Annotated in this window: 56 protein-coding genes; 49 read left to right on the forward strand and 7 right to left on the reverse strand. The window is 54.8% G+C overall.

Annotated features, from left to right (window positions below; all coding sequences use genetic code 11):
* Together ACFSX3_RS14665 and lipB are read left to right on the forward strand one after the other, a co-directional pair.
* Positions 1–1,023, forward strand: a 1,023-nt coding sequence (locus ACFSX3_RS14665; RefSeq protein ID WP_379312962.1) for a dihydrolipoamide acetyltransferase family protein, incomplete at its 5' end; no start/stop codon positions are given.
* 60 nt (positions 1,024–1,083) lie between these two features.
* Positions 1,084–1,815, forward strand: a complete 732-nt coding sequence (gene lipB / locus ACFSX3_RS14670; protein WP_209985111.1) for a lipoyl(octanoyl) transferase LipB — start codon at positions 1,084–1,086, stop codon at positions 1,813–1,815.
* Here lipB and prli42 read toward each other — a convergent pair.
* Entirely contained in the window at positions 1,812–1,913 is a 102-nt protein-coding gene (prli42, locus tag ACFSX3_RS14675) for a stressosome-associated protein Prli42 (RefSeq protein WP_143803916.1), read from the reverse strand. The genes lipB and prli42 overlap by 4 nt on opposite strands.
* A gap of 99 nt (positions 1,914–2,012) precedes the next feature.
* Here prli42 and ACFSX3_RS14680 point away from each other — a divergent pair, with 99 nt between their 5' ends.
* Positions 2,013–3,140, forward strand: coding sequence for a M20/M25/M40 family metallo-hydrolase (locus tag ACFSX3_RS14680; protein WP_209984278.1), 1,128 nt, complete (start codon positions 2,013–2,015; stop codon positions 3,138–3,140).
* Between the two features lie 167 nt (positions 3,141–3,307).
* On the opposite strand, the gene ACFSX3_RS14685 is transcribed toward ACFSX3_RS14680, so the two are convergent.
* Positions 3,308–3,481 (reverse strand): hypothetical protein, encoded by a 174-nt coding sequence (locus tag ACFSX3_RS14685; protein ID WP_209984276.1) that lies wholly within the window; start codon positions 3,479–3,481, stop codon positions 3,308–3,310.
* 77 nt (positions 3,482–3,558) lie between these two features.
* Between ACFSX3_RS14685 and ACFSX3_RS14690 the strand changes: the two genes are divergently transcribed.
* From ACFSX3_RS14690 to ACFSX3_RS14740, 11 genes are all read left to right on the forward strand, one after another.
* Positions 3,559–4,131: an NUDIX domain-containing protein gene (locus tag ACFSX3_RS14690; RefSeq protein ID WP_051493868.1), complete on the forward strand. Its 573-nt coding sequence runs from the start codon at positions 3,559–3,561 to the stop codon at positions 4,129–4,131.
* Positions 4,122–5,315, forward strand: a complete 1,194-nt coding sequence (locus ACFSX3_RS14695) for an endonuclease Q family protein (protein ID WP_209984275.1) — start codon at positions 4,122–4,124, stop codon at positions 5,313–5,315. Before ACFSX3_RS14690 ends, ACFSX3_RS14695 begins: the two co-directional genes overlap by 10 nt.
* 67 nt (positions 5,316–5,382) lie before the next feature.
* Positions 5,383–6,018 (forward strand): stage II sporulation protein M, encoded by a 636-nt coding sequence (gene spoIIM / locus ACFSX3_RS14700; protein WP_339218875.1) that lies wholly within the window; start codon positions 5,383–5,385, stop codon positions 6,016–6,018.
* 150 nt (positions 6,019–6,168) lie between these two features.
* Positions 6,169–6,636 carry a ferric iron uptake transcriptional regulator gene (gene fur, locus ACFSX3_RS14705; protein WP_036732017.1) on the forward strand — a complete coding sequence of 156 codons (468 nt, stop codon included), beginning with the start codon at positions 6,169–6,171 and terminating at the stop codon, positions 6,634–6,636.
* Between the two features lie 118 nt (positions 6,637–6,754).
* Positions 6,755–7,045, forward strand: a complete 291-nt coding sequence (locus ACFSX3_RS14710; protein ID WP_209984273.1) for a hypothetical protein — start codon at positions 6,755–6,757, stop codon at positions 7,043–7,045.
* Positions 7,046–7,347: 302 nt separating this feature from the next.
* Positions 7,348–7,581, forward strand: a complete 234-nt coding sequence (locus tag ACFSX3_RS14715; RefSeq protein ID WP_209984270.1) for a DUF4227 family protein — start codon at positions 7,348–7,350, stop codon at positions 7,579–7,581.
* 139 nt (positions 7,582–7,720) lie between these two features.
* Positions 7,721–8,614, forward strand: a complete 894-nt coding sequence (gene xerD / locus ACFSX3_RS14720; RefSeq protein ID WP_209984267.1) for a site-specific tyrosine recombinase XerD — start codon at positions 7,721–7,723, stop codon at positions 8,612–8,614.
* A 198-nt stretch (positions 8,615–8,812) separates the two neighbouring features.
* Complete coding sequence (gene deoB / locus ACFSX3_RS14725) at positions 8,813–9,991, forward strand: phosphopentomutase (protein ID WP_209984264.1); 1,179 nt, start codon at positions 8,813–8,815, stop codon at positions 9,989–9,991.
* Positions 9,992–10,010: 19 nt separating this feature from the next.
* Positions 10,011–10,835: a purine-nucleoside phosphorylase gene (locus tag ACFSX3_RS14730; RefSeq protein WP_209984262.1), complete on the forward strand. Its 825-nt coding sequence runs from the start codon at positions 10,011–10,013 to the stop codon at positions 10,833–10,835.
* Between the two features lie 57 nt (positions 10,836–10,892).
* The gene (locus tag ACFSX3_RS14735) at positions 10,893–11,756 is read left to right on the forward strand and encodes a purine-nucleoside phosphorylase (RefSeq protein ID WP_209984259.1); all 864 of its coding nucleotides are present in this window, start codon (positions 10,893–10,895) and stop codon (positions 11,754–11,756) included.
* Complete coding sequence (locus ACFSX3_RS14740) at positions 11,756–13,087, forward strand: pyrimidine-nucleoside phosphorylase (RefSeq protein ID WP_209984256.1); 1,332 nt, start codon at positions 11,756–11,758, stop codon at positions 13,085–13,087. The genes ACFSX3_RS14735 and ACFSX3_RS14740 overlap by 1 nt, the downstream gene beginning before the upstream one ends.
* A gap of 408 nt (positions 13,088–13,495) precedes the next feature.
* Here ACFSX3_RS14740 and ACFSX3_RS14745 read toward each other — a convergent pair whose 3' ends face one another.
* Complete coding sequence (locus tag ACFSX3_RS14745; RefSeq protein ID WP_209984252.1) at positions 13,496–14,539, reverse strand: serine hydrolase domain-containing protein; 1,044 nt, start codon at positions 14,537–14,539, stop codon at positions 13,496–13,498.
* A 264-nt stretch (positions 14,540–14,803) separates the two neighbouring features.
* On the opposite strand from ACFSX3_RS14745, the gene ACFSX3_RS14750 reads away from it, so the two are divergent.
* The 18 genes from ACFSX3_RS14750 to ACFSX3_RS14835 all read left to right on the forward strand — a co-directional run bounded on the left by ACFSX3_RS14750 (position 14,804) and on the right by ACFSX3_RS14835 (position 33,790).
* Positions 14,804–15,754, forward strand: a complete 951-nt coding sequence (locus tag ACFSX3_RS14750; RefSeq protein WP_076086874.1) for a DUF1177 domain-containing protein — start codon at positions 14,804–14,806, stop codon at positions 15,752–15,754.
* Positions 15,755–15,866: 112 nt separating this feature from the next.
* On the forward strand, positions 15,867–16,535 hold the full coding sequence (locus tag ACFSX3_RS14755) for an AroM family protein (RefSeq protein ID WP_209984249.1): 669 nt from the start codon (positions 15,867–15,869) through the stop codon (positions 16,533–16,535).
* A 17-nt stretch (positions 16,536–16,552) separates the two neighbouring features.
* A complete protein-coding gene (locus ACFSX3_RS14760; protein WP_209984246.1) occupies positions 16,553–17,497 on the forward strand; it encodes an aminopeptidase in 945 nt (314 codons plus the stop codon).
* 57 nt (positions 17,498–17,554) lie between these two features.
* Positions 17,555–18,205 carry an aspartate/glutamate racemase family protein gene (locus tag ACFSX3_RS14765; RefSeq protein ID WP_209984243.1) on the forward strand — a complete coding sequence of 217 codons (651 nt, stop codon included), beginning with the start codon at positions 17,555–17,557 and terminating at the stop codon, positions 18,203–18,205.
* An 843-nt stretch (positions 18,206–19,048) separates the two neighbouring features.
* Entirely contained in the window at positions 19,049–20,575 is a 1,527-nt protein-coding gene (locus tag ACFSX3_RS14770) for a PucR family transcriptional regulator (RefSeq protein ID WP_209984240.1), read from the forward strand.
* Positions 20,576–20,816: 241 nt separating this feature from the next.
* Positions 20,817–21,827: an ABC transporter permease gene (locus ACFSX3_RS14775; protein ID WP_209984238.1), complete on the forward strand. Its 1,011-nt coding sequence runs from the start codon at positions 20,817–20,819 to the stop codon at positions 21,825–21,827.
* A 30-nt stretch (positions 21,828–21,857) separates the two neighbouring features.
* Entirely contained in the window at positions 21,858–22,754 is an 897-nt protein-coding gene (locus ACFSX3_RS14780) for an ABC transporter permease (protein WP_209984236.1), read from the forward strand.
* A 145-nt stretch (positions 22,755–22,899) separates the two neighbouring features.
* The gene (locus ACFSX3_RS14785) at positions 22,900–24,501 is read left to right on the forward strand and encodes an ABC transporter substrate-binding protein (RefSeq protein WP_209984230.1); all 1,602 of its coding nucleotides are present in this window, start codon (positions 22,900–22,902) and stop codon (positions 24,499–24,501) included.
* Positions 24,502–24,607: 106 nt separating this feature from the next.
* The gene (locus ACFSX3_RS14790) at positions 24,608–25,891 is read left to right on the forward strand and encodes a M20 family metallopeptidase (RefSeq protein WP_209984228.1); all 1,284 of its coding nucleotides are present in this window, start codon (positions 24,608–24,610) and stop codon (positions 25,889–25,891) included.
* Between the two features lie 88 nt (positions 25,892–25,979).
* Positions 25,980–26,957: an ABC transporter ATP-binding protein gene (locus ACFSX3_RS14795; RefSeq protein ID WP_209984225.1), complete on the forward strand. Its 978-nt coding sequence runs from the start codon at positions 25,980–25,982 to the stop codon at positions 26,955–26,957.
* The gene (locus ACFSX3_RS14800) at positions 26,954–27,916 is read left to right on the forward strand and encodes an ABC transporter ATP-binding protein (RefSeq protein WP_209984220.1); all 963 of its coding nucleotides are present in this window, start codon (positions 26,954–26,956) and stop codon (positions 27,914–27,916) included. The genes ACFSX3_RS14795 and ACFSX3_RS14800 overlap by 4 nt, the downstream gene beginning before the upstream one ends.
* A 339-nt stretch (positions 27,917–28,255) precedes the next feature.
* Positions 28,256–29,266 (forward strand): acyltransferase family protein, encoded by a 1,011-nt coding sequence (locus tag ACFSX3_RS14805; RefSeq protein WP_209984217.1) that lies wholly within the window; start codon positions 28,256–28,258, stop codon positions 29,264–29,266.
* Positions 29,267–29,355: 89 nt separating this feature from the next.
* Complete coding sequence (locus ACFSX3_RS14810) at positions 29,356–29,781, forward strand: exosporium protein C (protein WP_209984216.1); 426 nt, start codon at positions 29,356–29,358, stop codon at positions 29,779–29,781.
* Between the two features lie 189 nt (positions 29,782–29,970).
* On the forward strand, positions 29,971–31,152 hold the full coding sequence (locus tag ACFSX3_RS14815; protein ID WP_209985105.1) for a D-alanyl-D-alanine carboxypeptidase family protein: 1,182 nt from the start codon (positions 29,971–29,973) through the stop codon (positions 31,150–31,152).
* 171 nt (positions 31,153–31,323) lie between these two features.
* Entirely contained in the window at positions 31,324–31,677 is a 354-nt protein-coding gene (spoIIAA, locus tag ACFSX3_RS14820; protein ID WP_036727462.1) for an anti-sigma F factor antagonist, read from the forward strand.
* On the forward strand, positions 31,674–32,129 hold the full coding sequence (gene spoIIAB / locus ACFSX3_RS14825) for an anti-sigma F factor (RefSeq protein ID WP_209984213.1): 456 nt from the start codon (positions 31,674–31,676) through the stop codon (positions 32,127–32,129). The genes spoIIAA and spoIIAB overlap by 4 nt, the downstream gene beginning before the upstream one ends.
* An 11-nt stretch (positions 32,130–32,140) precedes the next feature.
* Entirely contained in the window at positions 32,141–32,896 is a 756-nt protein-coding gene (sigF, locus tag ACFSX3_RS14830) for an RNA polymerase sporulation sigma factor SigF (protein WP_209984211.1), read from the forward strand.
* Between the two features lie 354 nt (positions 32,897–33,250).
* Positions 33,251–33,790, forward strand: coding sequence for an RNA 2'-phosphotransferase (locus ACFSX3_RS14835; RefSeq protein ID WP_209984206.1), 540 nt, complete (start codon positions 33,251–33,253; stop codon positions 33,788–33,790).
* A gap of 105 nt (positions 33,791–33,895) precedes the next feature.
* On the opposite strand, the gene ACFSX3_RS14840 is transcribed toward ACFSX3_RS14835, so the two are convergent.
* Positions 33,896–36,079 (reverse strand): YDG domain-containing protein, encoded by a 2,184-nt coding sequence (locus ACFSX3_RS14840; protein ID WP_209984203.1) that lies wholly within the window; start codon positions 36,077–36,079, stop codon positions 33,896–33,898.
* Between the two features lie 255 nt (positions 36,080–36,334).
* Between ACFSX3_RS14840 and ACFSX3_RS14845 the strand changes: the two genes are divergently transcribed.
* The 12 genes from ACFSX3_RS14845 (at position 36,335) to ACFSX3_RS14900 (ending at position 49,419) form a co-directional block, all read left to right on the forward strand.
* Entirely contained in the window at positions 36,335–37,930 is a 1,596-nt protein-coding gene (locus ACFSX3_RS14845) for a sigma-70 family RNA polymerase sigma factor (RefSeq protein ID WP_209984200.1), read from the forward strand.
* 162 nt (positions 37,931–38,092) lie between these two features.
* Positions 38,093–38,821 (forward strand): metallophosphoesterase family protein, encoded by a 729-nt coding sequence (locus ACFSX3_RS14850; protein WP_379256044.1) that lies wholly within the window; start codon positions 38,093–38,095, stop codon positions 38,819–38,821.
* A gap of 84 nt (positions 38,822–38,905) precedes the next feature.
* Positions 38,906–39,514, forward strand: a complete 609-nt coding sequence (locus tag ACFSX3_RS14855) for a TetR/AcrR family transcriptional regulator C-terminal domain-containing protein (protein WP_209984197.1) — start codon at positions 38,906–38,908, stop codon at positions 39,512–39,514.
* A 130-nt stretch (positions 39,515–39,644) separates the two neighbouring features.
* A complete protein-coding gene (locus tag ACFSX3_RS14860) occupies positions 39,645–41,339 on the forward strand; it encodes an oleate hydratase (RefSeq protein ID WP_209984194.1) in 1,695 nt (564 codons plus the stop codon).
* Positions 41,340–41,412: 73 nt separating this feature from the next.
* Positions 41,413–41,634 carry a hypothetical protein gene (locus ACFSX3_RS14865; protein WP_209984191.1) on the forward strand — a complete coding sequence of 74 codons (222 nt, stop codon included), beginning with the start codon at positions 41,413–41,415 and terminating at the stop codon, positions 41,632–41,634.
* A gap of 100 nt (positions 41,635–41,734) precedes the next feature.
* The gene (locus ACFSX3_RS14870; RefSeq protein ID WP_209984188.1) at positions 41,735–42,046 is read left to right on the forward strand and encodes a hypothetical protein; all 312 of its coding nucleotides are present in this window, start codon (positions 41,735–41,737) and stop codon (positions 42,044–42,046) included.
* A 172-nt stretch (positions 42,047–42,218) separates the two neighbouring features.
* Positions 42,219–43,277, forward strand: a complete 1,059-nt coding sequence (locus tag ACFSX3_RS14875; protein WP_209984187.1) for a FecCD family ABC transporter permease — start codon at positions 42,219–42,221, stop codon at positions 43,275–43,277.
* 2 nt (positions 43,278–43,279) lie between these two features.
* Positions 43,280–44,314, forward strand: coding sequence for a FecCD family ABC transporter permease (locus tag ACFSX3_RS14880; RefSeq protein ID WP_209984184.1), 1,035 nt, complete (start codon positions 43,280–43,282; stop codon positions 44,312–44,314).
* Positions 44,315–44,341: 27 nt separating this feature from the next.
* Positions 44,342–45,382, forward strand: coding sequence for an NAD(P)/FAD-dependent oxidoreductase (locus ACFSX3_RS14885; protein WP_209984182.1), 1,041 nt, complete (start codon positions 44,342–44,344; stop codon positions 45,380–45,382).
* Between the two features lie 177 nt (positions 45,383–45,559).
* Positions 45,560–47,092, forward strand: coding sequence for a spore germination protein (locus ACFSX3_RS14890; RefSeq protein WP_209984178.1), 1,533 nt, complete (start codon positions 45,560–45,562; stop codon positions 47,090–47,092).
* On the forward strand, positions 47,082–48,287 hold the full coding sequence (locus tag ACFSX3_RS14895; protein ID WP_209985099.1) for a Ger(x)C family spore germination protein: 1,206 nt from the start codon (positions 47,082–47,084) through the stop codon (positions 48,285–48,287). Before ACFSX3_RS14890 ends, ACFSX3_RS14895 begins: the two co-directional genes overlap by 11 nt.
* Before the next feature lie 34 nt (positions 48,288–48,321).
* Positions 48,322–49,419 (forward strand): GerAB/ArcD/ProY family transporter, encoded by a 1,098-nt coding sequence (locus ACFSX3_RS14900; protein ID WP_209984176.1) that lies wholly within the window; start codon positions 48,322–48,324, stop codon positions 49,417–49,419.
* Between the two features lie 5 nt (positions 49,420–49,424).
* Here the strand turns inward: ACFSX3_RS14900 and ACFSX3_RS14905 are convergent, their stop codons facing one another.
* From ACFSX3_RS14905 to ACFSX3_RS14915, 3 genes are all read right to left on the reverse strand, one after another.
* Complete coding sequence (locus ACFSX3_RS14905; RefSeq protein ID WP_209984173.1) at positions 49,425–49,658, reverse strand: hypothetical protein; 234 nt, start codon at positions 49,656–49,658, stop codon at positions 49,425–49,427.
* Between the two features lie 144 nt (positions 49,659–49,802).
* Positions 49,803–50,828 carry an ABC transporter substrate-binding protein gene (locus ACFSX3_RS14910; protein ID WP_379256054.1) on the reverse strand — a complete coding sequence of 342 codons (1,026 nt, stop codon included), beginning with the start codon at positions 50,826–50,828 and terminating at the stop codon, positions 49,803–49,805.
* Positions 50,829–50,930: 102 nt separating this feature from the next.
* On the reverse strand, positions 50,931–52,520 hold the full coding sequence (locus ACFSX3_RS14915) for a helix-turn-helix domain-containing protein (RefSeq protein WP_379256056.1): 1,590 nt from the start codon (positions 52,518–52,520) through the stop codon (positions 50,931–50,933).
* Positions 52,521–52,667: 147 nt separating this feature from the next.
* On the opposite strand from ACFSX3_RS14915, the gene ACFSX3_RS14920 reads away from it, so the two are divergent.
* The 5 genes from ACFSX3_RS14920 (at position 52,668) to ACFSX3_RS14940 (ending at position 57,486) form a co-directional block, all read left to right on the forward strand.
* Positions 52,668–53,027, forward strand: a complete 360-nt coding sequence (locus tag ACFSX3_RS14920; protein WP_036727434.1) for a (2Fe-2S) ferredoxin domain-containing protein — start codon at positions 52,668–52,670, stop codon at positions 53,025–53,027.
* Positions 53,028–53,139: 112 nt separating this feature from the next.
* Positions 53,140–53,949 (forward strand): GNAT family N-acetyltransferase, encoded by an 810-nt coding sequence (locus tag ACFSX3_RS14925; RefSeq protein ID WP_209984168.1) that lies wholly within the window; start codon positions 53,140–53,142, stop codon positions 53,947–53,949.
* A 44-nt stretch (positions 53,950–53,993) separates the two neighbouring features.
* Complete coding sequence (locus tag ACFSX3_RS14930; protein ID WP_209984166.1) at positions 53,994–54,725, forward strand: SDR family NAD(P)-dependent oxidoreductase; 732 nt, start codon at positions 53,994–53,996, stop codon at positions 54,723–54,725.
* A gap of 101 nt (positions 54,726–54,826) precedes the next feature.
* Positions 54,827–55,984, forward strand: coding sequence for an AI-2E family transporter (locus ACFSX3_RS14935; protein WP_209984161.1), 1,158 nt, complete (start codon positions 54,827–54,829; stop codon positions 55,982–55,984).
* A 20-nt stretch (positions 55,985–56,004) separates the two neighbouring features.
* Positions 56,005–57,486, forward strand: a complete 1,482-nt coding sequence (locus ACFSX3_RS14940; RefSeq protein ID WP_209985094.1) for a carboxylesterase/lipase family protein — start codon at positions 56,005–56,007, stop codon at positions 57,484–57,486.
* Positions 57,487–57,671 lie beyond the last annotated feature (185 nt).

Below are 57,671 nucleotides of genomic sequence, written 5' to 3' on the forward strand. Positions count from 1 at the left end.
GCCGCAGCTCCAATGCGGGCCCGTTACTCTCCGGCTGTGCAGTCGCTGGCCGCCGAGCACGGCATCAACCTTGCGGCCGTGCCGGGCACCGGCCTGGGCGGACGTATCACACGCAAGGATGTGCTCACGTTCCTGGAGAGCGGAGCCGCAGCCGTTCAGCCTCCGGCCTCCGCCGCTGTCCCTGCTGCTGCGCAGGCCCCCGCCGTGCAGACGCCTGTATTCCAGCCGGTTCAGGATGAATTTCAGCCGGTCCGCAACTCCGGCCTGCACTTAAGCGAATCGCCGAAGATTCCGACGATTGAGATCGAAGGCGGACGGGGCAGCAGCTCGGAATATCTGATCGATGTGACGCCGATCCGCAACACGATTGCAACCCGGATGCGCCAGAGCGTCTCGGAGATTCCGCATGCCTGGACGATGATCGAGGTCGATGTGACCAATCTGGTGGTGCTGCGCAACAAGCTGAAGGATGAATTCAAGCGCAAGGAAGGGATTAACCTGACCTATCTCGCTTTTCTGATGAAGGCTGTGGTCAGTGCGATCAAGGATTACCCGATCATGAACTCCGTCTGGGCCGTTGACAAAATCATTGTCAAACGCGACATCAACATCTCGCTGGCCGTAGGCACAGAGGATTCGGTCATGACGCCAGTCATCAAAAAAGCCGATCAGAAAAATATCGCCGGACTGGCCCGCGAGATCGACGAACTGGCACTCAAGACACGTGAGGGCAAGCTGCGCCTGGACGATATGCAGGGCGGCACGTTCACGGTGAACAACACCGGCTCGTTCGGCTCGATTCTGTCTTATCCGATCATCAACTATCCGCAGGCGGCGATTCTGACTTTTGAATCCATTGTCAAAAAGCCTGTCGTCATCAATGATATGATTGCCGTACGTTCGATGGCGAATATCTGCCTGTCGCTGGATCACCGGATTCTGGACGGAGTCATCAGCGGACGGTTCCTGCAGCGCGTGAAGGATAATGTGGAAGGCTACACCCCGGAGACGAAGCTCTACTAAGTAAGGCGGCTGCGGACCCCTAGGACAGGGAGAATGAGAAGCAAAGGGGAACTTACGATCATGGAGAATTTGAACCTAAGCAAACTTACAGTTACCATTCTTCCGCTGATGGAGTACGGGGCGGCCTGGGAGCTGCAAAAGGAAGCGGTGCATGCGATTGACGCGGGCACTGCTTCCGAGCAGCTGATTCTTTTGCAGCATCCGCCCACGTACACCATCGGTTCGCAGAATCATCCGGAGCATCTGCTCCTCAGCGGGGAACAACTCAGGCAGCAGGGAATTGCGCTGTTTGAGATTGACCGCGGGGGAGATATTACATATCATGGGCCCGGCCAGCTGGTCGGGTACCCGCTTTTGAAGCTGGGCGAGAACGGCAAGGTTGATCTGCACGGCTATCTGCGCAGGCTGGAGTCGGTTATTATTGCGTACCTGGAGGCCTATGGAATTACGGGAACCCGCAAGCAGGGGTATACCGGGGTGTGGGTCGGTGATGAGAAAATCTGTGCAATCGGTGTAAAATTCAACAAGTGTAAATTCCGCAGGGGGTTTGTCACCAGCCATGGTTTCGCCTTCAACGTATCGGCCGGAATCGGGCAAAGCGGCTTCACAGGGATTATCCCCTGCGGTATTGCGGAATACGGAGTGACCTCGCTTGAGGAATGCACGGGACGCGCTTTTGACATCGGGACGGTTGCTGAAGAGCTGGTGCCGCATTTCCTGGAGCAGTTTCCGTATAGCCAAACAGCGCCCGGGGAATCCGGACGCTGTTACTTAAGTGCTAAGCGTGATTAACCGGCCAAAAAAGGTTCGATGACGAACAGCACCGTAGAGGCGATCATAGCGAACAGCATGATGTAGATGATAATGCGAAACCATTTTTGTCGTTGCATGAGTGACTCCTTTGAGATTAGTTTAAGTTATGAGCATAAGCCCACAATTGAACGCAGTACAACCATTGTAACGTATCTGAGAAAGAGAGGGAAGTCCATATGATATCACAAGACCGATTGATCCATGAGTTCATGGAACTTGTCCAGATTGACAGTGAGACCCGGAATGAACGGCAGATTGCCGATGTGCTTAAGGAGAAGTTCAGCAGCCTGGGCCTTACCGCGACAGAAGATGACTCTCAGGAGAGAACGGGACACGGAGCTGGCAACCTGTTCGTGACCTGGCCTGCGGACAGCGGAGTGAGCGCGCCGAAGCTGCTGTTCACCTGCCATATGGATACCGTAGTGCCCGGCCAGAAGATCAAGCCTACCCTGGGGGAAGACGGCTGGATTCGAAGCGATGGCAGCACGATTCTTGGAGCGGATGACAAAGCGGGACTGGCTGCCTTGTTCGAAGCGATCCGGGTTATTCAGGAGCAGAAGCTGCCGCACGGGCAGATTCAGTTCGTGATTACGGCAGGCGAAGAGTCCGGGCTGATGGGCGCACGCGCGATGGACCCGGCACATCTGGATGCAGATATGGGCTTCGCGCTGGATTCCAACGGTGAAGTGGGAGCCATCGCTATTGCAGCACCCGCACAGGCAAAGGTAACGATGCAGATCTTCGGCAAATCCGCCCATGCAGGCGTGAACCCGGAGGATGGCATCAGCGCCATTCAGGTAGCGAGCAAAGCGATTTCGGCCATGAAGCTTGGACGGATCGACAAGGAGACCACAGCGAATATCGGCAAGTTTGCCGGCGGCGGCCCGACGAATGTGGTCTGCGATCATGTGCAGCTGGATGCGGAGGCCCGCAGTATTGTGCAGGAGAAGGTAGAGAAGCAGATTGCCTCCATGCGGGAGGCGCTGGAGACTACCGCGCGCGACCACGGCGCGCAGAGTGAATTCCGCAGCGAGATTATCTATCCGGCGTTCAGCTTTAATGGGAATGATCCGGTTGTTCAATTGGCTGACCGGGCGATCACTTCGCTGGGCCTGACTACCCGGCTGTTCGCCTCCGGCGGCGGCAGTGATGCCAATGTGTTCAACGGCCTGAACGTTCCGGTTGTGAATCTGGCGGTTGGCTACGAGGATATCCACACCACGCAGGAGCGGATCAAGGCTGCAGACATCGTCAAGGTGGCCAGCCTGGTCGTTGCCATTGTGGCCGAGAGCCAAAAGGGCTAAGCCGATAAGAGGCTTTGCAGGAATCCGGCCAGGCCAAGGCTTTTGCTAAGGCGGTCTGCTGCCGCTTATGAATAACATTAAAGGAGCTGCTTCCGGGATGAACCGGGAGACAGCTCCTTCTTATACCCTCGAATATAATGGACGCCCACTGGAAGAACGAAGCGGCATTATCCAGCCTTGGAAGCTTTGATCCGCGAATCTGCCTGGAGCAGCAGGATGTAAGCCAGGGGCATATCGCGCCCGTATTGCTTCATCCACCCGGCCATTACGGCCATAATCTGTTCCGGTTTACCTACCATTGTAACTGCGGATGAGCTTGCTTGGACAAGGATGTCATTCATGCCTGCATTCCTTCTTTCTTCTTAAGTTTGCTATAATACACCCTATGCATAACGATGCCAAAGGAGACCACAAATCTATGAAAAAAGATGAAATAAACCGCAACCCCGCATTGGATGAAGAAACATTGTCAACAAAGCCGATTTTTGCAGGCCACATTATTTCGCTTCAGGTGGATACTGTGAGACTGCCGGACGGCAACACCGCAACCCGGGAAGTCGTGAAGCACCCTGGAGCTGTAGCCGTGCTGGCCTTGAATCAGGGTAAAATGCTGGTCGTGGAGCAGTACCGTCAGCCGATGCACCGTACCGAGGTGGAGATTCCCGCAGGCAAGCTGGACCCGGGCGAAGATCCGCTGGCGGCTGCGGGCCGTGAGCTTCAGGAGGAGACCGGATTTCACAGCGGGGGGCTGAAGCTGCTGAAGTCGTTCTATACCTCTCCCGGCTTCGCCGACGAGATCATTCACCTCTATGTGACCGAGGATGCCCAGCCGGGCGAGATGGCGCTGGATGAGGATGAGTTCCTGGAGGTCTCCGAGCTGACGCTGGAGGAAGCCTACCAGTACATTGCGGACGGACGTATTGCCGATGCCAAGACGATGATGGCGGTCTATGCCTGGCATCTGTATACGCTGACAGGCCAATGGCACTAGCAGGGGAACTCAGCAGCGTCTACTGCGATCTGCATGTGCATATCGGACGGACTTCGGAGGGCCAGGCGGTCAAAATCAGCGGTAGCCGTGACCTCACCTTCGCCGGAATTGCTAAGGAAGCGGCGGAGCGCAAGGGGATTGGCCTGATCGGCATTATCGACAGCCACTCCCCGGGCGTGCTGCGTGATATTCATGCTGCGCTTGATTCCGGGGAGATGACGATAGCAGAAGGCGGCGGAATTGCCTACAGGGGGACAACGATCCTCCTGGGGACCGAGATCGAGATCCGTGAGCCTGGGCGGCGGGAGTGCCATGTCCTGGCCTTCATGCCGGACGTCGGGACGATGGAGGATTTCAGCACCTGGATGAGCGCCCATATGCGCAATGTGAACCTCAGCTCCCAGCGCCTGTACGCCCCTTCAAGGGTGCTTCAGGACGAGATTACCGGGCGGGGCGGGCTGCTGATCCCGGCCCATATTTTCACGCCTCACAAGGGGCTCTATGGCTGTGCGGCCGAGCGGATGGCTGAGTTATTCGATCTGGAACGTATCGCAGCGGTGGAGCTTGGTCTCAGTGCGGATTCAGAGATGGCAGGGTATATCTCGGAGCTTGACCGTTACAGCTTCCTGACCAATTCCGATGCCCATTCCCTCGGCAAAATCGGCCGCGAGTACAATGTCATCGAGATGCGGGAGCCCTCCTTCGAGGAGCTGAAGCTGGCGCTCCAGCGCTCGGAAGGACGCAGGGTCAGCGCCAACTTCGGGCTGAATCCCCGGCTGGGCAAATATCACCGGACCTACTGCGGCGGCTGCGGCAGCATCATCGATGAAGCCTACAGCACCTCGGAGCGCTGCCCGTATTGCGGCAGTCCGAAGCTGGTCCAGGGTGTGCTGGACCGTATTCTGCAGATTGCCGACCGTTCGCTGCCGCAGGTTCCGGATTACCGGCCTCCGTACCAATACCAGGTGCCGCTGGAGTTCATTCCAGGCCTTGGCAAGCGTAAGCTGAACCTGCTGCTGGAGGCTTTTGGCACAGAGATGAACATTCTGCACCGGGCTGCGGAAGCCGAGCTTGCCGCTGTAGCGGGGGCAGAGCTGGCGGGGCTGATCGTGCTGGCCCGCAGCGGGCGGCTCGTTCTCTCTTCAGGAGGTGGAGGCACCTACGGCAAGGTGCTCAAAAGCTAAGGACAAGTCATAGATCAGGACATTCCCTCATATGGTGTAACATGTGACCGGAAAGGGGAATGTCAGGGTGCGCAGTTTAAAGCTGATGGTGAAGGAACAGACGCCTCTTTATATTTTTGTCGCGGTATTATTTCTGGTCGGGGTGGTCTTCGGAGCGCTTATTGTCACTGCGCTTACGCTGGATCAGCAGCAGGAGCTGGGCGATTACTTAAGCAATTTCTTCGTGACGGTCGATCAGCAGGGACTGCCTGCCGCGCAGGATTCATACTGGAGCATCGCCGCTTTTCATCTGAAGTGGGTCGGCCTGATCTGGGTGCTGGGCTTGTCTGTGATCGGACTCCCGGGAATTCTGATTCTGGATTTCCTCAAAGGCGTGCTGATCGGCTTCACCGTCGGCACTCTGGTCAGCCAATATTCCTGGCACGGCATGCTGTTCGCCCTGGTCTCCGTCGCTCCGCATAATCTGGTGCTGATTCCGGTGTTGCTGGTATGCAGCGCGGCTGCCCTAGGGTTCTCCCTGCTGATGATCCGCAGCCGTGTGCTGGGACAGCAGCGCCGCACGCAGGTGACTCATCCGTTCATGATGTATACGCTGCTCTCGCTGGGGATGGCGCTGCTGGTGATGGGAATCTCCGGCTTCGAGGCCTGGGTGACACCGGTGATGATGCGCTGGGTTACGCCGATGCTGGTGTCGGCCGCATGAGGAAGAATTTTCAAATATGGAGGATCTGTGAACGCGCGGGCTAGTCCTATTGAGATGCTAAAACCGTTTGACTTCTCAAAGGAAATCCCCCTATAATGGAAGAAGTGGCTTGAAGCCCGGTGTGGTAATTTTCCAAGGGGGAGGCAGACAATGGAAGCCCGAATAGACAAGATTAAGCAACAACTACAATCCCAAGGATACAAGCTTACACCTCAACGGGAAGCGACCTTAAGAGTTCTCCTGGAGAACGAGGATGATCATTTAAGTGCGGAAGATGTATTCATGCTTGTGAAAGAGAAGGCACCCGAGATCGGTCTTGCCACCGTGTATCGTACCCTGGAACTGCTTAGCGAGCTTCATGTCGTGGAGAAGATCAATTTCGGAGACGGTGTGGCCCGCTATGACCTGCGTACGGATACGGCGAAGCATCATCACCATCATTTGATTTGTGTGCAGTGCGGAAGTATGGATGAGATTCGTGAGGATTGGCTGGGACCGCTGGAAGAGCGGCTGGAGCAGGAATACAACTTCACGGTGGTTGATCATAGACTTGATTTTCACGGAATATGCCACCGCTGCAAGGATAAGAATCCGGCAGAGGACAATACTCCCGAATAAGCGTATATAGAATGTGGACTTAAGAATGCTTCATTGCGGATTTCCTAAGTTCATCTTCGGATGAGGAATGACCGCGCAAGCTCTCCCCCGGCTGAATGGCTGGAGGGGAGCTTTTTGATTGCCCGGAGAGTGGTTAGCGGGCTGCGGCGGGGGGACGAAAGGGATAAATCCCATTAAATTCGCTGAAAATGGGCTGAATGAGGTATTGAAAGGGATAAATCCCATTAAATCCGCTGAAAATGGGCTGAATGAGGGAATGAAAGGGATAAATCCCATTAAATCCGCTGGAAATGGGCTGGACGGGGAAATGAGAGGGATAAATCCCATTGAATTCGCTGGAAATGGGCTGGACGGGGGAATGAAAGGGATAAATTCCATTAAATTCGCTGAAATTGAGCTGGACGGGTAGTTGAAGTGGAGTAAATGAAGAGCATTAGTGCACCTGATTCCAGCCAAAGTACGCTATATGAGCAAATGAAGAGCATTAGTGCACCTGATTTCGACAGAGCCGTCTCAGTGAGAGCGGCCAGGAGCCAAATATTACTTAACATACATAACATGGCCCTCCGGCGCATAAAGTGAAGGACGAGTTCTACTTGCCGCCCGGCCATGCGCTTACCCAGGCGCAGCAGAAGGGGAGCATGTGCACTGTATACGTATACTTCAGGATGCAGACGCAAACGCTTATATCATTTTGAGGAGGCTGCCTGGATGATTATTTCTCTGCCCCGCACGGTGCGCCGGCTGTATTTCATGACGATGCTTGTGGCGGTAAGCTGTGTGCTGTATTATGTTTTGAGCTGGGTCAGCGCATGGATCAGTCCGACCCGCAATGTTGAGATTCCGGAAGGCACCGCCGTCCGGGCGTTTCAGGATGTCCAGTACGGTGAACAGGGGCAAAGCGCGGCGGAGCGCCTGCGCCTTTTTTACTGGTACGGGGAGTAACGGGACGGATGCAGGATTAAGGGAGAAGTATGTCGAATCAATCTATAGCATGTCATGGAACAACGCTGTTCCGGCTGCTGGACCTAAACCCGCTGCGAAGCCGCATGAAGCAGCCTGAGTCTGACAGGAGCGTGAATTGATGAAGTCATACTTACAGCCGTTTATGCAGTATTTGTCCGGGGACAAAGGATTGTCTCCTAGTACGCTGGAATCCTATGGACGGGATATTTCGCAGTTTCTGGAGTTTACGGAAGAGCGAGGCCTGGACGCGGCCGAAGAGATTAGAAGAACACATATTATGCTCTATCTGGGTGCCCTGCGCGGAGCAGGGAAGGCAGCAGCCACGGTGAACCGGAATACGGTATCGCTGCGCGCCTATTTTCATTTTTTGCTGAAGGAACGGCTGATTGTCCAAGATCCTACGCTGGATATGGAAGCCATCAAGCCGAGTCACAAGCCGCCGATCATTCTTAGTATTGAGGAGATTGAGCGTCTGCTGGCGGCTCCGGATGAAGCTGCTCCCCAGGGGATGCGCGATAAGGCTATGCTGGAGCTGCTGTATGCGACAGGTATCCGTGTGACGGAGCTGATCTCGCTGAATGTGGAGGATGTGAATACATCCTTGCGGTTCGCGCGCTGCAGCGGCGCCTCCGGCAAGGAGCGTGTGGTCCCGATTGGCGTGATTGCTGCGGATTGCGTAGCCCGTTATATCTCGGAGATGCGGGACAAGCTGCTGCGTGCGAGCCGGGAGGAGCCTGCGCTGTTCCTGAATAGTCTGGGCGGACGGCTGACCCGTCAGGGCTTTTGGAAAATCATCAAAAAATACGCGCGTGAAGCTCAGATCGAGCAGGACATCACACCGCATACCCTGCGTCACTCCTTTGCTGCGCATTTGCTGGAAGGCGGAGCCGACCTGCGCTCTGTGCAGCAGATGCTGGGCCATTCCGATAGTTCGACCACTCAGATTTACAGCGGAATTGCCCGCAAGAATATGAAGGAGGTCTACGAGAATCATCATCCCCGGGCGAAATAGCCGGCTGTACTGGGGTGAGGGACCTTAGTAATACGGGCGGGCGGATTGGATTAAGCCGAAAAGATGCTTTTTGTGAGTAAGAAAGTTATGATGGAATCATACTGAAGAAATCGCTCCCGGGAGAGGTTCTCCCGGAGTTTCTTCATGCTTAGAGCAGACGACAGAATTATGCAAACTATAAAAGGAGTGAAGACGGCAATGTCCTCATTTAAACGCATCGGATTTATTGTTCTGGATAGTGTAGGTATCGGTGAAGCGCCGGATGCCGCTGATTTCGGAGATACAGGCTCCCATACGCTCGGACATATTCTGGAACGGGTTCCGGGTCTTAAGCTTCCGAATCTGCAGCAGCTCGGGCTGGCGAATATTGCCCCGCTGCCGCCGCTTGAACCGGTAACAGCCCCTACAGGCTACTACGGTAAAATGCAGGAGGTATCCGTAGGCAAGGACACGATGACCGGCCACTGGGAGCTGATGGGGCTGAAGATCGAGGTTCCTTTTAACACCTACTTCGACGGCTTCCCGGCGGAGCTGATTGAGAAATTCGAAGCGGCTACCGGACGCAAGGTCATCGGCAACAAGCCCGCTTCCGGCACCGAGATTCTCGTGGAATACGGCGAGGAGCAGATGAAGACGGGCGCATGGATTGTGTATACTTCGGCGGATAGCGTGTTCCAGCTTGCAGCGCATGAAGATATTATCCCTCTGGAGGAGCTGTACAGCGCCTGCCGGATCGCCCGTGAGCTGACGATGGCTCCTGAGTTCTCCGTAGGCCGCGTGATTGCCCGCCCTTATGTCGGCCAGCCGGGGAATTTCGTGCGTACACCGAACCGCCATGATTATGCGGTGAAGCCGCCGGAGCCAACGGTGATGAATGCGCTGGAGGATATCGGCAAGGATGTGATTGCTGTCGGCAAGATCAATGATATTTTTACCGGTGAAGGGGTAACCGCAACCTATCCGACCAAAAGCAATGAACACGGCATCCAGATTACCATCGACGAGCTGCGCAAGCCGTTTAACGGATTCCTGTTCACCAATCTGGTGGACTTCGATTCCCTCTACGGCCACCGCCGTGATCCGGAAGGCTACGGCCGTGCGCTGGAGGTATTCGATCAGGCGCTGCCTGAGCTGCTCGCTACGCTTGGTGAGGATGATCTGCTGATCATCTCCGCAGACCATGGCAATGACCCGATCCATGCCGGAACGGACCACACGCGCGAATATGTGCCGCTTCTGGTCTACAGCCCGAGATTTAAGACTCCCGGCAGCCTGGGCATCCGCCATACCTTCTCGGATGTGGCCGCCACAATCGCCGATAACTTCGGGGCGAAGGCTCCGCAGTACGGGACAAGCTTTTTGGCTCAACTAATCTAATTCTGGAGGAAACCAAACCATGACCACCGTAACCTCAAGCAAAATTCAAGAAGCAGCCGTATACATCAAAGATAAATGTACCGTCGCCCCCGAAATCGGGCTGATCCTGGGCTCCGGCCTCGGCGTTCTGGCGGATCTGATCACTGATGAAGTTGTTATTCCTTATCATGAAATCCCCCATTTCCCGGTGTCCACGGTAGAAGGACATGAAGGCGAGCTGCTGATCGGCATGATCGAAGGCCGCCGCGTAGTCATGATGAAGGGCCGCTTCCACATGTATGAAGGCTACGGACCTGAGGTTACAGCCTTCCCGGTACGGGTGATGAAGGAGCTGGGCGTAACCAGCCTGCTGGTCACCAACGCTGCCGGTGGCGTCAACACCGAATACACACCGGGCGATCTTATGCTGATCACGGACCATCTGAACCTGACCGGACGCAATCCGCTGAGCGGACCGAATGACAATGCGCTGGGTGTACGGTTCCCGGATATGTCTTCAGCTTACAGCCCGCGTCTGATTGCAGCTGCCAAGGAAGCTGCCGCCGCACTGAATTTCGAGTTCAAGGAAGGCGTATACGCCGGTCTGCTCGGACCGAACTATGAGACCCCTGCTGAGATCGTGATGCTGCGCCGCCAGGGAGCAGATGCCGTAGGCATGTCCACCGTATCCGAGACCATCGTTGCCCGTCACGCCGGGATTGAAGTGCTGGGTATTTCCTGCATCACCAACATGGCAGCCGGTATTCTTCCGCAGCCGCTGAATCACGCAGAGGTGATGGAGACCGCTGAGCGTGTGCGCGAGCAGTTCCTGAAGCTTGTGCTTGCTTTTATTCCAAAAATGTAGGTACTGCTTCACATACGCCTTATTCTATACACAATTCATATCCGGGAGGATCAACCTATGACAACACCAACAACAGTTCCATACGGCACTCAGGTTCAGGAAGCCGCTGCTTATATTCAATCCAAATTCGGCGGTTATACACCGGCTATCGGCCTTATTCTGGGTTCAGGTCTTGGAGACCTGGGCGATCAGATCGAAGATGCGGTATATCTGCCTTATGAAGAAATTCCGCATTTCCCGCGTTCAACGGTAGAAGGCCATGCCGGACGGTTCGTGATTGGTAAGCTGGAAGGCAAGGATGTTATGATCATGCAGGGCCGTTTTCACTATTATGAAGGTTATGAGATGCGCAAGGTAGTTCTTCCGGTCTATGTAATGGCTATGCTGGGCATCGGCACCCTTGTCATTACCAACGCTGGCGGCGGGATGAACAGAGCGTTCAAGGCAGGCGACCTGATGCTGATTACCGACCACCTCAATATGACCGGCGACAACCCGCTGATCGGACCGAATGATCCGGAGCTGGGCGTAAGATTCCCTGATATGTCCAGTGCCTATGACCCTGAATATATCGAACTTGCGAAAAAGCTTGCAGGCGGAGTTACAGGTGTGGACGGCGAAGCGCTTGTTCTGCAGGAAGGCGTATATGCCGGCATCAGCGGCCCTACTTATGAGACCCCGGCTGAGCTGAAAATGCTGGCTTATCTCGGCGGCGATGCCGTAGGAATGTCCACCGTGCCGGAGGTTATCGTAGCCAGCCACAGCAAGCTGCGTGTGCTCGGCATTACCTGTATCACCGACATGGCGATTGGCGATGAGCTGGAGCCGTTGACCCATGAGCAGGTGGTAAAAGTGGCGAACCTGACCAAGCCTAAATTCATCGGACTGGTGCGTGCCTTCGTCCGTGAGGTACAGATCTGATGCGTGCCGTTGATCTCATTCAAAAGAAAAGAGACGGCGGGGAGCTCAGCCGTGAAGAAATCGCTTTTCTGATTCAAGGCTACAGCAAGGGGGAGATCCCGGATTACCAGATTTCCGCCTGGGCGATGGCCGTGTATTTCCGCGGAATGAACGCGCGGGAGACCGGCGATCTGACCCTGGAGATGGCGATGTCCGGCGACCAGGTGGACCTTAGCCCGATTGCAGGCATCAAGGTGGACAAGCATTCTACCGGAGGCGTGGGTGATAAGACGACGGTTGTGCTTGCACCGCTGGTCGCAGCGGCCGGAGTTCCGGTAGCCAAAATGTCCGGGCGCGGCCTCGGCCACACCGGTGGCACACTGGATAAGCTGGAGTCCATTACAGGCTTCTCGGTGGAGATGGACCGGGAACGGTTCTTCGCCCAGGTGGGCGAGATCGGCGCGGCTGTGATTGGCCAGTCCGGTAACATCACGCCGGCGGACAAGAAGCTGTATGCCCTCCGTGATGTGACGGCCACAGTGGAATCCATTCCGCTTATTGCCAGCTCCGTCATGAGCAAGAAAATTGCCGCAGGCGCGGACGCTATCGTGCTGGATGTGAAGACAGGCAGCGGCGCGTTCATGAAGACGCTGGACGATTCCATTGCGCTCGCCCAGGCGATGGTGGATATCGGCACTCACCTTGGCCGCAACACCGTTGCTGTCATCAGCGACATGGATCAGCCGCTGGGCTTCGGCATCGGCAATGCTCTGGAGATCAAGGAGGGCATCGAGACCTTGAACGGCCACGGGCCGAAGGATCTGCAGGAGGTCTGCCTGATCCTGGGCAGCCAGATGCTCGTACTTGGCGGCAAGGCGAAGGACGAAGAAGAAGCACGCTCCATGCTGCTGTCTCATATCGAAGACGGCAGTGCGCTGGATAAATTCAAGCAGATGGTGTCTGCCCAAGGCGGCGATGTCACACAGATTGAATCGCCGGACACGCTGCCGTCCGCCCGCAAGTTCATCGAAGTGAAGGCGGCAACGGCAGGTTATGTGGAGAGTATCCAGGCCGAAGAGATCGGTGTGGCCGCGATGCTGCTCGGTGCCGGACGCGAGACGAAGGAGTCCGTGATCGATCTGGCGGTCGGCATTCAGCTATCGCTGAAGGTCGGCGACGCCGTTGCCGCAGGCGATATTCTGGCAGTGCTGCATGTGAACGATGCCAGCGAAGGCAAGGTGAAGGAGGCCGAAGCCAAAGTGCTGGAGGCTTACCGCATCTCCGCTCAGCCGGTTCCGGCGCAGCCGCTGGTTTTTGCGCTGGTGACCAAGGATGGGGTAACGCGGTATTAGAGCGGACTCCGGTTTAGTCGTTCCGGATAGCTGAATTTCATAGAAATGACCAAACAAGCCGTACAATCAGCAAATTGCTGTTGTGCGGCTTGTTTTGGTTTGTTTGGTTGGTTTGATTGGTTTGTTTTGATCTGGATTGGGGTGGTTGGGCTGGTTGGGTTATTCAGGAGACCCCGTAGGATGCAAGTGGAAAAAAGGCAATTAATTTTCCTTGAATGAACGATAATTGGTTTTTAGTTGGAAAAAGTACATTTGATTATTCAATATACCCGCCTAAGAGGAGGAATCAGTAAAATTAAGTGACGTTTATCCATTTATTGTAGGGGGTGTGGTCCATATGCTGGAAGGAAGTGTACAAATTCCACTTATTTCATAATCCTCTGTGCTGCTCCGTGCGGACACACCTTTTTACAGCGGCAGAATTTCCTCCACGGCCAGCATCATCCGATAGACATCTCCACTTTGGTTGCTGAGAGCAGTGAAGGCGGCACCACTTGCCGGATAGACTGCGGAGCGGAAGGAGATGCCGGGATCGTAGCCCATGATATGATATTTCAATATCTCACCGTTACGGATCGAGATCCATACTCCATAGCCATAACGGGTGTCCTCATCCACATGAATATGCGGTGTGAGCAGCAGGGCTGTCGTCTCGGGCTGCAGCAGCTTGTGCGTGAGCAAGCCTGTCCATAACTTCTGCATATCCGCTGCTGTGACAAAAGCACCTCCATCGCCGCCGCCCACAACCGGAAGAGAGTAAATGTTACTGATACTTTGACCGTTACCGTTGTCTATATAACCTAGAGCTGTGTTGGCCGGGAGGGCATCAAAGGCGAAGTAACCGGAATCCTGCATCTCGCAAGGCCGGAAAATATGTTGTTCCACATAATCCGTGAACTTCATCCCGCTGACCGTTTCTATGAGCAGGCTAAGCATAATGTAACCCGCGTTGTTGTAGTGGAACCGCTCGCCAGGACTGAATTTCATCGGCAGTGCCGCGAACATGGGCAGGAAATCAACGGGCCGCCTTAGTGTGTACATCGGGGTATCGTTCCAGAGTGCAGCGAAATCCTCCATCGTCTCCTCATCAAAATAATCCGGAATTCCCGAGCTATGCGTCAGCAGCTCATGTACCGTGATCTCCGGGTCAAACAAAGGAAACTCCAGTTCGTGCAAGATCTCCAGTACTTTGCTGTCAAAAGAAAGCTTGCCCTGCTCCGCCAGCTGGCAGACGGCTATCGCTGTGAATAGCTTGCTCCCGGAAGCAAGCCCGAAGCGGGTATCCACCCGGTTGCTCCGTTCCTCCGTGATATTGGCCTGGCCGTAAGCCGCTTCTGCGAGAGTCTGTTCCTTGTGCGAGACCTGCACCACCCCCGAGAACCCGGAGCGCCGGGCTTCTTCGCCGATGAGTGTATCGAGCCGTTCTGGCTCTACTATCTGTTCCCGCTTCATGTACTGACCTCTTTTCTTAGATTTTGATGGTATAACCTTTCTTATATTCGCGGATTTGGATAGCATTCCCTTTATTTGTTGCTTTGTACTAAGGCAGAGTTCAGGCATTTGGAAGAAGAGTGTCCTCGGACGTAAGGTTTATCTGCAAAGGACAAGAAATGCTGTCTACGTTTGGCAGGGCGGTACATTGTGGACATTTTGTGGTTTGAGATAGTATAAATGCAAACATCACAAACATGAGCATGCATCCGGGGAGGAATTAGAATGGCACTTCATCAAACGATTACAGTCTTGAACGCACTGGACAGCGCTTATGTTAACGGTAAGCAGGTCAAGCAGTTATTCGCAGAATATCCTGCGGTTAAGGTTGAGATTCAGAAGGTGGAAGGGGAGAAGGGCAGCACAGAATTCGTCAAAATCACGATCCCGGGCAGCGAAGGCAAGCTTGGCGGCGGCTCTGCCCCTACGTTCGGCATTGTCGGCAGACTGGGTGGTATCGGGGCGCGCCCCAGCCGGATTGGCCTGGTCTCTGATGCAGACGGTGCGGTAGCGGCGATTGCTTCTGCGCTGAAGCTGGCAGACATGCAGACCAAAGGGGATGTGCTGCTGGGGGATGTTCTGGTGACCACCCATATTTGCCCGGATGCTCCGACCCTGCCGCACGAGCCGGTGGATTTCATGGATTCCCCTGTGGATATTCTGCAGATGAATGAGCATGAAGTGCTGCCGGAGATGGAAGCGGTTCTCTCCATTGATACGACCAAAGGCAACCGTGTGGTTAATCACAAAGGGATCGCCATCTCGCCGACGGTCAAAGAAGGATACATTCTGCGGGTGAGTGAAGATTTACTGCGGATCAAGGAGATGACGACAGGACAGTACCCGGTTACTTTTCCGGTGACGACTCAGGATATTACCCCTTACGGCAACGGGCTGTATCATATCAATTCCATTCTTCAGCCTGCGGTAGCTACCTCTGCTCCGGTGGTGGGTCTGGCGATTACTGCCCAGTCTATGGTTCCGGGCTGCGGTACCGGCGCCAGTCATGAGGTGGATATTGCTCAGGCGGTGCGTTTTGCTATCGAGACGGCCAAGGAAGTAACGCAGGGAACGTGCTCTTTCTACAACGAAGCAGAGTTTGCCAAAATTACTGAGCTGTACGGCTCCATGAGCGTGCTGCAGACACTGGGCAAACCGGCAGTCACTTCTCAATAACAGGATAACGGATGTACGATTACAGTCAGGCGCTGAGCTTCCTTCAGCGCCTGCTCTGTTAGCACAGGTTAGCACAGCTTGGCTGTAACCCATAGCGTCTGGAGGAACAAAGATGAAGAATATCGGGCTGATTACGATTGGGCAAGCACCCAGGCAGGATGTTGCGCCTATCCTTGAGAAATATCTGGAGGGCAAGGCGGGACTGGTACAGTCCGGGGTGCTGGACGGATTCACGGCTGAACAGGTTAAGGAGTATTACAGTCCAGCCCCGGGGGAGTACGTGTTGACCACCCGTATGACAGACGGGTCTGCTGCCGTCATCTCCCGGGAGCGGATACAGTCTGTTCTGCAAGGGAAGATTGATGCTATGGAAGCCGCCGGGATTCGGACGATCCTGCTGGCTTGCACGGGAGTTTTTCCGGGGCTGCATACGTCTGTTGCCCATCTGATTGAGCCGGACCGGATCATTCCTCCGGTTGTGCAGGCGATGCTGGACGGGCGCCGTCTGGGACTGATTGGTCCTTTGCCCGAGCAGGAGGACGCAATGATTGAGAAATTCGCAGGTGCCGGAGCCCGGTTGCCGTTCGCAGCAGCTTCACCTTATACGGGTACGGAAGCGGATTTTCGCGCCGCAGCAGAGCGTCTGAAGGATCGCGCGGATGTGATCGTGCTTGACTGTATGGGATATGTGGAGCAGCATAGACAGTGGGCGGCCTCCGCAGGAGTGCCTGCCGTGCTGTCCAATGCCCTGATGGGCAAGCTGGTAGCAGAAATGGTATAACCCGGGAGGAAATGAAGATGAGTGAGCAAAGAATACAGATTAGCATGAATGTTCTTAAGGATTGTCTCGGGCTTGCCAGCGGAGAACTGCTGGCTGTAGTAGCCGACGATGATAAGCGTGATCTGGCCGAGTCGGTCTATGAGGCGGGCAAGCGGCTGGGAGCGGAATCGATGCTGCTGGTTATGCAGCCGCGGAGCAGATCGGGGGAGGAGCCTCCGGCTCCGGTAGCCGAAGCTATGGCTAAGGCGGATGTGGCCGTATGTATTACGACCCATTCGATGACACATACGGCGGCGCGCAAGCAGGCAGCCGCAGCGGGAACCCGGGTAGCGACCATGCCGGGGATCACCGATGATATGTTCAGCCACGGGGCGATCACTGCGGACTATGGGCAGGTGAAGGCGCTGACCGAGCAGGTAGCTGCGCTGTTGTCTGCGGGCAACCGGGTGCGTGTGGAGAAGGAGGGGCTAGTTCTTAGTTTCTCTATTGACGGCCGGGATGGCATTCTCAGCACCGGGCTATACCTCAATCCGGGCGAATCGGGCAACCTGCCCTCCGGTGAAGCTTATATTGCGCCGCTGGAAGGTACTGCTACCGGCCAGATTAAGGTGGATGGCTCGGTTGCGGGGATTGGCGCACTGGATAGTCCGATGGTGCTGACTGTAGAGCAAGGGCGGCTGATCCATGCCGGCGGGGAGCATGGCGGCAAGCTGCTTGACATGCTTGGCGATGGCGATGGCAGGCTGCTGGGCGAATTCGGCATCGGGACCAACAACAAGGCCCGGATTACAGGTGTGGTGCTGGAGGATGAGAAGGTATACGGGACGATCCATGTGGCTTTTGGCAGCAATAATACCTTCGGCGGGGTCGTTGCGGCTGGCGTACATATTGATGCTGTGGTCATGAAGCCGGATGTGTACATCGACGACAAGCTGATTATGCAGGCTGGGGAATTGCTGTAACTGCTGTTACTGCTGCAAGAGACATTCACGCACTTTAATGGAGCAGGGGGAGACAGGATGCTTGGAATCATACGTGTCATTACATTGCAGGAGAGCTCTGCAATCCAGTTACATGGGGATTTAATTGAGCGGCGGTACGGTCTGCCGGTGATAAGCCGCTGCATCCCGGATCAGCCCCGGGGTGTGTATGATGCGCAGACAGAGGCGGAATCTATTCCAAAAATTATCACGCTTGCCCGGGAACTGGAGCAGCAGGGGTGTACGGCAATCGGCATCAGCTGTGCTGCTGACCCGGCGCTGGCGGAGGCGAGGGCGGCGGTGGGGGTTCCTGTTCTGGGGGCGGGCTCCTGCGCAGCCCTGATGGCCCTGGCCTATAGCAGCAGGATCGGTGTGCTGACCATTCTGGAAGAGGTGCCGCCACTGATCCGCAGCATTCTCGGCGGGGCTTATCTGGGCATGGACCGTCCTGACGGCGTTACAACTACGCTGGATCTGGGTGCGCCTGCCGGACGGACGGGCGCACTGGCGGGAGCCGCCCGGCTGGTAGAGCGCGGCGCCGAAGTCCTGGTGCTGGCCTGCACCGGCTTCGCAACGATCGGGCTGGCGGCTGAGCTGGAAGAGCGGCTGGGCATCCGCGCATTCGACCCCATCCTCTGCCTCGGTGCGGCAGCATCCGCCACGGCTGCGGGAGCAGCGAGGCGGGTGTAGATACACTGGCTCGGGTGTAGGTGCTGGCTTGGCTGCGAGAGCAGAGCGACGGTCGTAGGCGTTGGCCTGTAGGTGGGCTAAGAGGCTGTCGCACAGTTCAGCGGCTAATCATTGAGGTTGTATTTTGTTAAGCGTTCTTCCTGGCTAAGGCCGGGGAACGCTTTTTTTGATGATAAGCAATTGGCGAGGGAACAACCATTGGAATACCGGTGCTGATCTGTTGCTCGGGAGACCAATTGGGCGAATGAAGAGCATTAGTGCACCTGAATTCGGCGGAAGTGGTTTAGAGGAACGAATGAGGAGCATTAGTGCACCTGAATTCGGGAGAAGTGGGCTAGAGGAGCGAATGAGGAGCATTAGTACACCTGAATTCGGCAGAAACGGGCTAGAGTGGTGAATGAGGAGCATTAGTGCACCTGAATTCAGCGGATGGACCAGGAGGGGAGTAGTGGCGGGAGCATAGCTTTGGTGGAGCAGGAAAGTGGGGGTGGAGGAGTGAAATTACATTTTTATTGTTTTCAGTGAATGGGGTAGAAGACAAATCAGAGATATAGTTAGTTAAAGGTCAGTTGAATAGTTGTGGTGAGCCTGCGGATTTGAAAAGTTAGATAGGGGAGGGACCTAGTAAATTTATAGTACCGGTTTCGTTCATCTATATCCTTCCATATTATTCCTAAAGCGCTTTTACAACCGAAAATATGCCGTAATTGGATATCTATTTCCTGTGGCTTGGCATGAATCTCTGATAAACTAGCGGGAACGCAAAAAGTGGCTGGTGGCAGAGATGTGGCATATTTCAGGAAAAATCACGAAATACTGAAGACAGCAGAGGGAGGCGGAAGGGTGAATACACGAGGAATTACGCTGCGGGAGCTAATGGAGCTCTCAGTTCTTGGGAAAGCGAAGGTCATCAGCGGGGAGCAGGGGCTGGACCGGGTGGTCCGGTTCGTGGATATTATGGAGGTCCCGGATCTGAAGGGCTGGATCAGCGAAGGGGTGATGCTACTGACTACAGCCTATTCAATCCGTCATGATCCTTCACTGCTGACCGAGCTGATCTATACGCTCGACAATCTGGGCGCAGCGGCGCTGGCGATCAAGCCGGCCCGCTTCCTGAAGGAGATCCCCCAAGGGGCCATTGAGGCCAGCAATGCCTGCGGTCTGCCGATTGTGGAGATCCCGCCCGAGATTCCATATACGGATATCACCCAGCCGGTGATGGAGCTGCTGCTGGGGCGGCAGGCGATGCTGCTGCGCCGGGCCGAGGAGGTCTACCGCACGCTAACCACCATGGTGCTGGAGAACAGCGGTATTCAGGCGGTCAGTGACAGTGTGGCCGAATTCCTTAAGGCCCCGGTGGCACTCGTGGATACGGAGCGGAAGATAATTGTATCCTCCCCGGCAGACTATGACTGGGCGCAGAGCGCTGCGCCGCTGAGCTGGAACATCCATGTGGACCGCCGGACGGTTGCCCGGCTGCTCGTTGACAAGGAGCAGCTCGATGACATGGAGGAAGTGGGCATTGAGCAGGCAAGGCTCGTCTTCGCCTTGGAGCTGATGCGGCGTAAAGTAGCCGAGGATACGGAATTCCGGCTGCGCGGCAACTTCATCGATGAGCTGCTGACCCCGCCGCTGCCGTCGAGGCATGAGGTGCAGCGGCGGGCCCGCCAGCTTGGGATGAACCCCGAGCACAAGTGGGAGGTGGCCGTCATCGAAGGAGAGACGGCGCCGAGTGAGGAGACGGTGAACCGGCTGCTGGAACGGGAGGCGAAGAAGCGCGGAGTCACGCCGCACGTAGAATACCGTTCGAGCCGGGCGGTGCTGTTCCTGCCTACGCATGAGGGGCGCAGATTCACGCCGGGAGGAGATGCAGAGGAGCCGTGGGAGAAGACACTGAGCGGCTGGCTGCAGGACAAGGCAGAAGGCTTAAGCAGCTACCGCTGCGGCATCGGTACCTCGGAATACCTGTGGGACATCCACACCAGCTATAACGAGGCGCGCAAAGCGCTGTCGATTGCAAGAAGGCTGGGACAAGGCCCCGGCGGGATTACCCGCTATGAAGAGATGGAGGTCTATCATCTGCTGGAGGGGCTTGGCGGTCCGGGGTTCGAGCAGCTGTTCGAGCGCAAGCTGGGCAAGCTGCTGCAATACGACCAGGAGCATGACAGCAATATGCTGCTGACCTTCTATCATTATCTGGAGTGCCGGGGCAGTCTGATTGAGACGGCGAACAGCCTCTATATCCACCGCAACTCCGTCAAATACCGGCTGGAGCGGATTCGGGATATCACCGGCTTCGATCTGAATGATCCGCGTGAGCAGTTTGTCTGCCATTTGTGCCTGATTTACTACTACCTCCAGGAAAAATAGGGCGCTTTGGAAGATTTCAGGAATGCCGTGTGAGTAAATCTAACATTAATATGGGTTGATAGTGCACAACCGACAAACGGTTGTGCATTTTTTTAGCTGAACGGGACGTAGAGTGACTGTGAAATTCTATGTAGAATTAGCTCAACACTTTAATAAGACAAAGCATACACGTATTACCTGACATGAGAGCGGAATTCCGTCACAGAGGCACAGAAGTCGAATTTGTAAGGGGGTTGATTCATTGTTTGCTTATACATTAAAAAGACTCGTGCAGATGATTCCTGCCTTGCTTGGTATTATCGTCATCACCTTCATTCTGTCGAGAGTGCTGCCGGGTGATCCTGCGATTATGCTGGCCGGAGAGCAGGCTCCAGAGGAGATTGTGAACAAGATCCGCCAGGATATGGGGCTGGACAAGCCGCTGTATATCCAGTTCTTCGCTTACATCGGGCAGCTGCTGCAAGGCGACATCGGCTATGCCTATCACACCGGACATTCGGTCGCAAGTGACCTGGCCTCACGCTTCCCGGCTACGATTGAGCTGACCCTGGCCAGCATCCTGATTGCAATTCTGATCGCCATTCCCGTAGGCATTGTGGCCGCTACCCGTAAGGAATCCCTGCTGGATCACATCTCGCGTGTGTTCTCCCTGATAGGTGCTTGTGTGCCGATCTTCTGGCTCGGACTGATGTTCATCTATATCTTCTACTCCATTCTGGGCTGGGCGCCGGCACCGATGGGCCGGATCAGCGGGGATCTTAACCCGCCGGTGCATATCACCGGGCTGTACGTGCTGGACAGTATACTCTCCGGCGACACCGCTGCACTTAAAAGCAGCCTCGCGCATCTCGTGCTTCCGGCGATCTGCCTCAGTACCGGTACGATGGCGATCATCGCCCGGATGACCCGCTCCAGCATGCTGGAGGTGGTCGATCAGGACTTCGTCCGCACCGCCCGGGCCAAGGGGCTGCGGGAATCGGCCGTCATCTATAAGCACGCACTGGTCAATGCGCTGATTCCTACGCTAACGGTGCTCGGACTCCAGTTCGGCTTCCTGATGGGCGGCGCGGTCATCACGGAGACCATCTTCTCATGGCCGGGAATCGGCGGCTATGTCACCGACTCTATACTGGCGGCGGATTACGCGCCGATCCAGGCGTTCACCCTGGTCAGTGCCGTGCTCTACTGCGGAATTAACCTGGCGGTCGACCTGATCTACGGGTTCATTGACCCGAGAATCCGTTATGAATAGAACAGCTTGTGTGAGAGGAGGAGATTGCTTGTGAGCACTGCAGCACATTCAGCACAGGGCAGCCCGGCGAAGCCCGCACCGGCCAAGCCCAGAACCCTATTATCCCTGCTGCTGCACAACCGCCTGGCAGCCATCGGGCTGACCTTCATCCTGATCTGGACCGTGATAGCCATCTTCGCCCCCTGGCTGGCTCCGCATGATCCGTTCGTCACGGATATGGCGAGCAAGCTGCAGCCGCCCTCCGGCAGCCACTGGTTCGGAACCGACAACTTCGGCCGGGATATCCTCAGCCGGGTGCTGTACGGCGCACGGATCAGCATCTGGACCGGCCTGATCGCGGTCTCGATCTCCTTCCTGATAGGGATGCCGCTGGGCGGGATTGCCGCTTACTACGGCGGCCGGACCGGAACCATCATCATGCGGGTCATGGATGTGTTGTTGTCCTTCCCGTCACTGGTATTGTCGATGGCGATTGCCGCCTCGATCGGCGCAGGACTCAGCAGCGCAATGATCGCTGTCGGCATTGTCGGCATTCCCGAATTCGCCCGGCTGATGTTCGGCCAGACAGTCTCGCTGCGGGAGAAGGAGTATATCGAAGCCAGCCGGGCCATTGGTGTGAAGGATAGAGTCATTCTGTACCGGCATATTCTGCCGAATGCTCTGGCGCCGCTAATGGTGCAGGCTACGCTCGGGATGGGCTTCGCCATCCTCACCGCGTCCAGTCTCAGCTTCCTGGGGCTGGGGGTCAGACCCCCGATTGCCGAATGGGGTGCGATGATCTCAGAAGGCCGGGAATATATCATTTCCGGGCAATGGTGGCTGGTTACTTTTCCAGGCCTCGGCATTGCCACCTCCATCTTAGGCTTCAACTTACTCGGAGACGGCTTCCGGGATGTGCTTGACCCGCGGTTGCGCTCGGGGAAATGAGGCGGAGCAGGGGAATCCCCCAAGACCGCCTTGTCCCTGATAGAGATAGATAGATTACCGTCAGCTGGAACGCATGCGGCAGACAATCATCAGCAGCACAAGTAGTTGTTATGCAGGCAGGATATAGAAAAGGGAGGAAATATCGATGAAAAAAGTTAAACTGTTGTCCACACTCGTCGCTTTTTCAATCATGCTTGCCGGATGCGCCAGCAGCGCCAATCCGCAGACCCCTGCTGCCACTTCGGCAGGAACAGATACCGCAGCAACGGCTGCCCCAATCAAGAAGAACCTGACGGTGGCCTATTCCGAGGGCGGCACCACGCTCGACCCGGCGGAAGCTAATGATCTGACCTCCGATACGCTTGTGCTGGCCGCCTATGATCAGCTGGTCACCTACGGCATCAAGACCGAGAATGGCGCCAGCATCGCCAATACCGAAGACATCAAGCCCATGCTCGCAGAGAGCTGGGAAGTGAATGCTGACAACACGGTGTATACGTTCAAGCTGAAATCCGGCGTGAGCTTCCAGAGCGGCAATCCGGTGGATGCCGAGGCGGTGGCGTACTCTTTTGAACGTGTGGCGAAGTCCAGCTCCGGCAGTTTCCTCTACGGTATGGCTTCAATTAAATCGGTTACGGTAAAAGACGCTTCGACCGTTGAAGTTACCCTGACGAATGCCAATCATAATTTCCTGCAGATTCTGGCGATGTACACCTTCTCCATCGTGGACCAGAAGACGGTAGAAGCACAGGGTGCAGACTATCTGAAGACGAATGCCGCCGGTTCCGGCCCGTTCAAGCTTACGAAGTGGGACCCGGCTACCGAAGCTGTTTTCACAGCTAATGACAGCTACTGGCAGGGTGCGCCAAGCCTCGGCAAGGTAACCCTGAAGTTCACCAAGGAAGCCTCGAACCGCGTGCTGCTGCTGGGTAAGGGCGATGTAGACATGGCGATTGAGATTCCTCCTAAAGATGTATCCACGCTAGAGAGCAATTCGGCGCTGACTGTCGCTTCCAATGCGAGCAACCGGATTCTGTTCTTCGCCATGAACAACAAAGTTAAGCCATTCGATAATGTAAAAGTCCGTCAGGCGATCAACTATGCCATTCCTTACGATCAGCTGCTGAGCGGGGTGATGTACGGCCAGGCCAAGCAGATGAAGAGTGCGGTAGCGAGCAACACGCCGGGCTTCACCGATGCAGGCTATGTGTATGAGTACAATCTGGACAAGGCTAAGGCGCTGCTGAAGGAAGCAGGCTATGAAAAGGGCTTTGACTTCGACTTCACGCTGGGCTCCGGCTTCGATGACTGGGAGGATGATGCGGTCCTGATCCAGGCTGAGCTGGCCAAAATCGGAGTCAACATGAAGATCAACAAGCTGGCCCGCGCCCAGTTCCTGGAGCAGCAGAAGACCAATAATCTGACCTCTTATATCTCTAAATGGACTTCATTCGTCAATGATCCCGGCTACCACCTCGGCTTCCTGCTGTACGGCAAAGGTTCCTCCAACTACATCAACTATCAGAATGCTGAAGTAGACAAGCTGTGGGAGCAGGCGAACCTGGAGACAGATACAGCGAAGCGCACAGAGCTCTACAAGCAGGCTCAGGAGATCATCACGACAGAAGCACCTTGGGCGTATCTCTACGAATATAACCGCATTGTGGGGATGAGCAACAAGATTAGCGGCTACGCCTTCTACCCGGATGAAGTGATCCGTTTCTATCCGCTGTCGATTACAGAATAAGCAGGGTTGGCGGCAAGAGAGCGGACAAGCCATAGGCTTTGTCCCTCTTCTTGTCACAAATTCAAGCAGTCCCCGGAGAGGGGAACACAAAGGAGAATTCGTAACCATGACGGACTGGAAAAGCAAGGTGCTGGAGGCCATTGATGCCGGGCAGGAGGAACTGCTCGCGCTCTGCTCTCAGCTGATCCGTTACCCTTCGGAGAATCCGCCGGGCGATTCACGGGAGATCAGCGCTTATATTATTGGTTATCTGAAAGAGGCTGGTATCGATACCGCGATCTATCCGGCCACCGAAACGATGTTCAATCTGGTGTCCACACTGGGTGCAGGAGCGGAGGAGCGCACCGGCAAAAAGCTGATTTACTGCGGACATACCGATGTCGTTCCGGCGGGAGACCGCTCGCGCTGGGATTTCGATCCGTTCAGCGGCGATATCGTGGACGGCTATCTGCTGGGCAGAGGGGCTTCAGATATGAAGGCGGGCCTGGCCGGGCTAATCTACGTAACCGCTCTGTTATCGAAGCTTGGCGTTCCGCTCAAAGGCGACTTGTCCCTCCTGATCGTGCCTGATGAAGAAACGGGCGGTCATCTGGGCGTGCCCTGGGTGCTGGAGCGCGGCCTCATCACCGGAACCGCCGCTGTGATTGCCGAGCCTTCCGGCCCGCTGAACCCGACCATCGGGCAGAAGGGGAGCTGCTGGTTCGAATTCACCGTGGAAGGTACGCCGGGTCACGGCAGCCTGTCGCCGGTGGTCGGAGACAGTGCCATTGTCAAGGCGGCCAAAGGGATTGAAGCCTTGCAGCGGTTATGGGATATTAAAGTGGACATTCCCGAGGAAGTCCAGGACATTATCCGCATCTCGCAGGATTATGTGAAGGGAAGCGAAGAAGAAGATTCCCTTGCCTATCAGGTATTCGACCATGTGACGGTCAACATTGGAACGATTCAGGGCGGAACCAAGGTGAACGTGGTGGCGGACCGCTGCACGATTCAGGTCGATTCCCGCGTCCCGTTCGGGGTAGATTACCGCGATGTGCTGGACCGTGCCCGCTCCCTGCTGCTTGAGGCAGGCATTGAGTCGGAAGTGAAGGGCTTCGGCTTCCAGGGGAATGCCAACTGGACCTCCAATGAGGAGCCGGTGGTCAAGGATCTGGTGGAGAGTATCTGCGAAGTAAGCGGGGAAGAAGCCTACGGTGTGCTGCAATGGGCCTCCAGCGACGCGCGCCATTTCCGGACGCATAACATTCCCGTTCTGCAATACGGCCCGGCCGAGCTGTCTACGATCCATAATTTCAATGAGAAAGCGCCCGTCTGGCAGATTATCCAATGTGCGAAGGTGTATGCTTTAACGGCACTTAAGTATCTGGGCGTGGAAGATAGAGAGAGTTGATTTTAGTTTGGGGCCCCCGCAAAGTATCTGAGTAATCATCGGAGCTAAGCATCACTTTGTGGGGAGTTTTTTTGGGGGAGGGGCAATCATGACAGAACTGCTGGAAGTATCAGGGCTATGCACCGAATTTCAGACAGCGGCGGGTACGATCCGTGCGGTGGACGGCATCAGTCTGTCAGTGCGCAAAGGAGAGACGCTGGGCATTGTAGGTGAATCCGGCTGCGGCAAAAGCATTACCTCACTCTCCATCATGCAGCTGCTGCCCAAACGGATCAGCCGGATTGCTTCCGGCCACATCCGCTTTGAGGGCAAGGATATGCTGGAGATGTCGGTAAAAGAGGTACGGAGCATCCGGGGGAACCGGATTGCGATGATTTTTCAGGAGCCGATGACCTCGCTGAATCCGGTGTTCAAGATCGGGCGCCAGATCTCCGAATCCGCCCGTTACCATCTGAAGCTGAGCAAGAAGGAAGCGGCTGAGCGGGCGGTGGAAATGCTGCGCAAGGTGGGGATTCCCCGCCCGGAAAAGATTGCCCAGCAGTATGCCCATCAGCTCTCCGGCGGGATGCGGCAGCGGGTGATGATTGCGATGGCGATGGTCTGTAGTCCCCAATTGCTCATTGCCGATGAGCCGACGACAGCGCTGGATGTGACGATTCAGGCGCAGATCCTCGATCTGATGCGGGATCTGCAAAAGAATGAAGGCATGTCGATTCTGATGATCACGCATGATCTGGGCGTCGTTGCCGAGATGTGCGACCGGGTCGTAATCATGTATGCGGGTCAGATTGTCGAGGAGACGGATGTGGCTACCCTGTATAACCAGCCGCTGCACCCGTATACTCAAGGGCTGCTGGCTTCGCTGCCCCAGCTGGCGGGGGATGAGGACCGCCTCAGCTCGATTCCGGGCCAGGTGCCGAATCCGGCGAACCTGCCGCCCGGCTGCCGGTTCGCGCCGCGTTGTCCGGTAGCGGTGGACCGCTGCCGGGAGCAGCTCCCGGAGCTGCTTGAGGTGCAGCCGGGCCACACATGCCGCTGTATCCTGCAGCAGGAGGGGGTTCTATGACCACATTACTGGAAGTCCGTAATCTGAAGAAACATTATCCGATCCGCAAAGGCTTCTTCTCTAAGCAGGTCGGCGCAGTCAAAGCCGTTGACGGCATTACCTTATCCGTTGAGCAGGGAGAGACGCTGGCTGTGGTCGGAGAATCCGGCTGCGGGAAATCGACCACCGGACGGGCCATTCTGCGGCTGATTGAGCCGACAGAAGGCGAGATTATGTTCGGCGGCACCGATGTGCGCAGCCTGAATACCGAGCAGCTCCGCAGGTTCCGTACCGATATGCAAATGGTGTTCCAGGACCCTTACGCTTCGCTCGACCCCCGCTGGACCGTCCAGCGCATCCTGGAGGAACCGCTCCGTACCCACGGATCGGCTCCCGCCGGTGAGCTGCGAAGCAGGGTCGAACAGCTAATGGAGGTGGTGGGTCTGTCCCCCTATCAGGCCCTCCGTTTTCCCCATGAATTCTCCGGCGGCCAGCGGCAGCGGATCGGGATTGCCCGTGCGCTTGCGCTGAATCCGAAGTTCATAGTCTGCGATGAGCCGGTATCAGCCCTGGATGTCTCCATCCAGGCCCAGGTGCTGAATCTGATGCAGGATCTGCAGGAGCAATACGGCCTTACTTATATGTTCATCTCGCATGACCTGTCGGTTGTGAAGTTCATCAGCGACCGGGTGGCCGTCATGTACCTGGGGCGGATTGTCGAGCTTGCGCCAACGAAGGCGCTCTTCGCGAAGCCGCTGCATCCGTATACCCAGGCGCTGATGTCTGCCGTTCCAGTGCCGAATCCGGGAGCGAAGAAGCAGCGCATCGTCCTGACCGGGGATGTTCCGAACCCGGAGACACCGCCCACGGGTTGTGCCTTTCACCCCCGTTGTCCGCATGCGATGGACCGCTGCAAGTCGGAAGCGCCGGTACTGCGGGAGCTGGATTCAGGCCATCAGGTGGCCTGTCATTTATATTAAGTAATAAGTGAGGAGGGGCCATCCGGCAGCGGGTGGCCCTTGCGCTGTCTGCCAGGCTACTGATGCCACGCCATTCTAACGCACTAACCATACCAGATGCTTTTCCTGCCCGCTACGTCACCGGCAACACCGCCGGACTTTAGCCCTATTTTTTACCCGGATGGGACGGCGTCCCCCGTCTAGGAAGAATGACTTATTTTTACAGAGTCTGCTCCGTTGTTAAGTGAATATCCTTTCAGAAATAACGCTGAAATATTTCATCGAAATTTGAAAATGAAAGCAAACCCTTTTATAATTACTTTAAATTAAAACTGATATGGGAGGAGATGGGAGGAGAACGTGAACAAACCACGACAATTATGGATTGATGCCGCCAAGGGATTCAGTATTATATTTGTAGTAATGGGCCACTCCGGCGATGCGGCAGCGAATCATTATCTGTCCTGGTTCCGGATGCCTTTGTTCTTCATGCTTAGCGGACTTGTATTTAAGCCGGTTGAACCCGGGCGGTATTTGGGTTGGGCGGCCAAACGGACCAAGGGGCTGATGACTCCCTATTTTGCCTACGGACTCCTGATTGCGGCAGTGCTGCTGCTGTTCAACTTCAGTGTACGGGGGTTCGCCGAGAATGTAGCGAGACTGCTCTACGGGGGATTATCGCTCACGGGACCTTACGGGGTGTTCTGGTTCATCACCTGCCTGCTGTTCACCCAGCTGCTCTTCGGATACATTGTCCGTTATTCCCGCCGCACACAATTTCTCCTGATCGCTTCTGCTTATCTCCTGTCACATCTCATCTCCCTGACTGCGCTCAGGAACTTCAATCTTCCCTGGAATGCAGATGTGTCCCTGCTCGCCATTACTTATTATGCGATCGGATTCTACGGCAAACAGGTGATCCCTGCGCTGATCCGCCGCTATTCGGCGCTCCCGGTGCTGCTCCCGTTAAGCGGACTGGTGCTGCTGTTGGAGCGGAGGGGAATCATTCAATACAGCCTGAATATGAAATACAAGGAGTATACTTCGCTGCTGCTCGATCTGGCCGTGCCGCTGCTCATCTCATTGACTATCTGCGCCGCTGTCTACCGTCTCTCGAAGCTTGTTCCGCTGGACTGGATGGGCAGCCTGGGGCGCAACTCTATTGCGATCATGTACCTCCATCTGCCGCTGAATTACAGCCTGAAATATCTGCTTGGTGCGGATTACGGGCTGATTCCCTTTACACTGATCGGGGTGGGCGTGCCGCTGCTCGTGGCCATTTGGGCTGTACGCTCTCCGGTACTCTCCAGACTCTATCTCGGGCATAAGGGCGGGAGCCGTCCCGCAGTGAATTATAGCAACGCACGTTAATAAATAGGTGAAACTAGTAATAGAAATGCACAAGCTCTTTTTCATATCTTTCATATACTTTAGTAGAATATGAAAAGGAGTGATAATGCATGGCCAAAACACTTTTGGATTATAACGCATCCGTAGTTACACCTATTACTAACGGGGTCTCCATCCCCGTCCCTATTTCTCCGGCAGGTATACAGATTGCAGGAACATCGGTTTATATTGATCCTGCAGTACCAGGACATTTCCCCAATAAGGTGGAACTGAAAGCTACGATCGGCGTGGATGTTACTCTGGATACGCCCAATGTGCTGGTCCGCATCTGGCGGGCAGGCACCGAAATCTTCTATGCACGGGTAGAGCTGGAGGAGACTTTCAATGACGATGGCATTATTTCGCTGCATATGGTAGATATCAACGTCCCTTCCGGTGTCCAGAACTATCAGCTGATTGTAGAGAACCAGGATGTCGGCTCCGTTGCCACAGTGGTGGGACCTGTTATTTTCAGCGCTTTGGCTATCGGCGGCTAAGCTTTTCATAGCAGTACCGGAAAGGGGCTTTCTCAAGTATCTGTGAAGATACCGGGGGAAGTCCTTTTTTTTGTGCGTGAAATGGAATAATTTCCTGCCATTCTGACGAAACTGGAACACAGTACCTGTGAAATGAAGGTTAAGTTCAGGAGGGGAACCATTGTGAGGAAAATTCGTTATGTTACGCTTATGCTGTGCATTGCTGTATCGGTTCTGGGAGGCGCTACAGGAGCCTGGGCCGAGGAAAAAGCCAAAGGCACCGCAAATTCCGGCAATGCCGGAGGGGCGGCTGCGGAGCTGGCGCCGGGGGCGCGTTCTGCCATTCTCATGGATGCCAGCACGGGCACGGTCATCTACGAGAAGAACAGCCATGATAAACTTCCGCCGGCCAGTATTACCAAGATTATGACCATGCTGCTGACGGTGGAGGCGCTGGACGAGGGCAAACTGCAGCTGACCGACAAGGTGCGGACCAGCGAGTATGCGGCATCGATGGGCGGTTCGCAGATTTTTCTGGAGCCGGGTGAGGAAATGACGGTGGACGATATGCTGAAGGGCATCGCGATGGCCTCCGGCAATGATGCTTCCGTAGCCATGGCGGAGAAAATCGCCGGCTCGGAGAGCGCCTTCGTCGATCTGATGAACCAGAAGGCGCAGGACCTGGGCCTGAAGGATACTCATTTCGCCAACTGTAACGGCCTGCCGGCTGCGAATCATTATTCCTCCGCGCATGACATTGCCGTCATTAGCCGGGAGCTGCTGAAGCATGAGCAGATTATCAAATACACCGGCTCTTATCAGGATTACCTGCGCAAGGATTCCACCAAGCCGTTCTGGCTGGTCAACACCAACAAGCTGGTGCGGTTCTACACGGGGGCTGACGGGCTGAAGACGGGATATACGTCCGAAGCGAAGTTCTGCTTGTCCGCGACAGCGGCCAGAGACGGCCTGCGTGCTGTAGCGGTGGTGCTGGGCGAGCCGAACACCAAGACCCGCAACAGCGAGGTCTCGGCGATGTTCGATTACCTCTTTTCCCAATATAAATTGCATACGATTCACAAGGAAGGCGACACCATCGGCACGGTGAGGATCGAGAAGGGCGTGAAGACGCAGCTGCCGCTGGTGGCGAAGGAGAACTATAGTGTGCTGCTCCGCAAAGGAATTACCCAGGAGGGTATCCGTCATGAGCTGGTGCTGGATGAGCAGGTGAAGGCTCCGGTGGCCGAAGGCCAGACGGTCGGCAAGCTGGTAGTCTACCAGGGAACCGGTATTCTGAAGGAATATGAGCTGAAGGCAGGAGAGAGTATCGCCAAGGCAGGCTGGTGGAAGCTGTTCAAGCGGGCAACGGGTGCTATGTTTACGAATGATTAATTTCTTGCATTTTGTAGATTGAACCCGAGCTTCGTGTAAGTTCTTAGGGGTTTTCTTCTAGTTTTGTCGTGAGGCAGGAATCCTCAATTGCGGTGTAGAAACCTTGTCCTTGTAGGGGAAAGAAATTGTTACAGGGCGGTTGTCCAAGCAACGAAGAGGAGAGTGGCAAGTATGAATTCTCATGTGGAGATGGAGCATCACCGGGGTGTGCTGATTGTCCGGTTGTCCGGGGAACTGGATCATCACGCAGCCGATTATGTACGTATGGATATGGATGAAGCGATTATGCGGGGTCAGGTGGAGCATCTGATCCTGAGCCTGAAGGAGCTGCAGTTCATGGACAGCTCGGGCCTCGGAGTCATTCTGGGAAGGTACAAGCTGATCCGCAGCAAGGGCGGCAAGATGGCAGTCTGCGATGCCACCGCACCCGTGAAGCGCCTGCTGGAAATGTCGGGCCTGTTCAAAATCATGCCCCTATATGACGACGAGAGCGCCGCACTCTCGGATTTGGAGGTTGCGTTATGACTAGTAGCGAAGCTCGTAACTTCATGAGTGTCCAGTTTGCCGCACTGTCGGAGAATGAATCGTTCGCGCGTGTCGTGGTAGCCGCCTTTGTCTCCCGGCTCGACCCGACGATGGAGGAGCTGAATGACCTGAAGACGGTAGTCTCGGAGGCCGTCACCAACTGTATTATCCACGGGTACGACAGCGATTCCACAGGCATTGTCAGCATATCCGCTTCGCTCGACAATGAGACCGTGCATCTGACGATTGAGGATAAGGGCCGGGGCATTGAGGATCTGGAGCTGGCCCAGCAGCCGCTATATACCTCGAAGCCGGAGCTGGAGCGGTCGGGTATGGGCTTCACCATTATGGAGAATTTCGTGGATCATTTCGAGGTCACCAGTGAACCGGGACGCGGAACCTCAATCTCCATGAAGAAAACCATCGTCTCGAAAAAAGCTTTATACAATTAGGGGTTGGAGCCATGGAAGCAGAGTCGAAAAAAGCTCCGCCGACCTATTTGGACGATGCGGAGGTCAAACGTCTAATCGCGCTCAGTCAAGCCGGGGACCATACGGCCCGCGACACGCTGGTCAACTGCAATATCCGCCTCGTCTGGTCGGTGGTGCAGCGGTTTATGAACCGCGGGTATGAACCGGATGATTTGTTCCAGATCGGCTGTATCGGACTGCTGAAGTCCGTTGATAAATTCGACCTCAGCTATGAGGTCAAGTTCTCCACCTATGCGGTGCCGATGATTATCGGTGAGATTCAGCGGTTCCTCCGCGATGACGGTACGCTCAAGGTCAGCCGCTCGCTGAAGGAAATGGCCAACAAGGTGCGTAAGATGAAGGATGAGATGTCCAAAACGCTCGACCGCCTCCCGACCATCGGTGAAGTGGCCGAGGCGCTGGGCGTCACGCCCGAAGAAATCGTCTTCGCCCAGGAGGCCAACAAGCCGCCGACTTCGATCCACGAGACCGTCTTCGAGAACGATGGCGATCCGATCACGCTGATCGACCAGATCGCCGACGAGTCGCAGGAGCGCTGGTTCGACAAGCTGGCCTTGAACGAGGCCATCGGTGCTCTAACCGAGCGCGAGCGTCTGATCGTGTATCTGCGCTATTACCGCGATCAGACCCAGTCCGAAGTCGCCAGCCGCCTCGGCATCTCGCAGGTGCAGGTGTCGCGGCTGGAGAAGAAGATCCTCGCGAACATCCGCGAGCAGATTGCGCAGTAAGGGTGGAAGTTACAGCGCGTCTCGGCTGATACTGCCGCAGCTCAGTAAGTTCGATACAGCAGTCGGGTTAACTGTAGTGCTTAGCGAGGTTAAGTATGTGATGTACAGTGACGGGTGCAAGGCGGGCCGCCCCCTAGAGGGGCGGCTTTTTGCGTCTTTTCGGCTCCTAATCAAGCGGAATCCGGTTACATAGCGGCTTCTGAGTCCGCGTGCTTCGGCATATCCGCCTTATAAGCTGCCCATGCTCATGGTTATGCCGGAAGCTCCCCATATGCTAAACTAGGCTAAACTCGTAACAATCGATGATTGGGACAACTAACAACAATGCCAAGTGAATATGGAGGGCTAAACCTAATGGATTATGCAAAGCTCAGCAAAGAGGTCTCCTACGCCCTGCGTCACGCACCGTGGGAATATGAACTGGAGTTGGATGAACAAGGATGGGTGGATATTGAACAACTGCTCCACTCGCTGCATCAGGACAAGAAGTGGGAATCGGTCGGTGCAGAGGATCTGGACAAGATGATCGCAGCATCGGACAAGCAGCGGCATGAGCTTGCGGAGGGCAGAATAAGGGCGCTGTATGGTCACTCTGTCCCGCAAAAAATTATAAAGCAAAATGAAACGCCGCCACCCGTTCTGTACCACGGAACAGCCAGGGAATGGGTGGAGACGATTCTGCATGAAGGCCTGAAACCGATGAAGAGGCAGTATGTTCATTTCTCGGTGGATACGGATACAGCCAAGCTGGTGGGAGGACGCAAGGACTCAAGCCCTGTGATTTTAACTATCGATGCCGGGCGGGCCGCACAGGAAGGAATCATGTTCTACCACGGAAATCATAATATTTGGCTCGCGGACTATATTCCGCCCGAATTCATTACTGACTTGTAGCCTACACTAACCAGCCACAGCCAACCATAACAAAAGCGCCCCAACCAGCCAGTTCACGGCTCGCGGGACGCTTTTATCTTTTACCATGTGTTCACAGATCTCTGCCTAAGGCGCTACAATCGCACCTGTTGAAATCATATAATTACCGGGTGCAAAATAGTTCCCGGCGTCTTCGCCGGATAAGGTGTAGACCACAGTGATGAGTTTGCCGCTGCCGACAGCAGCATCGTTGTAGGTTGCTGTTGCACTGACTGTAACATCATCGCCAGGAATGACTCCGGTCAGAGTACCCGGGGTGATCTGGACCGATGTATTTCCATCGTAGGTCTTGGATTCTGTGATCACTGGTCCTGTAATGTCGAGCTGCAAGGCAGTGATAATACCTGTGTTAATGGTATAGCTAACAGGTGGATAATAGTTACCTGCATCTGCTCCTGTTAAGGTGTAGGAGATGGTGATGATTTTGTTCACTCCTACGTTAGGAGTGTCATAGGTTCCGGCAGCATGCACGGTCACATCATCCCCTTCAAAAATTCCGGTTACGGCACCGGCAACCACTGCCGCTGCGGTAGTTCCGTCATAGACTCTGGAGCGTGTGATCTGATCCCGGTCAATCTCGCCATTGGTGGTGATGTAGCTCACAGGTGCAATATAGTTGCCTGCATCTGCTCCGCTAAGTGTATAGACTACAGTTATGGTCTTGTTCGTCCCAATGGATGATGTGTCATAGTTGGCAACGGCGCTCACAGTGACATTTTCCCCGGGAACTACCCCAATAAGCTGTCCGGGAGTCACCGCTGCTGCCGTGGTTCCGTCCTTGAACTTCGCCAAGGTCAAATTCGGAGCTTCGATGGTTAATGGATGGAGTGCGATGCTGCCCGTATTCACGATATAGGGAGCGGGTGCAAGATAGCTGGCTGCTTGTGCTCCGCTTAATGTGTAGGTAACGGTTATAGTCTTGTTCACCCCAAGCGCTGCACTGTTGTAGGTAGCAGAGGCCTGCACTTCAACATCGTCACCGCCAAGCACACCGGTCAGCGAATTTGCGGTTACTGCTGCTGAGGCAGTGCCGTCATAGGTTTTGGACTCCGTCAAGGAGGCGGGAAGCCCTATAGTCAGCTCAATCGCTTTAACCTCAATCGTGCTGGAAGGGGCCGAGATATTGCCGGAGCCATCTACAGCATACACAACATAATGACCGGCGGGCAGACCCTGCGTATTCAGCGGGGAATAGACGGAGGCGGTGACCGCCAGCTTTTTACCCAGAGCAGCATGAACAGAATCTTCCAGATCAGTTGTAGTTCCGACAACTGTGGAGGGGACCAGATACAAATAACCCGCTTCGTTGCTTGTTCCGTATACATTATCTCCTACAGTAACCGCTCCAAGGGTCACACTGGTAAGTAGAGGGGCTGACGTATCACCCGGATCAGGAGTAGGTGCTGGTGTAGGAACTGGCGTAGGAACTGGTGAAGGTTCTGGTGTAGGTGTAACTTCAGGTGTTGGTGTCGTTACTGGTGTAGCTGTAGGCGTAGACGTTGGATCGGCAGGGACAAAGGTGCTTCGAACAGGGGTAGGTGTAGCAGTTGGTGTGACGGTTGGTCTAACTGTCGGTGAAGTGGTTGCTGAAGGTGTGCCTCCACCATTCCCAGGAGTAATAGCCGGAGCCTCTTCAATAACTTTGGTGCGTGTTAAGGACACTACGGCTTCCGCGCGGGTAATATCCCTGCCAGGTCTGAAGCTGTTATCTTCGGAGTAACCCTTCATGACTCCTGCCGCAGCCACGGCGTTGACAGAATCCAGTGCCCAGGCGGCAATATCCTTGGAATCACTGAAAAGAGCACCGGTCTTAGCGGCATCCAGCTTCAACAACCGGTGGATGATTACTGCGGCTTCCTGTCTGCTGATCGTCTTGCCGGTACCGATGGTACCATCTGAATATCCGCTGATATATCCGGCTTTTACCGCTTTGGCAACCTCGGTGTAGGCCCAATTGCTTGCAGAGAGATCCTTATAGGCCACAGGTGCCGTCTCGGTGAATCCGAAGGCACGGTTGATGAGCGCCATGAATTCTGATCTTTTCAGACTGTTGTCCGGTTTGAAGCTGCCGTCGGCGTATCCCTGAATGAAGCCTTTTTCAACCCAATCTGTAACCTCGCCCTGTGCCCAGTGGCCTGTGATGCCTGTTAACGAAGGTGCCGAAGCACCGAGAGCAGTTCCCAGCGGAGTGAATAGTGTGGTTGCTATCATGAGTGTGGAAAGAAGAAGCTTGCCGGGTCTATGGTTCAATGTAACGCCTCCTGATAGTTTGTATTGGCTAAATGAAATAATAGTAACACATATTATTAAAAATTAATTTAAATAAATTTAGTTTTTGAAAATTTAATTTTTCAAAATATAAACCTAACACTGGTCAATTAATTTAGGCTGTGAAACGGGTGAATTTGTTCTGATCTGGAGCCTTATTTGTAACCTTTTTCGCCCTGCATGGCACTTAGTAATGTAACGTGATAAACACTTACAGAAATGAGGTTCGGTAGACGGATGCAACAGTGGATTGAACAAGCGCAGAAGGGCGATGCCGAAGCCTTCCGGGAGCTTAGCGGGCATGTGCGGGGGATGGCTTACGTAGTGGCCTACGATATGCTTAGCGATGTGCAGCTTGCGGAAGACGCGGTGCAGGAAGCCTTGCTGGAGGCGTATATGAATCTTGGCAGCCTTCAGGAGCCGGCCGCGTTCCCGGGATGGTTCAAAACGATCGTGGTCAGACAATGCCACCGCCTGCTGCGGCGCAAGACAGAGACAATTCTGCCTCTGGAGGCAGCGGAGCAGGTTGCCGGGTCATCACCCGGCGCTGCGGAGATTGTTGAATACCGGGAATGGACACAGGTGCTGCACAGGTCAGTGGCGGAATTATCCGCCAAGCTGCGGGTACCGCTGCAATTGTTCTACTTTTACGGGTATTCGCTTCAGGAGATTTCCGTGTATCTGGGCCTTCCCGTCGCTACGCTGAAGAAAAGGCTGTATGACGGCAGACGCAAGCTGAAGGGCGCTTTACCTGTTGCCGATCTGGCTGCTGCATTTCATCTATTACATGAAGGGGGAGCACGTATGCTGCATATTGTGAATGGTGACACTGTGGGAGATAAGTTGAAGCAGGGAATTGTCCAGGGGGAGGTGCTGGTGTGGAGAGAAATCTATTCGGTGGGGCCGATATTCATAGATCCGGCGGCACAGCAGAATCGGCTGCTGCGGGCTGAGGTGCTACAGGCCACGATGGGCATTCCGGCAGCTGAATATCTGGCGGGCTGTGCGGAGCAGGAGCGGAGGATTAGCGGATTCCGCCAGTATGATGAGGTGGTGCTGTGGTTCGAGCATGATCTGTTCGACCAGAGTATGCTGGCCTATCTATTACACTGGTTCAATGGGCAAAAGCTGGGCAACACCAAGCTGAGCCTGCTCTGCATCGGAAAATTCCCCGGGATTGAGCTGTTCCATGGTCTGGGACAGCTGACGGAAGCTCAGCTTAGCACCCTAGCGGGAACCTGGCGGAATATTGGCCGCAAGGAGCTACTGCTTGGGAGCCTGCTGTGGGAGGCCTACGCCGCTGCCGATCCCCGCGAGCTGGCGGATCTGCTTTTGGCGAAGAGGGAGGAGCTTGCGGGGGGCGCGCTTAGCTATGCCTATGATGCCTTCAAGGCCCATCTCTCCCGTCTGCCTTCCGCAGAGAATGGACTCGGTATTGTCGAACAAACCACCCTCCAAGCTGTGGCTAATGGTATGGATACGCCGCTTAAGCTGTTCCGCCAGGTTACGGATGAGCTGCACCGGCTTGGCATGGGCGATACGGAATACTGGAAGGTCCTGCGCACACTTACGGCCGGGAAGCAGCCTCTGCTTGAGATTGATGGTGCGTCAGAACTAACAGATTACAGGGAAGTACCGGAATTCCTGCACCGCAGCGTTACGCTGACTGCATGGGGAGAGCAGGTGTTGGCCGGAGCAGCCGACCGGTTACAGCTGCAAAGTATCGATGAATGGTACGGCGGCCTGCATCTGGTGGGGCATGATGCCCTCTGGCGCTGGGACCGCGCTGCGGAACAGCCAGTACAGCATCCGTCATCCGCGCGGAAGGAATAGAATGTAACCAGGAGGTTTTCCTGCTAAGCTGAACGCTTGGCGGGTGAACCTCTTTTTTGGTTTTTAGGAAATCGTGTGTCTTATGCCTTATGAAGTGCGCCTTATGCTTATATAGTATAATAGTTTCATCTGAAGAAGGGGGAGAGCGGCATCAGAACATTAGTGATCAGTGACATTCACGGCTGTATAGAGGAATTCAACCTGCTGCTCCGCCGGGCGGAGTATGACCCCTCCAGGGATCAATTGATCCTGCTGGGCGATTATGTGGACAGGGGGCCGGACAGCAGAGCGGTTGTGGAACAGGCGAAGCGGCTTGCCGAAGCAGAGGGGGTTATTGTGCTGCGGGGGAACCATGATCAGATGGCCTGCGATGCGCTGGCGGGAGAGGATGACAAGCGGGATACCCACTGGATTACGAATGGGGGATTCCATACCCTTCTGAGCTATTGCGGAGGCCGGGATTCGGTGCTGCTGCACCCGGATTCAGGCTGGAGGGATTATACGGAGATGAAGCGGTTCATGCGTACGGAGTATAAGGAGCATCTGGATTTTCTGGGTTCGCTGCCCTACTACTATGAGACGGAGACCCATCTTTTCGTTCATGCGGGCATTGATCCTTCCCTTGCCGACTGGCGGACCCAGCGGGAGTATGATTTTATCTGGATTCGGGAGCCTTTCTACAATCATCCTGTTACTTCTACGGAGAAGACGGTCGTCTTCGGCCATACCTCTACGGTAGATCTGCAGGACGGCGCAGGAGTCTGGTTCAGTCCGCTGGGCGATAAAATAGGCATCGACGGCGGCTGTGTGTACGGGGAGCAATTGAACTGCCTGGAGATTAGCGAAGCAGGATATAAGACCTATGCGGTCCGGCTCGGCGAGCGGGAGTAACGAGAGCTGAGGAGCAGACGGATGAAAACAAACTCGCAAATGGTTATAATTGGAATATTAAATCCGAATGTTCAGGAGGAAGAGATGTCCAATTCCCTTTTAACGAAGAACGCGTTAGCCCGGTCCCTGAAGAAGCTTATGCTCACAAGGCCGCTGAATAAAATAACGATCCAACAGCTCACGGCGGATTGCGGGGTGACCCGCCATACGTTTTATAATCATTTTCAGGATATCTATGAGCTGCTCGGCTGGATCTACAAGTCAGAAGTGATTGAAGGACTGGACCAATACTGCTGCTGGGCGGGCTGGAAGCAAGGGTTCCTAAGCGTCCTGCGCTACACCGTAAATAACAAAACCATCTGTCTGAATACCTTCCATTCGCTGGGACGCGAGCATCTGGAAGAGTTCCTGTACGGAGTGATCTACCGCGTCATGATCAACGTAGTGGAGGAGCTGGACGGGCAGTCGTGGCCCGGACAGGAGCAGATTCCAGAGCCTGTGAGAATGCAGGCCAGACTGGATATAGCCGATTTCTACACGCTGGCCATCCTTGAACAGGTGATCCACTGGCTCAAAGCAGGGGCGAATACAGATCCGGCCGGGGTAGTGGACAAAGTATCGCGGATTATGGACGGATGCATTGCCCGTGGGCTTGAGCATTATCAGTCTGCGGTTCATCCGGTGAATTCATGACACAATATCCGGCGGATGTGTAATCCCTAGACAGTACCGTCCGGCTGTCCATAGAATCCCTGATTCGCGGCGGGTATAGTGAAGGCAGTTAGCAGGCACTTATCCCCTGATCATGGAAGGAAGAGGACACATGGGTATATATCAAAGAATTCATCCGCAGGTACAGGAAGGCATCGCTTCACGCAAGGCTTATCTCGTTGGAGGAGGAATCGGCTCCCTGTCGGCGGCGGCATTCCTGATCCGCGACGGGCATATGCCCGGCCGGAATATTCATATTCTGGAGCAATCGGCTGTATACGGCGGTTCCATGGATGGGGCGGGCAATGCCAAGGACGGTTACAGCGCCCGGGGCGGACGCGAGATTGAAGAGCACTTCGAGTGCTTCATGGAGCTGTTCGGCTTCATCCCTTCCCTGACCAATCCGGACCGGACAGTGCTGGATGAATTCCGGGAGCTGAATCTGGCTGAACCGATTGAATCGCATTGCCGTCTGGTGGAAAAGCAAGGCACCCCCGCCGACTTCTCCTCGCTTGGACTCTCAACCGCACATGCGCTGCAATTAGGCAAGCTGACGCTGGCTACCGAAGAGAGACTGGGCGCGGTGACGATTGAGCAGTTTTTTGACCCGAGCTTCCTGGAGACGAATTTCTGGTATTTCTGGCGCTCCATGTTCGCCTTCGAGAATTGGCATAGCGTAGTGGAGGTGAAGCGTTATATGGAGCGGTTCATGCACCTGATCTCCGGGATGAACCAGCTGAAAGGAATTTTGCACACCGAATACAACCAGTTCGACTCGCTGATCCTGCCGCTGATGAAGTGGCTGGAGCGTGAGGGCGTTCATTTTGACAAAGGGCATCAGGTCACGGATCTGGAGCTTAGCATCAATGGTGAGGAGAAAGTTGTAACCGCGATTCAGGTGCAGGTGAACGGCTCCCCGAAGACAATTCCGGTGACACGCGGGGATCTGATCATGGTCACGAACGGCTCAATGACAGAGAATTCTACTGTGGGCGATCTGAACCATCCGGCTGTGCTGAACCGGTCTGTTACAGAACGCGGCTGCTGGAGCCTGTGGGGTAAGCTTGCTGCTAAATCCCCGGATTTCGGCCGTCCCGAGGTGTTCTGCGGGGATATCGACAAGTCCAAATGGTTGTCGTTCACGATGACTTTTACCGATGATGAGATTGTATTCCCTTATCTGCTGGAGCTGACGGGAGATGCTCCCGGCATGGGCGGCGTGGTGACGATCAAAGACTCCAGCTGGATGATGTCCTGGACCGCACCGAAGCAGCCTCATTTCATCAACCAGCCGGACAATGTGAAGGTGCTGTGGGCGTATGGCCTGTTCCCGGATGCCGAAGGTGACTATATCAAGAAAAAAATGAGCGACTGCACCGGACGCGAGCTGCTGGAGGAACTGTGCTACCATATGGGCCTTGCGGACCGCATTCCCGAGATTCTGGAGCATACCACTAATGTCATCCCTTGTATGATGCCTTATATCACTGCGCAGTTCATGCCGCGCGTTCTTGGTGACCGTCCGCAGGTCGTGCCGCAGGGCAGTGTGAATCTGGCCTTCCTCGGCCAGTTCGCCGAAGTGCCGGACGACTGCGTGTTCACCGTGGAATATTCGGTCCGCTCCGCAATGATGGCCGTCTACAATCTGCTGGCGCTGGACAAAGAGGTGATTCCCGTCCATCCGAGCAAATATGATGTACGGGTGCTGCTGACCGCGCTCCGCACCTGCCTGGGCAACAAGCCGCTGCCGCTGGATAAGACGCTCGGGGAGCTGCTGGCGGGAACAGTACTCTCTAAATTAATCTAAATGACAGCGTTCGACAACATTCATCCGCAGATTATGATAGATTGAGACTAAAAATTTCTGCGGAGGAACCCTGATGAAGAGAATTTTGAGCCGGATCGCACTTGCACTGCTGCTTATGACCTTTGCAGCCATTGTATTGTGCTTCTATTTCAACCAGTTTATCTATGCCTATGGTCTAATTGTAGTACTGCTGTTGATCTTTGGTGCCATGGGCCAGCTCTATAAGCTGAAGAATGATGAATATATGTACTCCAAGCTGAACAGGAGAGACGAATACGAGGATTACACGAGGTAGAGGTAGCTGATCCCGCAGCCCAGGCATGCCAGGGGTCCGGCAGACATAGGATGGTAGTAAGCAAGCACTTAACCATTCAGTCACTGCAGGAGGCGATCGTGTGAACGAGAGACTGGCAGCTGTTACTCTGCGGATTGATGCTATTGCTACAGATATCCTTGTACCGCTGCGCCGCAAGACCCTTAACGAAGCGGCTCTGCTTCAGCTGTATGAGGCGCTGGATGAGACCTATGCCCTGCTGGAGCATGAGCGGCAGATTGACCGGGAGCTTGCAGCCATTCTCTTCCTGCTCTATTCACAGCTGGTAACCCAATCCAATTATGTGTATGACAAAAGCCTCTTCGTGCCGCATATCGGCAAGCTGCAAGGGTATATCCGCAAAATATTCGGCGGTACGCTTCAGAATGTGTAGCACTCATCTAACAGCCAACTTAACAGCCTATGCTCCAGATTCATCTCTAACAGGATGGAATGGGGAGCATAGGCTGTTGTTATTTATTTTTGTCCATTGCCAAACCTTGGCCTGTTCCTTTACAATATGATAATGATAATGAGAATCAATTTCAAAGAAACAGGTGACATTCATGAATCATCAGGCAGTGTCCGGGAGCGGGCTGGATCAAAAGGCAAAACCACTGAAGCTGCGGTCCCGTCCCTGGACGGCAACATTAATTCTTATCGGCGGTCTGATTGCGCTGGCGCTTGGCATAGCTATATCCGTATCGTTTGGGGCAGCAGATATTAAGCTGTCTGTCGTCTGGACCGCAGTCTTTCATTTCAATCCCGATATTACCGAGCATCAGATCATCCGCGAGCTTAGGCTGCCGCGTGTGCTCGGCGGCGTAATGGTGGGGGCCAGCCTCGCTGTGGCTGGAGCCGTTATGCAGGGGATGACCCGTAATCCGCTCGCGGATTCGGGACTGATGGGCATTAACTCTGGAGCAGGCTTTGCGCTGGCCGTCTGCTTTGCCTTTTTTCCGGGATTACCGTTCATGTATCTCATTCTCTATTCCTTCGTTGGTGCCGGAGCCGGAGCGGGAATTGTCTACGGTGTAGGCTCGCTGGCGAAGGGCGGGCTAACCCCGGCCAGGCTGGTATTGGCAGGTGCTGCCCTCAGTGCGCTGCTATCGGCTTTAAGTGAAGGCATCGCCCTGTATTTCCGGATCGGACAAGATCTTGCCTTCTGGTATGCCGGCGGCTTGGCCGGAACGAAGTGGCTCCAGCTTCAGATTATGGCCCCTTGGGTGATCGCGGCTCTCCTCGGAGCCATTGTGCTGTCCCGTTCGATTACGATGCTCAGCCTGGGTGAGGATATTGCACGGGGGCTTGGGCAACGTACGGGGCTGGTGAAATTGGCCGGTACTCTAGTTGTTCTGATTCTGGCCGGAGCCTCGGTAGCTGTAGTGGGAGCCGTAGGGTTCGTCGGCCTGATTATCCCCCATCTGACGCGCTATCTGGTCGGCGTGGATTACAGATGGATCATTCCCTGTTCTGCGGTGCTGGGTGCGCTGCTGGTAGTCGGGGGCGATCTGACGGCCCGGATGATCAACCCGCCGCATGAAACGCCGGTGGGTGCGATTATAGCGTTGATTGGGGTACCGTTCTTCCTGTATCTGGCCCGAAAAGAAAGAAGGGAGCTGTAAAGATGCAGAGCCATAAGATAATTTCTACAGAAGATACAAGGCGTAAGCACGGCCTGAAGGTGATTGGCGTGCTGGCCGTTCTGATTGTGATGATGTTCATTATAAGTGTGAATACAGGATACATAAGGCTTACTCCACTTGAGCTGCTCAATACGCTGGTCGGCAAGGGGACGGAGAAGCAGGAGCTGATTCTGTTCCAGTTCCGCCTGCCGCGAATTGTCATCTCTCTCTTGATCGGGACTGCACTTGCCGTATCCGGCGCGGTGATGCAGGGGGTCTTCCGCAATGATCTGGCCGATCCGGGCATTCTCGGCATTAATGCCGGGGCCGGGCTGATGGTCATGCTGCTGATCTCTTTCTATCCGACGACCTCGGCGGCACCGGTCTATCTGCTGCCTGTTGTTGCTTTTGCCGGGGCTGCCTGCACTGCCGCTCTGATCTATAGCCTCGCCTACAAGCGGCATCAGGGCATTGCGCCGATCCGGCTGCTGCTTACCGGGGTCGCAGTGGCGGCAGGCATGAGCGCGGCGATGATCGTGCTGACGCTTCGCCTTGACCCGGACAAGTATCAATTCGTCGCTACGTGGCTGGCCGGCAGCATCTGGGGCACAAGCTGGAAGTTTGTCTTGTCCCTGCTGCCCTGGATTGTGATTCTCCTGCCTTATGTCTTCTACAAGGCACGGGTGATGAATGTACTTAATCTGGGCGAGCAGACGGCGACCGGACTCGGCGCCCATGTTAGCAAAGAGCAGTTCCGCCTGCTGGCAGCGGCGGTCGGCCTTGCGGCATCGAGCGTAGCGGTCAGCGGCGGCATCGGCTTCGTCGGGCTGGTCGGCCCGCATCTGGCACGGCGGCTGGTCGGACCGAAGCATCAGCTGATGCTGCCCGCCTCGGCGCTGATCGGCGCGCTGCTTGTCATTGCGGCAGATACGATCGGGCGGTGGATTCTGCAGCCGTCCGAGATTCCTACCGGCATTGTGGTAGCTGTAATCGGCGCTCCATACTTTCTGTATCTTCTGGCCCGTACCAAATCTTAAATACAACCAGACCTTGGAGGGATATCAATGAACGAATCAATGGAATTATACGATGTGACGATTATTGGCGGGGGTCCCGCAGGCATGTATACAGCGTTCTATAGCGGAATGAGGGATCTGAAGACCAAGCTGATTGAAGCGAAGGATGAGCTGGGCGGCAGAATGCTAATCTATCCTGAGAAGATGATCTGGGATGTCGGAGGAGTAACACCTATTCTCTGCCGCCAGTTAATTGATCAGCTGGCAGAGCAGGCGCGTACCTTCGATCCTACCCTCGTTTTCGGACAGCAGATTGTTCATCAGGCCCGCCAGGAGGACGGAACGTATATTCTGACCTCGGCAACAGGCGAGCAGCACTGGACCCGTACCGTCATTCTCACCATCGGATATGGTATTCTGCAGATGGCGAAGCTGGAGATTGAAGGCGCGGACCGTTACGAGGTGACGAACCTGCACTACACGGTACAGGAGCTGGAGCCCTTCCGCGGCAAGCGGGTATTGATCTCGGGCGGCGGCGATTCCGCAGTAGACTGGGCGAATGAGCTGGAGGGAATTGCTGCGAGTGTAACCGTGGTGCACCGCCGGGAGCAGTTCGGCGGGCATGAGAAGAATATTGCCCGGATGAAAGCTTCCTCCGTGGATGTGCGCGTGCCTTGTGCGGTAAGCCAACTGCACAGCAGTGACGGCGAGCAGATCGATCAGGTGACCGTCTGCCATATTCAGACCGGGGAGCATGAGCAGCTTGCAGTCGATGCCGTCATTGTCAACCACGGGCTGAGAAGCGACTTCGGTCCGCTCAAGGACTGGGGGCTGGACATGGGAGAATGGTGTGCGAACGTCAGCGGGAAGCTGGAGACCAATCTGCCCGGCGTCTTCGCGGCCGGAGACTTCGTGGACTATGAGAGTAAGGTAAGACTCATTGCCGGCACGTTCACCGATGCGGTGCTTGCCCTGAACAGCGCGAAGCTGTATATGGACCCTACGGCCGAGAAGGTGGCCTACGTGTCCTCGCATAATGACCGGTTCAAGGAGAAGAACAAGGCGCTTGGCGTAGTAGATAACCACTAGCATCCCCCTAAGAGATAACGCCCGGTGTACCGGCGCTATACCATAAGCTGTATCTGCACAAGCTGTCCCTTACACGGTGATACCATACAGGGGACGGCTTTTTCCTTTTCTCATACATTCCATAAGCTGTATAAAAAAAGGATAGCGGGCGAATAGTAAGAGCCAGGAGGTGCGGATATGGAGAATATAAATTCACCGGTCTCCCCTAAGCTGGAAGACAACATCAGTACCATTCAAGCAAGACTCGGGAACAGTCCCGATCTGGTCATACGCACCTATGAATTAATTAATAGAACAGCCCGTGTGGCTGCAATCTATATCGCCGGCATTACCGACAGAGTGATGGTCGATGACTACATCTCGCATGTGATGTCCTTTCAAGCTCTGAATGACCGTGCGCGGCTTGCGGTAACCCCGGAGGAAGTCTACAGCTATATTAAAGAGAATGCCCTTAGCATCGGCAAGGAGAAGCTGGTTAAGGATATCAACGGGCTGCTTGAAGCGCTGCTGTCGGGAGACACGGTTATTCTGGTTAACGGAGTGAAGGGGGGCGTCAGTGGAAGCACCTGCGGCGGGGAGTCCCGGGCGGTTACTGAGGCGGGTACCCAGATCGCCATTCGCGGCTCCAAAGAAAGCTTCACGGAGACCATCAGCACGAATATTGCCCTGGTCCGCAAAATCATCAAGAACCCGGACCTCTGGACCGAAACGATGAAGCTGGGCGATGTCACCCACACTGATATTACGATTATGTATATCCGCGGCATTGCGGACGAAGAGACGATTCGGGCATTCAAGGATAAGCTTCAGGAGATTAAGGTCGATATGATTCTGGAGTCGGGATATATTGAACAGCTTGTGGAGGACAATAAATATTCCCCGTTCCCCACGATATTCAATACAGAGCGCCCGGATAGTGTGGCGGGCAATCTGCTGGATGGACGGATTGCTATCTTCGTGGACGGTACCCCGTTTGTGCTGATTGCCCCAACCACCTTCTTCATGTTCTTTCATACCGTAGAGGATTATTATCAGCGGTATGATATCTCCTCGCTGATCCGGATGCTCCGCTTTGTGTGCCTGGTCATTTCGATGTATGGTCCGGCGATCTTCGTCGCTGCGCTGAACTTCCATCAGGAGATGATTCCGACTCCGCTGCTGATCAATCTGGCATCACAGCGGGAGGGGGTGCCGTTCCCTGCCTTTGTAGAAGCGGTCATGATGGAGATTACCTTCGAGATTATCCGCGAAGCTGGGGTCCGTATGCCTTCACCCATCGGCCAGACCGTATCGATCATCGGCGGTCTGGTGCTGGGGACGGCGGCTGTTCAGGCGGGGATCGTCTCTCCGGCCATGGTTATCGTGGTCTCGCTCACAGGGATATCAAGCTTTGCCACACCGGCCTTCAACATGGCGCTCTCCATCCGCATGCTGCGGTTTATCATGATGGCAATCGCTGCATTTATGGGTCTGTATGGCATCGCCATATTCACCATTATGCTGATTGCCCATCTGTGCAGCCTGCGCTCGCTCGGTGTTCCTTACATGACTCCCATCGGTCCCTTTGTTCCGGGGAATCTGAAGGATACCTTCATCCGTTCCCCTAAGAGCTTCATGAAGCTCAGAAAACGTCTGGTCCACAACGGTGGGAGCTCGGCATCCGCTTCCGCAGGCAAAGGGGCCTCCACGGGTGAATCCAATGAACGGTAAGGGCCTGCTGCGCCTGATCGCCATAGCGGTGCTGGTCCTGCCGCTTGGCGGCTGCTGGAACAGCCGGGAATTGAATGAGCTGGCTATTGTTAGCGGTATAGGGATGGATCTCGTTCCGGAGACAGATGAATATCGGGTCACCTTTCAATTGGTCAATCCGTCTTCAACATCGACAAGTAACTCTCCCGGAAGCGGTAAGCCTGCTATAGTGGTGGTGTCGGCCACCGACAAAACGATGTTCGGCGCGTTGCGGCGGGCGTCGAAGCATGTGACCCGTCAGCTTTTTTTTGCCCACACCCAGCTAATTGTACTAGGGGAGCCCCTGGCGCGGGACGGTATTAACGATATCTTCGACATCTTCGAGCGGTCCCATGAGCTTCGGCTCAATTCAGAAGTACTGGTAGCCCGTGGCAGCGATGCCGCCTCTGTCCTGAAGCTCCTGACCCCTGTAGAGAGCCTCCCGGCTCTGGGGCTGGTCAAAAAAGCGCAGAATACCTCCAGCGTCTGGGGAGAGAACAGGCCCATCAGCGTATTCAATGTCATACAAGGCATTACTGGGGAAGGTGATCTGACGATCAATGCGGTGAAGATCAAGGGAGATGCTGAGGAGGGGAAGAAGAAAAGCAATCTGGAGGGGTCTGAGACCCTGACGGAAACGATGATGAACGGGCTTGGAGTATTCAGAAAGGGGAAGCTGCTCTATTGGATGAAGGACTCAGAAGCACGGGGAACCGAGTGGCTGCTTAACGAGATAGAAGAAACCGTGCTCAATATTGATTCGGATGATAAAAAAGAGGCTATAGCCGTCAATATTATCTATTCGAGAACGGAGTTGAATACCACGATTGAGAACGGAATTCCGGTGTTTCATGTGACGATTGCCGAGGAGGGGAGCATCAATGAAACGGAGAGCTTCGTGGACCTCAGCAAGCGGGAAGAAATCATGAAGCTTGAACAGGAGCTGGAGAAGCAGACGAGGCTGGAAGTCATGCAGGCTTTTCAGAAGGGACAGCAGCTGGAGAGTGATATCTTCAATTTCGGCAATGAGCTGAAGCGCACGAATCCGCAGGAATGGGCGGCGATGGACAGGGACTGGGGCCGGATCTTCGCACAGGGCAAGCTGGACCTTAAAGTCAAGGCTTACATCCGCAGTACCGGCATGAGTCTGAAACCCTATATTCCCAAAGGTAAATAATCGGCTTAACGGCAGAAATCAGGTGATTGGTGTTATGAAAAAAGAAATAGTCGGCCCGAGCCAGCTGCTTGCGTTGATCATCCTGTTTGAGCTGGGGACTGCCGTGCTTGTCCCCATCGGTCTGGAGAGCGGCCATTCAGTCTGGCTCGCTATTCTGTTTGCCCTTCCCGGAGGCATCCTGCTGTATCTGGTATTCGCACATCTCTATCTCCAGTTCCCGGACCAGATTATAAGCGGGTATACACGCACCATTCTTGGGCCGTGGCTGGGCTGGCCCGTAAGTCTGCTGTTTTTGCCGGTGATTCTCTATAACGGCTCGAGAAATTTGCGGGAAGCGGGAGATTTGCTGATCTCGGCCTTCTATGACAAAACCCCGATTCTGATCATTAATTCGATCATGATTATTGCCGTGATGTATATCCTGAGCAAGGGGATAGAAGTGTTCGCCAGGACCGCCGAGATTGTCCTGTGGATCGTGATCTTTATGGGGTGTATCTGTATTATCGCTATAATTTCGGCCGGGCTGGTGGAGTATAAGAATCTATTCCCGCTACATATGAATGACTACATCCAAGCCTTGAAATCAGCCTATCCCAACATCCTGATCTTTCCGTTCGGCGAACTGATGTGCTTCACTACCATTCTGCCCCACTTCAACAAATCCCGGAAAATTAAGAAAACCGGAATCACAGCCATCATTGTCAGCGCCTGTCTGCTCAGCTTCACGCATGCAATCGAAATGTCTGTGCTTGGAGAGGACCTGTACAGCCGGACCGCCTTTCCCATGTTTACGACCATTACCTTGGTGAATATGGCCAATTTCGTACAGCGGATGGATGCCCTTGTCGTCCTCACACTGATTATCGGGGCGTTCTTTAAGCTGACCGTCTACTGTTATGCTGCAGTTGCGATAGCGAACGATCTGTTCAAGGTTAACGATACAAGCAGGCTGGTCATTCCGGCAGGTGTGATTATGCTGTTCAGCTCTTTTGTCAGCGCGCAGAATTACCCGGAGCATATGAATGACGGGAAGACCTTTCTGGAGACGATTCTGCCGGTATTCTGTGCGGTGATTCCCATCCTGCTGTTCCTGATTCATCGTGTCCGGCGCAAGTTCGGCTTGTATCGTTAGCAGAATTAAGACGGTTTCCGGCGGGATTGACGCTTCTTAGAGGCATGAACGGCTACCTGGATGAACGGGAGAAGCAGGAAGATCGTGATACATATGGCTTCCTGTAGTGTAGTTGTGGCAAAGAGGGTTGTGAGCGAATGAAGGGATGCAGGCAGGCTGATTCCGGCCATCACATCAATGATGACTATTAATGTAAGCGTCAGAACAGCGAACAGGGCATAGATACTGATAATCTTCATGGCGGGTCTCCTTATGCACCGCAAGAATGATTTGCCGGTTCCGGCAAGGCGGGCTACAGATATTATCTCCGAGTAATCGATAGGGTAAACGCCAAAAGCTGCCGGAAGCCATTGAAGGCTCCGGGCAGCTTGATTATTACTCCATTATTGTTGTGCCCCGGTCAACCAATCGGCCAACTCCTCCGTTTGAGCCAGAACGGCAATCGGATCATAATACCAGGAGCGCTCTTCTTTCCATACATAGATCTTCCCGTTCTTGACCGCCGGCAGGCTGCCCCAGATCGGGTCTGCCTGGAAGTCTTGGGCAGTTCGGGTGTTGTCAGTAATGACCAGATAATCGCCCGCATACTTGCCCAGGGTCTCAGCGGATAATTCTGCCCACTGCTTCTCCATAATTTCAGCAGCCACTCCTGCCGGCGGCTTGCGCCCGAGCGACTGATAGATGGGCTGTCCTCCGCGTCCGAAGTTGTCCCCATAGACCCAAGTGGACTTGTCTGCATGTTCGAGAATGCTGAAGGTGGCCTCGGCTGGAATAGCTGCATCCACGCGGGCCTTGGCGTCAGCAATACGCTTATCATAATCTGCCAGCCATGCAGCTGCTTCCTGCTCCTTGCCCAGCAGCTTGCCGAAATAAGTCAGCTCTTCATGCGCATTCTTCAAATCGCCGTATGGCACAATGACCGTTGGAGCAATCTGGCTGAGCGCTGCATAGCTGTCTGCATTGCCGGAGATAATCAAGTCGGGATTCAGCGCGATGATATTCTCCGGTGACATTTTACCGTATGTGCCGGTATCGGCGACTCCTGTAAGGAATTCTTTGAAGTACATATTCTCCAGTGTAAGCCCGGGTGCACCGACCGGAATGGTATCCAGTGCAATTAAGCTGCCCAGATATTCCTCGGCAACAATCCGCTGCGGTGCTGCCGGCACCTCAATATCTCCATTCACAGTTGTCACAGTATGGAAGGCGGGAGCTGTGGTTGCAGCAGCCTTCTCGGGCTGAGGGGAGGAAGCGGGTGTTCCGGTAGCCTTAGCTGAAGCAGCAGCATTGCTGCTAGTAGAAGTGTTGTTTCCACAACCCGAGGCGATAAGCGTCAAAGCCAGAAGCAGAGAAATGGCAAACCAAGCTTTCCGGTGAATGCGGCGTGAGCGTAAATACGTGATTTTCAAGATGTAGCCTCCTTAATGTAGAACGATTATCATTCTCAATAACACTTTACAGAGTTTGCTCTATTTAGACTATGGCTGAATGTGATGTTCGGCTATGTAAATTTATGATGTCAGCGCCTGCACCAGGACCTTCAATTGGGCCTCGGAGGAGAGCGGATCGAAGCCGTAGAACATGCCAGCCTGATTCAGGAAGTAGATTCTTCCGCCTAAAGAGTCATCAATATAATGTTGCTTCAAGGATTGAAGAAAGCTCTGCGGCGGGTCCAGCGCTTCAGCAGCCTCTATACTTGAGGTAATGAAGAGATGGTCGGCGGGGTAGCGGGCGATGTTATGGAAGGCAATCTCCAGATAGCCCTTATCCAGCAGTCCCTCGGCAACGAGGCCAAGCGGCGGGCGAAAGCCAAGATCATGATACAGAATCTGCGCCCCCCGGCCATAGCTGCTGCTGAAGCAGTAGGCTGTCTCTGCGCCAAGCTCCAGGACCATGGCGGTTCCCCGGTCACCGATCCGCTGGTCTAGCAGCTGATTAGCCTGGTGACAATGCCAGTCATAGATATTTAGCCAGGACTCAGCCTGCGGCTTGCGCCCGGTCACCTCGGCAATCAGCCGGAATTGCTCCCGCCAGTCCATTTGCATGAAGGGAATCTCAATCACCGGGGCGAAGGTCAGGAGCTGCTTGCTCTTGTCAGGCAACGAGTAGCTGATAATGACATCCGGCCGGGCCGACGAGAGACGTTCGTATAGACCTGCGGAGCCGATCCCTTCATTCAGCAGCTTCTTCCTGGAGGGAACGGGCTCCATTCTCTCCATCCAGGCCGAATAGACTCCCAGCTGGGGGACCACTTCAAGCGCCTGGAGGCTGGCCGTATGATTGAAGTTCAGCGAGACTATGGATTTGCTCTTACGGTGATAGGCTGAAGGAGAAATTCCTACAACCTGCTTGAATTTGCGGCTCAAATAGGTTCCTTCGCTATAACCAACCTCAAGCGCCAGCGTACTCAGATTAGGGGCTCCTGTAAGGATACGCTGCTGGGCCTTACGGATGCGCAGCAGAGTTACATATTCATTAAAGGTCTGGCCCGTGGATTTGCGGAATGCGCGGGAGAAATGCTCCGGGGTGACTCCGGCAAGTCCGGCAGCCTGTCCTCTTGTCAGATCTTCATTATAATGAGACTCTATATGCCGAAATACACGGTCAATCCACTGAGCCGGCGGCTCTGTGTACTCCGCAGCACTGTCATACAGCTCCGTGAGCAGCTCTGTGAACAGAGCTTGCAAGGCAAACGGCGGGCGCTGCTCCGGCTGGTTCCAGCCGCTTAGAAGCTGCATAGCAAGCGCACTTATATGAGGAGGACAGCTTCTGACCGGCTGACCATGGTTCAGCGGGTTGAACGGCCGGCTATTGCCGGAGATCACCGCATATTCGATCCACACACCCTCCAGCTTATGGCTGCGGGGCAGGCTGATATCCTCTGAGCTGTCACTGCACAAGATATGGCCGCCGGATAGACGGATACGTTCTCCATTCCACGTTATAGCTCCGCTGCCTCCGGTGACCACTGCAAGGAGAGAAGTGAAGGGCTGAATGGCATTTTCCCGGTTAAAGGTGGCTTGATCCAGTGCCGTTACACTTACAGGGATATAGAAGCTGTGAGGATTGGACAATGTAGTGCCGGAATATGGCGTGTGCATGTTTGGAGTCACTCTTTTCATAGGTGATAATCATTCTCAGTAATAGTATAACAGTCTTTCCTGCTATTGACGATCCTCGAATAGGAAGGTAAGTTTAGGGTCAGAGCCAAGCAGGGTATAGTTGTAGTAGAGGGGAGCGGGAAGTCCATGACGACTTGGAATCTGCAAGGAACGGTCAGCCATCTGCTGATCTGTAACGGAAGTGACTGCAAGAAGCATAAGGGTGAAGAGGTAGCGGAAGCGATTGAGGATGAGATTACGAAGCAAGGGGCAGATGCGCTGATACATACAACAGTAACCCGCTGCAACGGAAGATGCTCGGATGCCTGTGTCGTGATCTCCTACCCCGAAGGCGTATGGTACAGGGATGTCACCCCTAAGTCTGCCAAAAGCCTGGTGCGCAAGGTGCTGAAGGGAGAACAGCTCGAAGAGAATCTGCTCTATACGTATGAAGAAGGCTTCAAGGCCGCTACCCCCAAGGGTGCCAAAGGTAAGAAGAAGAAATGATAGTATAGTGATCATTGCAGCCCGCTGCTGGAATTCTCCGGCTCCGGGCTGTTTATTTTTTCCAAGGGGAGCATTACAATAGATAGAAAAGTCTCAAGGAGGGGGAAGCGGGATGTTCGTAAGCTTTGGGCCGGGGGATGCTGTGCTGCACAGCAGGCTGTTCATGCAGGAAGAGGTGGAATATAATCTCATCCATTTGGTTGCCCAGAACGAGGAAGCGCTGCGGATCAGGACAGAGGAGAATGATCTGATCTTCGCCCATAATGCCGGGCATAACTCGTGGTTATGGTTATCGCCGGAGCTGGCAGAAGAGAGACGCCGTTCCCTTGTCCGGCAGCTGGCGGAAATGCTGGAGGACCGCGAATTGCCGGGGGTTAACGGAACGCCGGAGACGGGGAAGCTGTTCGCCGATGCGTACGGCAAGCTTACCGGCAAGGCTTATCAGGTCCGGATGATGATGGAGGCCTATCACTGCCCGCAGGTACAGATGCCGCATGGTATCAGCGGGAAGCTGCAGCAGGCGGAGCCAGGCGATATTCCGCTCATCGCCGGGTATTTAGCCGGATTCGTGCAGGATTGCTTCGGTATGGAGAGTGCGCCGGAGGATCATCTGGGCTATGCCGCAGCGGTTACGGAGTCGGGCAAGCTCCGTCTATGGATCGACCGGGACCAGCCGGTGTCCATGGTTAATCTGGCCCATCAGTCTGCCAGGCAAGCGCGGATTAATGAGGTTTATACTCCGCGTGAGTTCCGCAAGCACGGGTATGCAAGTGCAGCTGTAGCTGCCCTGTGTGCCGAACTGCTCAGCAAGGGCGTGACGCCCATGCTCTATGCCGATGCGGCGAACCTTGATTCGAACAAGGTCTATCAGTCGGTTGGCTTCAAGCGGACCGGGAGTATTGTTGATTTGCGCTTTCAGTAAGACTGTGATTATTAAGTCTATTACAAAGGGAGGAATGTCAAAGGATGCTGCAAGGAATGAAAATAATAGTGACCGGTGCTGCTTCAGGTATTGGTAAGGCCATTGTCAGACATAGTCTGGAGACGGGAGCTGAGGTCATCGGTTGTGACCTGGATGGTCCCCGTCTGGCGGAGCTGAAGCAAGAGGCTGCTTCGGATAAGCTCTATACTTACCGCATGGATGTCGCCGATTACAGCGAGGTGGAGCACTTCTTCTCAGCTCTTCAGCAAGAGCATGCCGATGTGAGCGGGCTGGTTAACAATGCAGGGATCTATCTGGGCCGCAGCCTGCTGGAGTATACGCCGGAGGAGATCAACCGGGTGATGGATATCAATATCAAAGGGTATGTCTACTTCTCCCAGGCCTTCGGACGCATGCTGCTGGGGCAGAAGCAAAAGGGCGTCATCGTCAACATGTCATCAGTCTCCGGCCAGGAAGGCAGCTCCGATGCAGTATACGGTCTAACGAAGGCTGCTATTCTTGGCTTGACCAAGAGCTGCGCAATGAATTTTTCCCCTTTGATCCGCGTGAATGCAGTGGCTCCGACCATGGCGGACACCCCGATGATGGGACATATCCCCGCCTGGAGGCAGCAGGAATACCGGGAACACCAGTTAAATCCTGAACCGCTGCTGGCGGAGGATGTTGCCGATACGGTGATTTTTATGCTGAGCAGCAGAGCCAGAGCTTATACAGGAGCCACCTTTGATATTAACAATGGCTGCTATTTGCGTTGATTGTCCATGATTTGACTTGCAGCCGCGGGGTTACTATGCTTATACATAGTGCAAATAATCACACTTAACAGGTAAGAGTTGCAGCTAGGGGGCGGCAGGATATGGAGAGACGGCAGGTATGGCCGGATAAATTCAAGAAGTTTTTTCTGAACAACAAGTTTGTGGTAGGTCTGCTGATTGCGCTGCTGGTGGGCTTAACGATACTCGTATTCTCAAAGATTCCGTTTGTGTTCAAGCCGCTGTCTGTGCTGCTGCATACGGTGGCAGCGCCGCTGCTGCTCTCAGGGATCGCCTATTATCTGCTGAATCCGCTGGTGGACCGTCTGGAGAAGAGAAGCCGGGTGAAGCGGGCGTATGGCATTGTCATTCTGTATCTGATCATAATGGGGATCATTACCCTGGTTCTGCTTATGGTCATCCCGATCATCCGTACCCAGCTTATGGGCCTGATTGACAACTTCCCCGTCTACAGTGAGCAGATTCAGGAGGAGTTCGTCCAGCTTACCGGCAGTGAACTGTTCAACAAGATTCAGTCGAGCGTAGGCACGGACCTTAGTGATATCACGAGCAAGGTGACGACTTGGGCCACCAGCTTCCTGAATAACGCCGTCAGCGGCGTAGGCAGCTTCGTAGGAACGCTTACCGAAATTGTGCTGGCTGTAGTGACTACACCGTTCATTCTTTTCTATCTCCTGCGCGACGGCAAAAGATTGCCCGACTACCTCATGAGACTCATCCCTACCGCACTGCGGCCGCAGTCCCGGATGGTGATGCAGGAAATGAACAATCAGATCGCATCGTATATCCGCGGCCAGATTATTGTCAGCTGCTGTATCGGAGCACTGCTCTATATCGGCTATCTGATTATCGGGCTGGAGTATTCGCTGGTTCTGGCGATCGTTGCCGCTTGTACGGCTGTAGTCCCTTATCTGGGACCGGTCATTGCGATTACCCCTGCGCTGATTGTGGCGATGGTTACCTCACCGTTTATGCTGCTGAAGATGGTCATTGTATGGACCGCAGTCCAATTGATCGAAGGAAAGTTCATCTCGCCGCAGATCATGGGGAAATCGCTGAAGATTCACCCGATTACAATTATTTTTGTGATTATTTTTGCCGGAAAAATGTTCGGTGTACTCGGTATCATACTTGCGGTTCCGGGCTACGCCGTGCTTAAGGTGGTCATGACCCATATCTTCCAGTGGTTCCGCTTCCGCTCCGGGCTCTACAGAGTCATTGAAGAAAAGACTGAGGAATAAAGCGAAAAGGAATGAGTGCAATGACAGGACAACTGGTGAATACAGCTTATGGGCAACTGAAGGGAGAAGCGGGAAACGGCGTGAACGTGTGGCGCGGTATCCCGTTCGCTGCCCCGCCGCTCGGAGAGCTGCGCTTCCGGGCACCGCAGCCGCCGGAGTCCTGGAGTGGCGTACGGGAGGCCATCAAGTTCGGACCGGTCAGCCTGCAGCCGGTAAGCACCAGCGGGACGCGTTTCGGTGGTACCACCCCGGTCTACGATGAAGACTGTCTATATCTGAATGTCTGGTCCCCGGCGGTAGTGGCGGAGACCGAGGCGCTGCCGGTGATGGTGTGGATTCACGGAGGCACCTTCGTTACCGGCGCAGGCAGCCAGCCGATGTTCGAGGGCAGCAATATGGCCGCCTCCGGGAATGTCGTGGTGGTTACAGTGAATTACCGGCTGGGTCCGCTCGGGTTCCTGCACCTGTCTCCGCTGGGCGGAGGGCTGGGCAGCAACTTGGGCCTCCTGGATCAGATTGCTGCCCTGGAATGGGTGCAGCAGAATATCGCTGCATTCGGCGGTGATCCGGCGCGAGTCACGGTCTTCGGTGAATCGGCAGGAAGCATGAGCATTGCCGCGCTGTTGGCGATGCCAGCAGCGAAGGGACTGTTCGCCAGGGCCATTATGGAGAGCGGGGCGGCGCAGACGCTGAATGGGGAGCAGGGCAGGCAGATTGCCGCCGCATTGCTAGCCGAGCTGGGCCTTCAGTCTGGCGGGGATACGCAGCTTCTGCATACGCTCCCAGCCGGAGAGATCATGGAAGCCGCAGGCCGGATGGCGTACAAGCTGTCCGGAGACTCGATGAATATGTTTTTCCAGCCGGTTGTTGAGCCGGGCACCCTGTCGGTTGAACCGGTACAGGCGATTGCGGCGGGAGCTGCCAGCGGCATTCCCGTGCTGATTGGAACGAATCTGCATGAAGGCAATCTGTTCTTCCGCGAGGGGCAGAAGGCGGATAGCTTCGAGCAATCCCTCAAGGCGCTGGAGCAGCTGATGGGAGTAGATGACCTCTCCGAGCTGACCTCGGATTACAGCCATACCTGGGAAGGACAGGCAGAGGTGCTGACCGACCTGTTCTTCTGGGCCAGCTCCATTTCATTCGCGGAGAAGCAGCAGGCGCATGGCCCCGTGTGGATGTACCGCTTCGACTGGACGGTGTCTGGGCATCCGCTGCTGGAGAAAGCCATTCACGGGGCGGAGATTCTATATGTCTTCAACAATCTCCCGCTGCTGAAGCAGTATGGCCTGAGCGTGACGCCGGAGATGGAGGCAGTGGCCGAGGCGATGCAGACTGCCTGGACCGCCTTCGCCCATGGGGGAGATCCGGCAGCGCCGGGACTGGATTGGCCGCAGTACACACCAGAGACGCGGGCAACGATGATCTTTGACCAATCCTCGCGTGTGGTGAATGACCCGGACGGGGAGAAGCGCAGACGGATTTTTGAGCATTATACAGGATAAGTTTACAAATGCAGCCCTCGCCGGAGGAAGACCTCCGGGAGGGCTGCTGCTTGTGTGTGGGCCGGATGTAATCGAAATACCGGGTGCTGCGATAAGGGAAGGCCCCATTGCTCGACAGCCAGTAACATTAATTGGGGAATCCTGCACGAATTACAGCAATACTGCTCAATAGAATCGCCCTATGC

It is taken from the genome of Paenibacillus rhizoplanae, from assembly GCF_042684125.1.
GTDB classification, from domain to species: Bacteria; Bacillota; Bacilli; order Paenibacillales; family Paenibacillaceae; genus Paenibacillus_AQ; species Paenibacillus_AQ rhizoplanae.

Excerpts from the sequence above, each read along its gene's own strand:
- lipB (WP_209985111.1), top strand. The coding sequence starts at position 1,084 with ATGGAGAATTTGAACCTAAGCAAACTTACAGTTACCATTCTTCCGCTG.
- prli42 (WP_143803916.1), bottom strand. The coding sequence starts at position 1,913 with ATGCAACGACAAAAATGGTTTCGCATTATCATCTACATCATGCTGTTC.
- ACFSX3_RS14680 (WP_209984278.1), top strand. The coding sequence starts at position 2,013 with ATGATATCACAAGACCGATTGATCCATGAGTTCATGGAACTTGTCCAG.
- ACFSX3_RS14685 (WP_209984276.1), bottom strand. The coding sequence starts at position 3,481 with ATGAATGACATCCTTGTCCAAGCAAGCTCATCCGCAGTTACAATGGTA.
- ACFSX3_RS14690 (WP_051493868.1), top strand. The coding sequence starts at position 3,559 with ATGAAAAAAGATGAAATAAACCGCAACCCCGCATTGGATGAAGAAACA.
- ACFSX3_RS14695 (WP_209984275.1), top strand. The coding sequence starts at position 4,122 with ATGGCACTAGCAGGGGAACTCAGCAGCGTCTACTGCGATCTGCATGTG.
- fur (WP_036732017.1), top strand. The coding sequence starts at position 6,169 with ATGGAAGCCCGAATAGACAAGATTAAGCAACAACTACAATCCCAAGGA.
- ACFSX3_RS14715 (WP_209984270.1), top strand. The coding sequence starts at position 7,348 with ATGATTATTTCTCTGCCCCGCACGGTGCGCCGGCTGTATTTCATGACG.
- xerD (WP_209984267.1), top strand. The coding sequence starts at position 7,721 with ATGAAGTCATACTTACAGCCGTTTATGCAGTATTTGTCCGGGGACAAA.
- deoB (WP_209984264.1), top strand. The coding sequence starts at position 8,813 with ATGTCCTCATTTAAACGCATCGGATTTATTGTTCTGGATAGTGTAGGT.
- ACFSX3_RS14730 (WP_209984262.1), top strand. The coding sequence starts at position 10,011 with ATGACCACCGTAACCTCAAGCAAAATTCAAGAAGCAGCCGTATACATC.
- ACFSX3_RS14735 (WP_209984259.1), top strand. The coding sequence starts at position 10,893 with ATGACAACACCAACAACAGTTCCATACGGCACTCAGGTTCAGGAAGCC.
- ACFSX3_RS14740 (WP_209984256.1), top strand. The coding sequence starts at position 11,756 with ATGCGTGCCGTTGATCTCATTCAAAAGAAAAGAGACGGCGGGGAGCTC.
- ACFSX3_RS14745 (WP_209984252.1), bottom strand. The coding sequence starts at position 14,539 with ATGAAGCGGGAACAGATAGTAGAGCCAGAACGGCTCGATACACTCATC.
- ACFSX3_RS14750 (WP_076086874.1), top strand. The coding sequence starts at position 14,804 with ATGGCACTTCATCAAACGATTACAGTCTTGAACGCACTGGACAGCGCT.
- ACFSX3_RS14755 (WP_209984249.1), top strand. The coding sequence starts at position 15,867 with ATGAAGAATATCGGGCTGATTACGATTGGGCAAGCACCCAGGCAGGAT.
- ACFSX3_RS14760 (WP_209984246.1), top strand. The coding sequence starts at position 16,553 with ATGAGTGAGCAAAGAATACAGATTAGCATGAATGTTCTTAAGGATTGT.
- ACFSX3_RS14765 (WP_209984243.1), top strand. The coding sequence starts at position 17,555 with ATGCTTGGAATCATACGTGTCATTACATTGCAGGAGAGCTCTGCAATC.
- ACFSX3_RS14785 (WP_209984230.1), top strand. The coding sequence starts at position 22,900 with ATGAAAAAAGTTAAACTGTTGTCCACACTCGTCGCTTTTTCAATCATG.
- ACFSX3_RS14790 (WP_209984228.1), top strand. The coding sequence starts at position 24,608 with ATGACGGACTGGAAAAGCAAGGTGCTGGAGGCCATTGATGCCGGGCAG.
- ACFSX3_RS14795 (WP_209984225.1), top strand. The coding sequence starts at position 25,980 with ATGACAGAACTGCTGGAAGTATCAGGGCTATGCACCGAATTTCAGACA.
- ACFSX3_RS14800 (WP_209984220.1), top strand. The coding sequence starts at position 26,954 with ATGACCACATTACTGGAAGTCCGTAATCTGAAGAAACATTATCCGATC.
- ACFSX3_RS14810 (WP_209984216.1), top strand. The coding sequence starts at position 29,356 with ATGGCCAAAACACTTTTGGATTATAACGCATCCGTAGTTACACCTATT.
- ACFSX3_RS14815 (WP_209985105.1), top strand. The coding sequence starts at position 29,971 with ATGCTGTGCATTGCTGTATCGGTTCTGGGAGGCGCTACAGGAGCCTGG.
- spoIIAA (WP_036727462.1), top strand. The coding sequence starts at position 31,324 with ATGAATTCTCATGTGGAGATGGAGCATCACCGGGGTGTGCTGATTGTC.
- spoIIAB (WP_209984213.1), top strand. The coding sequence starts at position 31,674 with ATGACTAGTAGCGAAGCTCGTAACTTCATGAGTGTCCAGTTTGCCGCA.
- sigF (WP_209984211.1), top strand. The coding sequence starts at position 32,141 with ATGGAAGCAGAGTCGAAAAAAGCTCCGCCGACCTATTTGGACGATGCG.
- ACFSX3_RS14835 (WP_209984206.1), top strand. The coding sequence starts at position 33,251 with ATGGATTATGCAAAGCTCAGCAAAGAGGTCTCCTACGCCCTGCGTCAC.
- ACFSX3_RS14845 (WP_209984200.1), top strand. The coding sequence starts at position 36,335 with ATGCAACAGTGGATTGAACAAGCGCAGAAGGGCGATGCCGAAGCCTTC.
- ACFSX3_RS14855 (WP_209984197.1), top strand. The coding sequence starts at position 38,906 with ATGTCCAATTCCCTTTTAACGAAGAACGCGTTAGCCCGGTCCCTGAAG.
- ACFSX3_RS14860 (WP_209984194.1), top strand. The coding sequence starts at position 39,645 with ATGGGTATATATCAAAGAATTCATCCGCAGGTACAGGAAGGCATCGCT.
- ACFSX3_RS14865 (WP_209984191.1), top strand. The coding sequence starts at position 41,413 with ATGAAGAGAATTTTGAGCCGGATCGCACTTGCACTGCTGCTTATGACC.
- ACFSX3_RS14875 (WP_209984187.1), top strand. The coding sequence starts at position 42,219 with ATGAATCATCAGGCAGTGTCCGGGAGCGGGCTGGATCAAAAGGCAAAA.
- ACFSX3_RS14880 (WP_209984184.1), top strand. The coding sequence starts at position 43,280 with ATGCAGAGCCATAAGATAATTTCTACAGAAGATACAAGGCGTAAGCAC.
- ACFSX3_RS14885 (WP_209984182.1), top strand. The coding sequence starts at position 44,342 with ATGAACGAATCAATGGAATTATACGATGTGACGATTATTGGCGGGGGT.
- ACFSX3_RS14890 (WP_209984178.1), top strand. The coding sequence starts at position 45,560 with ATGGAGAATATAAATTCACCGGTCTCCCCTAAGCTGGAAGACAACATC.
- ACFSX3_RS14895 (WP_209985099.1), top strand. The coding sequence starts at position 47,082 with ATGAACGGTAAGGGCCTGCTGCGCCTGATCGCCATAGCGGTGCTGGTC.
- ACFSX3_RS14900 (WP_209984176.1), top strand. The coding sequence starts at position 48,322 with ATGAAAAAAGAAATAGTCGGCCCGAGCCAGCTGCTTGCGTTGATCATC.
- ACFSX3_RS14905 (WP_209984173.1), bottom strand. The coding sequence starts at position 49,658 with ATGAAGATTATCAGTATCTATGCCCTGTTCGCTGTTCTGACGCTTACA.
- ACFSX3_RS14915 (WP_379256056.1), bottom strand. The coding sequence starts at position 52,520 with ATGCACACGCCATATTCCGGCACTACATTGTCCAATCCTCACAGCTTC.
- ACFSX3_RS14920 (WP_036727434.1), top strand. The coding sequence starts at position 52,668 with ATGACGACTTGGAATCTGCAAGGAACGGTCAGCCATCTGCTGATCTGT.
- ACFSX3_RS14925 (WP_209984168.1), top strand. The coding sequence starts at position 53,140 with ATGTTCGTAAGCTTTGGGCCGGGGGATGCTGTGCTGCACAGCAGGCTG.
- ACFSX3_RS14930 (WP_209984166.1), top strand. The coding sequence starts at position 53,994 with ATGCTGCAAGGAATGAAAATAATAGTGACCGGTGCTGCTTCAGGTATT.
- ACFSX3_RS14935 (WP_209984161.1), top strand. The coding sequence starts at position 54,827 with ATGGAGAGACGGCAGGTATGGCCGGATAAATTCAAGAAGTTTTTTCTG.
- ACFSX3_RS14940 (WP_209985094.1), top strand. The coding sequence starts at position 56,005 with ATGACAGGACAACTGGTGAATACAGCTTATGGGCAACTGAAGGGAGAA.